Raw genomic sequence first — 56,529 nt, 5'->3', positions numbered from 1 at the left:
GTCGCGGTGAATTTCAAGGACGGCGCGCTCGTGAAGAAGGGCGACGTGCTGTTCGTGATCGACCCGCGCCCGTACCAGGCTGAAGTCGACCGCGCCGCCGCGCAGCTCGCGGCCGCGCAGGCACGCAACGGCTATGCGCAGACCGACTGGCAGCGCGCACAGCGGCTGATCGGCGACAACGCGATCGCGAAGCGCGACTACGACGAGAAGCAGAACGCGGCGCGTGAAGCGAACGCGAACCTGAAGGCCGCCGAAGCCGCGCTGGAAACGGCGCGCATCAACCTTGGCTATACGCGCATCACCGCCCCGGTATCGGGCCGCGTGTCGCGCGCGGAAATCACGCTCGGCAACGTCGTGTCGGCCGGCGCATCGGCCGCGCCGCTGACGACGCTGGTGTCGGTGTCGCCGATCTACGCGTCGTTCGACGCGGACGAGCAGACCTACCTGCAATACATCAACGGCGCGCGCAGCGGCCGCAAGGTGCCGGTCGAGCTCGGCCTCGCGAACGAAACCGGCTACTCGCGCAGCGGCGAGATCGATTCGGTCGACAACCGGCTCGACACGTCGTCCGGCACGATCCGCGTGCGCGCACGCTTCGACAACGCGGACGGCACGCTCGTCCCGGGCCTCTACGCACGCGTGAAGGTGGGCGGCAGCGCGCCGCACGAGGCGCTGCTCGTCGACGACGCGGCGATCAACACCGACCAGGACAAGAAGTTCGTGTTCGTCGTCGATCAGCAGGGCCGCGTGTCGTACCGCGAAGTGCAGCCGGGGATGCAGCACGGCAACCGGCGCGTGATCGTGAGCGGCCTTGCCGCTGGTGATCGCGTGGTCGTGAACGGCACGCAGCGCGTGCGCCCCGGCGCGCAGGTGAAGCCGCACATGGTCCCGATGACGGGCGGCGACGAGCCGTCCGCGCCGCTCGCGGATAACGCGAAGCCGGCCGCACCGGCGAAGGCGGATTCGTAAGCGGCGCGCCGCTTCGCATCCGCGCTCAACCAGACAGAGCAACCCATGAACATTTCCAAATTCTTTATCGACCGGCCGATCTTCGCAGGAGTCCTATCGGTGATCATCCTGCTGGGCGGGGTGATCGCGATGTTCCTGCTGCCGATTTCGGAGTATCCGGAAGTCGTGCCGCCTTCCGTGATCGTGAAGGCGCAGTACCCGGGCGCGAACCCGAAAGTGATCGCCGAGACGGTCGCGTCGCCGCTGGAAGAGCAGATCAACGGCGTCGAGGACATGCTCTACATGCAGTCGCAGGCGAACAGCGACGGCAACATGACGATCACCGTCACGTTCAAGCTCGGCACCGATCCGGACAAGGCCACGCAGCTCGTGCAGAACCGCGTGAACCAGGCGTTGCCGCGCCTGCCGGAAGACGTGCAGCGGCTCGGCATCACGACGGTGAAGAGCTCGCCGACGCTGACGATGGTGGTCCACCTGATCTCGCCGGACAACCGTTACGACATGACCTACCTGCGCAACTACGCGCTGATCAACGTGAAGGATCGCCTGTCGCGGATCCAGGGCGTCGGCCAGGTGCAGCTGTGGGGTTCGGGCGACTACGCGATGCGCGTGTGGCTCGATCCGCAGAAGGTCGCGCAGCGCGGGCTGTCGGCCGAGGACGTCGTGCAGGCGATCCGCGAGCAGAACGTGCAGGTCGCGGCCGGCGTGATCGGCGCATCGCCGTCGCTGCCCGGCACGCCGCTGCAGTTGTCGGTGAACGCGCGCGGCCGTTTGCAGACGGAAGACGAATTCGGCGACATCGTCGTGAAGACGACGCCGGACGGCGGCGTCACGCACCTGCGCGACATCGCGCGGATCCAGCTCGACGCGTCCGAATACGGTCTGCGCTCGCTGCTCGACAACAAGCCGGCCGTCGCGATGGCGATCAACCAGTCGCCGGGTGCGAACTCGCTGCAGATCTCGGACGAAGTGCGCAAGACGATGGCCGAGCTGAAGCAGGACATGCCGGCGGGCGTCGACTACAAGATCGTCTATGACCCGACGCAGTTCGTGCGCTCGTCGATCAAGGCCGTCGTGCACACGCTGCTCGAAGCGATCGCGCTGGTCGTGATCGTCGTGATCGTGTTCCTGCAGACCTGGCGCGCGTCGCTGATTCCGCTGATCGCGGTGCCGGTGTCGATCATCGGCACGTTCTCGCTGCTGCTGGCGTTCGGGTATTCGATCAACGCATTGTCATTGTTCGGGATGGTGCTTGCGATCGGTATCGTGGTCGACGATGCGATCGTCGTCGTCGAGAACGTCGAGCGCAACATCGAGAGCGGGATGAACGCGCGGGCGGCGACCTACAAGGCGATGCAGGAAGTGAGCGGGCCGATCATCGCGATCGCGCTGACGCTCGTCGCCGTGTTCGTGCCGCTCGCGTTCATGTCGGGCCTGACCGGCCAGTTCTACAAGCAGTTCGCGATGACCATCGCGATCTCGACGGTGATTTCGGCGTTCAACTCGCTGACGCTGTCGCCGGCGCTGTCCGCGATCCTGCTGAAGGGCCATGGCGACAAGGAAGACTGGCTCACGCGCGTGATGAACCGCGTGCTCGGCGGCTTCTTCCGCGGCTTCAACAAGGTGTTCCATCGCGGCGCGGAGAACTACGGCCGCGGCGTGCGCGGCGTGCTGTCGCGCAAGACGCTGATGCTCGGCGTGTACCTCGTGCTGGTGGGCGCGACGGTGCTCGTGTCGAAGGTCGTGCCGGGCGGCTTCGTGCCCGCGCAGGACAAGGAATACCTGATCGCGTTCGCGCAGTTGCCGAACGGTGCATCGCTCGACCGCACGGAGAAGGTGATCCGCGACATGGGTTCGATCGCGCTGAAGCAGCCGGGCGTCGAGAGCGCGGTCGCGTTCCCGGGGCTGTCGGTGAACGGCTTCACGAACAGCTCGAGCGCGGGCATCGTGTTCGTCACGCTGAAGCCGTTCTCGGAACGGCACGGCAAGGCGCTGTCGGCCGGTGCGATCGCGGGTGCGCTGAACCAGCAATACAGCGCGATGAAGGATTCGTTCGTCGCGGTGTTCCCGCCGCCGCCGGTGCTCGGGCTCGGTACGCTCGGCGGGTTCAAGATGCAGATCGAGGATCGCGGCGCGGTCGGTTACGCGAAGCTGTCGGATGCGACCAACGACTTCATCAAGCGCGCGCAGCAGGCGCCTGAACTCGGCCCGTTGTTCACGAGCTACCAGATCAACGTGCCGCAGCTCAACGTCGATCTCGATCGCGTGAAGGCGAAGCAGCTCGGCGTGCCGGTGACCGACGTGTTCAACACGATGCAGGTGTATCTCGGTTCGCTGTACGTGAACGACTTCAACCGCTTCGGTCGCGTGTACCAGGTGCGCGTGCAGGCCGATGCGCCGTTCCGCCAGCGCGCGGACGACATCCTGCAACTGAAGACGCGCAACGACAAGGGCGAGATGGTGCCGCTGTCGTCGCTCGTCACGGTGACGCCGACGTTCGGCCCCGAAATGGTCGTGCGCTACAACGGCTACACGGCGGCCGACATCAACGGCGGCCCGGCGCCCGGCTTCTCGTCGGGTCAGGCACAGGCCGCGGTCGAGCGCATCGCGCACGAAACGCTGCCGCGCGGCGTGCGGTTCGAATGGACGGACCTCACGTACCAGCAGATCCTCGCGGGCGATTCCGCGATGTACGTGTTCCCGATCAGCGTGCTGCTCGTGTTCCTCGTGCTCGCCGCGCTGTATGAAAGCCTTACGCTGCCGCTCGCGGTGATCCTGATCGTGCCGATGAGCATTCTGTCGGCGCTGACGGGCGTGTGGCTCACGCAGGGCGACAACAACATCTTCACGCAGATCGGCCTGATGGTGCTGGTGGGGCTGTCCGCGAAGAACGCGATCCTGATCGTCGAATTCGCGCGCGAGCTCGAACACGACGGCAGGACGCCGCTCGAGGCCGCGATCGAGGCGAGCCGGCTGCGGCTGCGCCCGATCCTGATGACGTCGATCGCGTTCATCATGGGTGTGGTGCCGCTCGTCACGTCGACCGGCGCCGGTTCGGAAATGCGCCATGCGATGGGTGTCGCGGTGTTCTTCGGGATGCTCGGCGTGACGCTGTTCGGGCTGATGCTGACGCCGGTGTTCTACGTCGTGCTGCGTACGCTCGCGGGCGGCAAGATCCACGTCGCCGGCAAGGATTCGGCGGGGTACGGCGTGCCGGCGCCCGATGCTTGAGGACCAGAAAATGAATAACTTGCACAACACGAACGGCTTGATGCGCTTCGCGAAGGTGGCGGCCGCGAGCACCCTGCTCGCGACGCTGCTCGCCGCGTGCGCGGTGGGCCCCGACTACAAGCGTCCGGACGCGGCGGCGCCGGCCGCGTTCAAGGAAGCGCCGACTCTCGCCGCCGGCGAGCAGGCCGGCACGTGGAAGACGGCCGAGCCGTCGGACAGCGAACATCGCGGCGAATGGTGGAAGGTGTTCGGCGACCCGGTGCTCGATTCGCTCGAGACGCAGGCGCTCGCCGCGAACCAGAACCTGAAGGCCGCGGCCGCACGGGTCGAGGAAGCGCGTGCGGCGACCCGTTCCGCGCGCTCGCAATGGTTCCCGCAGATCGGCGCCGGGTTCGGGCCGACGCGCGAAGGGCTGTCGTCGGCGTCGCAGTTCCAGCCGCAGGGCACCGGCCCGACCAACGCGACGCTGTGGCGCGCGCAGGGCACGGTATCGTACGAAGCCGACCTGTTCGGCCGCGTCGGCCGCAACGTCGAGGCGTCGCGTGCCGACCAGGCGCAGAGCGAAGCGCTGTTCCGCTCGGTGCAGCTCGCGCTGCAGGCCGACGTCGCGCAGAACTACTTCGAACTGCGCCAGCTCGATTCGGATCAGGACCTGTACCGCCGCACGGTGGAGTTGCGCGAGCAGGCGCTGAAGCTCGTGCAGCGTCGCTTCAACGAAGGCGACATCAGCGAGCTCGACGTGTCGCGCGCGAAGAACGAACTGGCGAGCGCGCAGGCCGATGCGGTCGGCGTCGCGCGCCGGCGTGCGGCGTCCGAGCATGCGCTGGCCATTCTGCTCGGCAAGGCTCCGGCCGATTTCGCGTTCAAGGAAACGCCGATCGTGCCGGTCGCGGTGAAGATTCCGCCGGGCCTGCCGTCCGCGCTGCTCGAACGGCGCCCGGACGTGGCGGCGGCCGAGCGCGCGATGGCGGCCGCGAACGCACGGATCGGGCTCGCGAAGTCGGCGTATTTCCCGAAGCTCGATATCACCGGGGCGTTCGGGTATGAAGCGTCGACGCTCGGCAACCTGTTCCTGTGGTCGAGCCGCACGTTCCTGCTCGGGCCGTTCGCCGGCACCGCGCTGACGCTGCCGCTGTTCGACGGCGGGCGACGTGCCGCCGGTGTGCAGCAGGCGCGCGCGCAGTACGACGAGCAGGTCGCGAACTACCGGCAGCAGGTGCTCGTCGCGTTCCGCGAGGTCGAGGACAATCTTGCCGACCTGCGCCTGCTCGATGACCAGATCCGCGCGCAGGATGCGGCCGTCAACGCGTCGCGTCGGGCGGCGACGTTGTCGCGGACGCAGTATCAGGAAGGCGAGGTCGCGTATCTCGACGTGATCGACAGCGAGCGGTCGGTGTTGCAGTCGCAACTGCAGGCGAACCAGTTGACGGGGGCGCAGGCGGTGTCGACCGTCAACCTCATTCGCGCGCTCGGCGGCGGTTGGGGCCCGGCGCCGACGGCGGTCGGCGATGCGGGGGCCGTCAAGGCTGACGTGGCTGCGCGGTGAGTGCGCACGGCGGGCGATGCGTCGCTCGCCGGCAGTGAAGCGAAAAACCCCGGCATGCAGGCTCAGGTCTGCATGCCGGGGTTTTTTACGGCGTCAGGCGTTTTCGTTCATCGTCAGGATGATCTTGCCTACGTTCACGGCCGACTCCATCCGTCGATGAGCCGCCGCGGCATTTGCGAGCGGAAACACGCTGTCGACAACCGGCTCGAGGCCCGCGCCACCCGCGAAGCGCTCCAGCCAATGCTCGCGAAATCGCCGAACCATCGCGTGTTTCTCGCGCGGGTCGCGCGACTTCATCACCGTGCCGATGATTTGCAGGTGGCGGTACAGAATCTGATCGAGCGCAACGCTCACGTCGCCGCCGCCGCCGAGTATGCCGACCTGCACCAGCCGGCCGCCGTTGGCCAATGACGCGACATTCCGCGAAAAATACGGCGCGCCCACGAAGTCGATAACGATGTCGACCCCGCGTTTGCCTGTCCTGCTTGCGACGACTTCCGAAAAATCCTGCGCGTTGTAGTCGATCGCATGGTCCACGCCGAGTTGAACGATCCGTTCCAGTTTCGAGGCTTCGGCGGTCGCGAATATCGTCGCGCCGGTTGCGTAGGCGAGCTGGACCGCTGCGGAACCGACCCCGCCCGCCGCCGCGTGAATCAGCACCGAATCGCCGCGCTGCAAGCGGCCCAGATGCAACAACGCTTCGTGTGCGGTGACGAAGACTTCCGGTATGGCAGCCGCGTGCACGTAGTCGATCTGTGCCGGAATGGGCATCGCCATTCTCCAGTCGATGCGCGCCAGTTCCGCATAGGCCCCGCCGCCCACGACGCCCATTACACGATCCCCCACCTTGTAGCCCTGCACGGCGCTTCCGGTCTCGATCACCTCGCCGGCGATTTCGAGCCCCATGAGGGTGGAGTCGCCGAAATTCGGCTGGCCGTATCCGCCTCGCCGATGGGTCAGATCCGCGCGATTCACGCCCGCGGCATGCACGCGTACCAGCAGATCGTCGGGGCGAACCTCGGGTGCCTGGACTTCGGCCAGCTGGAGAACTTCGGCCTCGCCGAATTCCTTGAATGTGATGGCTTTCATTTCATGCCTTCCTGCGTCGTAGCTGAATTACCGGCGAGATCGTCGGACCGGGGTTGCGCGCCCAGCGTTGCCTGCGCCACGGCGGACGCGGAGATTGCCGCGGGAAACCCGGCATAGAACGCGAGGTGAGTGATTGCCGCGGAGAGCGCTTCGCGGGTAACGCCGTTCGCCAACGCGCGCCGCAGGTGCGCCGGCAATTCGTCGAGATGGCCCCCCGCGATCAGGGCGGCGACGGTCACGAGGCTGCGGTCGCGCGGCGCGAGCGCCGGATCGCTCCAGATGCGCGGATAGAGCGTGTCGTCGACGAATGCCGCGAGCGTCGGCGTGAAGGCCCGCGCGGCCTCGCGCGGACTGTCGAAATGCGTATGAGACATGGCGATACTCCTTCAAGCCTGGCTGACGAACTTGTGCGTGAGGTAGTACTCGATGCCCTCGGTGCCGCCTTCCGAGCCGTGGCCGCTTTCCTTCATGCCGCCAAACGGCAGTTCGGTCGACACGATGCGGTACTGGTTGATGCCGATCATGCCGGCTTCGAGACCGTCTGCGACATCAATGGCCGTGCGCGCGCTGCGCGTGAACGCATAGGCGGAGAGCCCGTAGGGCAACCGGTTCGCTTCGGCGAGCCCGTCGGCGAGGGCGTCGAAGCGCAGCAGCAGCGCGATCGGGCCGAACGGTTCTTCGTGCATCACGCGCGCATCCTTCGGTACGTCGGCGAGGACGGTGGGTTCGAAGAAATATCCTTCGCCCTCGATGCGCTTTCCGCCGGCGAGGACCGTTGCGCCGCGTTCCACCGCATCGGCGATGAGTTCTTCCATCTTGGCAAGCTGGCGTGGATTGGCCAGCGGCCCGACCTGCGTGCCGGCGTCCAGGCCATTCCCGACCTTGAGGGCCAGGGTCGCGCGCACGAAGTGCCCGACGAACGTGTCGTAGACTTCGCGCTGGATCAGGAAGCGCGTCGACGAGATGCAGACCTGGCCCGTACCGCGAAAGCGATTCGCCGCACCGTCGACCGCGGCCTTCTCGACATCCGCATCGTTGAATACGAGGACGGGCCCGTGGCCGCCCAGCTCCAGCGTGATGGGTTTGACGCCTTCGGCGGCGCGTGCCGACAGCAGGCGGCCGATCGGCACCGAGCCCGTGAACGTCACCTTCCGGATGACCGGGGAAGCGATCAGATGCTTCGACACCTGGTCGGGCACGCCGAATACGACTTGAAGCACGCCCTTCGGCAAACCGGCGTCATCCAGTGCGCGTGCCAGCGCGAGCGCCGTTGCGGGGCTTTCCTCGCCGGGTTTGATGATGACGCTGCATCCGGCGGCGAGTGCGGCGGAGAGCTTGCGCGCCGGGGTGATCGCGGGAAAATTCCACGGCGTGAATGCGGCGACCGGCCCGATCGCCTGTTTCTTCACGAGCTGTTGCACGCCCGGGCGGTTGGATGGCACCACGCGGCCGTCGATACGGCGCGCCTCTTCGGCGAACCATTCGAAATAGTCGGCGGCGCGCAGGACTTCGTCGCGGCTTTCTGCCAGTGGTTTGCCTTCCTCGAGCGTCATGACGGTAGCGATGTGCTCGGCGCGCTCGCGCATCAGTTCCGCCCCACGCTTCAGGATGCGTGCGCGTTCGGCTGGCACGGTGTTGCGCCAGACGTCAAAAGCCGATGCGGTGGCCTGCAGCGCGCGATCCAGATCGGCTGCCGTCGCCAGTGGGACGCGTCCGATCTCGATTTGCGTGGCCGGGTTGATCACCGGCGCCGTTTCGCGTTCGCTCGCAGCGATCCATTCGCCGTTGATGAAAAGATGAAGTGCGTCGTAACGGATGTCCATGGTAGTCACCTTTATGGTTAGGATTGCGATTCAATGTGTGTTCGCCTCGAGCCCGACAGGGAAACCTGCGCCACGCCGTCTCTGGATGATTCGCCGTGGCGGGCCAAGCTCGGGTTCGATACGTCCGCGTTCTGATTGCCTGACTTCGGGACCCAGTCTAGGCGTGAAGCGGCGCGCAACTTAGAGGGGCCGGAAAGAATGAATCTTGTCTCGGGAGAGAAAATCCCCGGCCAATGTGAAAGCGTGTTGAAAGGATGCGCAAAAACGACAGAGGATTGCGCGCTGCCTGCGCGAAACGAGCGCGGGCCCTATGATCAACGGGCTCGCGAGGGCCGATACGCGGCGATGCGGCGATCAATTCAAAACCAGGGTGCGTAATGGACAAGGTTCACACCATGTCGGTGTTTGCGAAGGTGGTCGAGATGGGCAGTTTCACGGCTGTCGCAAACCACCTCGATACGACGGTCGGCAACATTTCCCGAGCGGTCTCGGTACTCGAGGACAATCTCAACACCCGGTTGCTGCAGCGTTCGACGCGACGGCTCGTCGTCACGGATGCGGGGCGACGGTTTTACGAGCGCAGCGTGGCGATCCTCTCGGACATCGAACGGGCAGAAGCGGAAGCGCGCGATGCGCTGCTGGAGCCGCGTGGCGTATTGCGCGTGCATGCGGTGCCGGGATTGGGCCGTCAGCTCGTTTCGCAAGCCGTGCTGGCCTATCGGAACGCATATCCGGAAGTATCGGTCGATCTCATGCTGTCGCAGCGGATGCCGAACCTGCTCGAAGAGCAACTCGACGTGGCGATCGTGATTGCGCGCACGCTGCCGGACTCGGCGTATGTGAGCCAGAAGATCGGCGTCAGCCATTGCATTCTGGCGGCGTCGCCCGATTATCTGGCACGTCGTCCGGCTCCCGCGTGTGTGGAAGACCTCGTCGATCACACATGTGTGCGCCTGAGCACGGTCGATTACGCGCCCGACGAATGGCGTCTGCAAGGCAGGGCCGGCGAGGCGGTGTATCGTCCAGCGGGGTCGCACTTCAGCGTCAACGACATGGATGCGATGTCCACGGTGCTGCGCGAGGGCGCGGGGATCGGGCTGATCGCCGCCTTCTCGGCAATCGACGATTTGCGTCAAGGCTCGCTCGTTCGCGTCCTGCCCGAATTTCACACCGCTCAGCGCAACGTTTATGCGGTGTATTCGTCCCGTCAGTTCGTCGACGCGAAGATCAAACGGTTCATCGATGTCCTGAAGGTGCGGGTAGGCGACCGGTTGGCGGCGTATGCGGAGGAACTCGCTATCACGGTCGTATGATCCGTCTCATGGTCGGGCAGGTCTAGGGATCGACCGAGAATGCGTTTCTGGCGCCGAACGTGCGCGGCGGCCCGGTGATCGCAACTAACGGTCAAGCCGTCGCGCGTTGACGGACGGTGCGGCGACGCCATCGCCGCACCGCTCAATGCGGACCGTCTTCAGCCCGCAGCGCCCGCACGAGTTCCCCGGCGGCCTTGCCGAGCCCCTTATGTTTCGGCCGCCGCAAATACACAGGCAGCGGCAGCCCGTTGCGAATGTTCGCGAACACGAGCGGCGCGAGTTCGCCGTCGGCCACATACCGGCCGATGATCGATTCCGGCAAGTTCGCCCAGCCATGCCCGGCCTTCACGAGCGCGATCGCGGTCGCCATGTCGGTCACCTTCCACGTGCGGTTGCCGATCAGCGGCCGCACGTCGGTAAGCGGCCGCTCCGGATCGGCGATCACGATCTGCCGGAACCCCGACAATCGCTCGATCGCCTCCGGATGCGCGGCCTCGGCAATCGCAGGATGATCGGGCGCGGCGACCGCGATCAACGTCTCGGTCCACAGCGCGTGAATCTGTTCCTGAGGATGAAGATCGAGCCCGCCGTACGCGACGCAAAGATCGACGGCGCCGCGATGCAGCGCATCGACGATCGCATCCTGCGGCGCGGTGACGACGTTGACCGCGAGCGCCGGATATTTCGCGGCGACGGCGGTCAGCGCCTGCGCAATCGGCGCGCCGTCGATTTCGGCCGCGAGCCCGAGCCGCAGCGTGTCCTCGACACCTTCCGACAAGTGCTGCGCATGCGCACGCAGCGCATGCAGCCGTTCGGCGATCGCGCGCGCGTCGGGCAGCAGCGCGGCCATCGCGGCGGTCGGCGTCGGCTCGCGCGAGCCGCGATCGAACAGCACGAGGTCGAGTTCGGCCTCGAGGTTCGCGATCGCCATGCTGACCGCCGACGGCGTGCGGCCGAGCGCACGCGCGGCCGCCGAGAACGAGCCTTTGTCGATGACCGTCAGCAGCATGTCGATGTGGTCGCTGGTCAGCATGGTCCGCCGCCTCCTGTCAGAAAAATTGAAAGGTCCTGACTTTTGCGGACGCAGTGCCCGCTGTAGTCTCGCCACCTTGTTCGAAACGAAGGTGGTCGGTCATGCAAGGATGGAAGAGACGCATAGTCTACGTCGTGCTGTTCGAGGTACTCGGCATCCTCGTCGCATCGTCGGTGCTCGGCATGCTGAGCGGCGCGAGCGCGGCGGCGAGCGGTCTGCTCGGCGTGATGATCTCGACGACGGGCGTCACCGTCAATTTTCTGTACAACCTCGGGTTCGAGGCGTGGGAGCGGCGGCGCACCGAAACGACGCGCACCGTCGGGCGACGTGTCGTGCATGCGATCGGGTTTCAGGTCGCGCTCGTGACGTTCCTGATCCCGCTGATCGCGTGGTGGCTCGACGTGTCGTTATGGCAGGCTTTCCTGTACGACGCGGTGCTGATCGTGTTCTTCCCGATCTTCACGTTCACGTACAACTGGGCGTTCGACAGCGTGTTCGGGTTGCCGGACGCGGTGACGCGCAAGGCAGCGTCGGCGACGTAATGTAGACGGATGCAGCGGGATGCGAAACGACGCGGACCGCCCGCGCCGTTTCGCTTCTGCAAGAGAGAGGAAGACGGGCGGCGCGCATGCCGCCCGCTCGCGTTACGCGGCGACGAACTCGTGCACGTAACGGTTGAACACCGCGGGGCTCGCCGCATTCATCCCGTGCGATGCACCGGCGACGGTTTGCCGCTGCGCATTGCCGATCCACTGCGACAGCGTATCGACGTTGTGGCGGAACATCTTCGGGCTGCGCTGGCCGTCGATCAGCAGCGTGCGGCACGCGATATCGCCGGCCGTGTGCTGCGAATACGCGGGCAGCGGGTCGCGCAGCTGCTTCGGCAGCGTGCTTGCATTGTCGATCGCCATCGTGCGGAAGCGCGACGTGCTCTTCTTCCATGCGCCGGGGAGGCTCACGGAATCGACGAACATCTCGAGGCCGGCTTCCACTTCGCCTCGATCGATCAGGTTCACGGCCGTCGTGCGCAGCGCGAGTGCGGCGGCCGGCAGCGCGGCTTCGCGTACGCCCGGCTGCTGGAGCGGGCCGCCCGGATCGGCGAGCGTCAGCGATTCGACGAGGTGCGGATGCTGCCGCGCGACGTTGAACGCGACGCTGCCGCCGCGCGAATGGCCGACCAGATGCACGGGGCCAAGATCGAGCGCGTCGATGAATTCGGCGAGCTCGTCGACGTGGTTCTGCCAGCTGAACTCGTCCTGGATGCCCGCTTCGACGGCCGGCCAGTAGTGGCTCAGGCTCGGCGCGATGCAGCGGTAGTGGGCCGACAGCGCCGCGAGTTGCGGATCCCAGTAGCGGTAGTCGCACAGCGAGCCGTGCACGAACACCATCGGCGCACCGCTGCCCCGCTCGACATACGGCAGGCTGATGCCTGACGAAAGCGTCGCAAATTGCAGGTCGGGGTTCGCGAGCACGGACGGCTCGATTCGCATGTTCATGACTGAAAGACTCAAAGGTGCGTCAACACGACGCAACTATGCATCACGGCGACCTGCAAGGAAAACGCATAATTTTCATCGTGACGATCAATTTTATTGATGGCTGCGCCGGAAACCCTTGTCGGAGCGTGGTCATGCGCCCAAGCCTTCAATCGTCTGACGATTGAGTGCGACGTGGAAAGGGCATGCGGCGGCGTGCGCGCACGCGTCTTTACGTAGAGAAAGGGAAGGGGGCGCGTCAGCGCACCGCCAGCGCGGGCGCGGTCCGAAGCTCGACGGGCAGATCGTTGTCGGCCGCGAACTGCATCGCGAACTCGAACGCATCCGCACACACGGCCCGCAATTCGTCGGACACGAACAGGCATTTGACGCTGCCGTCGACGACCGGCATCGCGAGCCGCGACAGCGCGCACGGATAGCCGGACCGCCGTTCGCCGACGAACAGCGTGATGACGCCCGCGAGCCGCTCGGGCCAGTCGCTCGGGCGGAAGGTTTTCTGCGCGCGCGTGACGCCGCGGATCAGGTGGCCGGCGATACGACCGTGTTCGGTGATGTCGATGCGATCCATGCTGTGGTGCGTGTCCTCGTGCGCGTCATTCGCCGCCGTCGGCCGCCGCGTCGCCGCGCGCGGGAATCCGCAGGTTGCGCAGCTTGTGATAGAGCGTTTTCTTCGGCATGCCGAGCGCGTCGCTCGCGTCCGCGACGTTGCCGTTGTGACGCCGCAGCATGTCCTCGATCAGCATCCGTTCGAAATACGCGAGCTGTTCCGCGAGCGTGCTGCCGGCCGTCGGCGCGCCGCCGGACGACAGCAGGCTGTCGCCGGTCAGCCCGAGCACGAAGCGGTCGGCCACGTTCTGCAGTTCGCGCACGTTGCCGGGCCACGCATGCGTCATCAGTTCGGATACCTGCGCGGCGGTGACGACCGGCGCAGGCTGCCCGAAGCGCCGCGCGGCCGCGAGCACGAAATGCTCGAACAGCAGCGGCACGTCCTCGCGCCGCTCGCGCAGCGGCGGCAGCTCGATCTGCGCGACGTTGAGGCGATACAGCAAGTCCGCACGGAAACGCCCGTCGGCCGCGAGTTCGGCGAGATCGGCCTTCGACGCGGCCACCACGCGGCAGTCGACCGGAATCAGGTCGTTCGCGCCGAGCCGTTCGACCACGCGCTCCTGCAGCACGCGCAGCATCTTGACCTGCAGCGCGATCGGCATCGTCTCGATCTCGTCGAGGAACAGCGTGCCGCCGTCCGCCCATTCGATCTTGCCGATGCGCTTCTTGATCGCGCCGGTGAACGCGCCGGCCTCGTGGCCGAACAGCTCGCTTTCGAACACCTGCTCGGGCAGGCCGCCGCAGTTCAGCGCGACGAAATGCGCGTCGCGCCGGCTGCCGAAGTCGTGCAGGCTGCGCGCGATCAGCTCCTTGCCGGTGCCGGTCTCGCCGGTGATCAGCACCGACACCGAGGTATCGGCGAGGCGCAGGATCTTCTTGCGCACGTCGGCCATCGCGGGCGACTTGCCGAGCACGAACGCCTCGATGCCCTGCCAGTTGTTCAGCGCGGCGCGCAAGCCCTGTACCTCGAGCGTCAGGCGACGCTTCTCGACCGCGCGCGCGACGCGGCCGGCGATCACGTCCGACGAAAATGGCTTCTCGATGAAGTCGTACGCGCCGACCTGCATCGCGCCGACGGCCGTCGAGATGTCCGCATGGCCGCTGATCAGCACAACCGGGATCTGCGCGTCGATGGCCATCACGCGGTCGAGCAGCTGCAGCCCGTCGATGCCCGGCATCCGCACGTCCGACACGATCACCACCGGCGCGCCGGGCGCGACGTGCGCGAGCGCGTCGGCGGCCGACGCGAACGCGTCGACCGGGAACCCGGCGAGCGCGACGGCCTGCTCGACGCCGATCCGGACGTTCTCATCGTCCTCGACGACCAGCACGCGAATCTCATCTTCCATGCTCTGTCCTTTGTTGCGGCATCGCCGCCGCGAATTCGATGGTGAACTGCGCGCCGCCGTCGTCGCGGTTCGTCGCGGCGATCTTCGCGCCGAACGCCTCGACGATGCGCGACGTGATCGCGAGGCCGAGCCCGAGGCCCTGGCCGCGCGGCTTGGTCGTGACGAATGGCTCGAACAGGTGCGGCAGCACGTCGGGCGCGATGCCGGCGCCGCTGTCGGCCACCGTGAAGCGCACGCGGCCGTCGTCGTCCGGGCCGGCCGCGTCGATGACGATGCGGCGCACCGGCGCGTCGTGCACCGCGTCGAGCGCGTTGCCGAGCAGGTTCACGATCACCTGCTGCAACTGGCTCGATTCGGCCGAGACCGTCGTGCCGGGCGCGATGTTCACGTCGAGCCGCACGCCTTCGTCGCGAATCCGCGCATCGTAGATGAGCCGCGCATGCGCGACGGCCTCGTTCAGCGACACGGCGACGCGCTCGACGTCGGGCTTGCGCGCGAAGGTCTTCAGCTCCCCGGTGAGCACGGCCATGCCGTCGACCAGCTTGCCGACCCGTTCGAGGTTCGCGAGCGCCGGCGCCGGCTGGCCGCGTTCGAAGAACGTGCGTGCGTTGTCGCACAACGTGCGGATCGCGACGAGCGGCTGGTTCAGTTCGTGCGTGAGGCCGGCGGCCATCTGTCCGAGCACCGCGAGCTTGCCCGCGTGCACGACTTCCTGCTGCGAATCGCGTAGCCGCTGCTCGGTCCGCTCGCGCTCGACGATCTCGCGCTGCATCCGCTCGTTCGCGGCGGTCAGTGCGGCCGTGCGCTGCGCGACCGTCAGTTCGAGCCGGTCGTTCGCGCGGCGCAGCGCGTCCTGTGCGCTCAGCCGCGCGAGGATCGCCCGGCGGCGCTGGATCGCATAGCCGACTAGCAGCGCGACGATCAGGAACGCGCCGGTGACGAACACGAACGCCGTCTGCTGCTGGCGCCGCGCGCCGGCGATGTCGAGCAGCACCATCAACGAATCGCCGCCCTGCGGCGCGGGGCGCGACATCACGAGATAGCGCGTGGTGCGGCCGGCGTGGCGCGGATCGGGGAAGGTGCCGAACCACGCGGCCGAACTGCGGTCGCCGATGCGGCGATAGGGCAGCGCGTCGACGGTGCGGCCCGCGTACTGGCGCGACGCCTGGATGTCGCGCTGCTGCTGCGCGGTGATCGGGCGCAGCGCGGTGAATTTCCACGCGGGCTCGGTCGAGATCACGACCACGCCGTTGCCGTCGACGACCAGCGCGGCGACGCCCGGCGCGCGCCACGCCGATTCGAGCGGGTCGACGCTGATCTTCACGGCGGCCACGCCGATCGGCGCGCCGTCGCTGCGCACCGCGCTCGCGAAGTAGACGCCCGGCACGCCGGTGTTGGTCCCGATGCCGAAGAAGCGGCCGCTGCCGCGCGCGAGCGCGTCCTTGAAGTACGGCCGGTACGACACGTTGGTGCCGACGAAGCTGATCGTCTCGTTCCAGTTGCTCGCGGCGATCACGTCGCCTTGCAGATCGATCACGTCGACCGCGCCGCTGCCCGCGTCGCGATTCACGGCTTCGAGGTAGGTGTTCACCGCATGCACGAGCGCGGGGGCATCGTTCGGCGCGGCTTTCAGCATCGCGCGCACGCCGTCCTGCCGCGCGACCAGGCCGGGCAGAATCTCGAAGCGGCCGAGCTCGCTTTTCAGGCTGGACGCGTACAGGTCGAGCCGGTGCGCGCCGGCTTCCTCGAGCGCGTCGATCGCGCGTTCCCATGCGAAATCGACGGCCGCGCCGGCCACGCCGACATACAGCACCGCGGCCGATGCCCAGCCCCACCACGGGATTCCCTTGAAGCTCTTCTGCACGTTCGCCCTCATCGAAGCCGCAACCGGCCGTCCGCAACCGGCCGTCCGCAACCGGCCGCCCGCAACTGGCCGCCCGCAACTGGCCGTCCGCAATCGCCCGCCCGGAACGACGCGCGCCGCGCGCCGGCAGGGCCGGCGGCGGCGCGTGCGAAGCAGCCGGCGCGACGGTGCGCGCGGCCGCGCGTTATCCGAAGTGCGCGACCAGGATCAGCGTCACCGTGACGACGATCGCGCCGCCGATGCGGGTGGCGATCTGCGCGAACGGCATCAGCTGCATCCGGTTCGCGGCGGTCAGGATCGCGACGTCGCCGGTGCCGCCTTGTCCGCTGTGGCAGGCGTTCACGATTGCGGTGTCGATAGGGTACATCTTCAGCAGGCGGCCGACCACGAAACCGGTGCCCATCAGCGTCGCGACGGTCGACACGATCGTGACCACGTTGACGATCGTGAACGCGGCGGTCAGCTTGTCCCACGGCGTCATCGCGACGCCGATCGCGAACAGCAGCGGATACGTGACGGCGGTCGAGAAGAACTTGTAGACGACGAACGCGCCTTCCTGCAGCGGCGGCGACACCGCGCGCGCGAGCTTCACCAGCACCGCGAGGAACAGCATCGCGACCGGCGCGGGCAGGCCGAACAGCTTGTGCGCCATCAGGCCGACGAGATACAGCGTGATCGCGGTGATGCCGGCGCCCGCGATGTGCGTGACGTCGACGTGGCCGCGGATCTCCTCGCTTTGCGGCGCCATGTCGCCGCTTTCGCCGACCTGCAGGCGGCCGTTGCCGGTCAGGTGCGGCAGGCGCTTGCCGAGCATGTCGAGCGCGCCCGACAGGATGATCGCGGTCAGGCTGCCGAGCATCACCGGCGGCAGCACCATCGCGAACATCTCGCCTTGCGGCAGGTGCATCAGTTCCGAATAGCCGATCGACAGCGGAATCGCGCCTTCGCCGACGCCGCCCGCCATGATCGGCACGACGATGTACAGCAGCGTGTGGCGCGCGCCGAGGCCGAGCGCGGTGCCGACCGCCGTGCCGACGATCGCCGCGGCGACCGAACCGGCCGCGAGCGGAATGAAGATCTTCACGAAGCCCTGGATCAGCACGCGGCGGTCCATGCTCAGGATGCTGCCGACGATGATCGACGCGATGAACAGGTACAGGAAGTTGGTCGACTTCGTGAATTCGACCGTCAGGTTCAGCACCGGCTTCGGCAGCACGTGGTAGTACGTGAGCGCCGACGGCACGAAGGTCGCGAAGATCGCCGCCGCGCCGATGTTGCGCAGGAGCGGCAGGCGCTTGCCGAGTTCCGCGCAGGTGAAGCCGAAGAACGCGAGCACAGCGATCGCCATCGAGATTTCGCCGGGCACCTTGCCCGTCACCGCGAAGCCGACGATCAGCCCGAACAGGATCACGTAGACAGGCAGCGGGATGATGCCGATGCGGATTTCCATCAGCTTCCACCAGCCTTCCGGCCAGAAGCGTTCGCGCGTGGCGGGACCGGCTGCGGCAATCGGCTCGGGATGGGACGGGGTATGGATAGAGGTCTGCAAGACGTGTCTCCTGATGTTTGGAATGCCTGCATCGCTTCGCGGCATCGTGTGCCGTCTATTACGCAACCCCCGTGCCAGAATTCCGGCCTGCCGGAATATTTCCAATCCCTTGATTCGTAAGGGATTTGTTTCGTCTACGGAAAGGGTTTTCCACGCGGGCTGGCCGAGATTTCGGAATTCCCGCGGCCACGAGGCCGAGATTTCGGCCTCGTGGCGGCCCGGGCGCGTGCCATGCCAGCCGCCCGCCGTACCGCCCGCCATATCGCCGCGCGCGATTTTCTTCGCACAATCGCTTCGTAGACCGCCTTCCCGCCGCTCTCTATCATCGGCTGATCTTTTTCCGATGCGACGACGACTGTCCGGAGAACGCCCGCGCGTTCGCCGCGGCTTCGCTCATCCGTCGATACCGTCTTTGGACAGGAGAGTGGTTCCCATGCTGCATCCCGTGTTTTCCGCCCGCTTTTCCGCCGGCCGAGTGGCCCGCCTCGCCCGCCTGCTGACGGCCGCGCTGCTCGGCGTCGTGCTGCTGAACGGCGCGCGCGCCGACACCGCGCCGCTGAAGGTCGGCATCTCGACCAGCCCGCAGATCGAGGCGCTGAAGATCGCCGCGAAGGAGGCGAAGGAGCAGGGCCTCGACGTGAAGATCGTCGAATTCACCGACTGGAACACGCCGAACGCGGCGCTCGCGAACAAGGACATCGACGTCAACTACTTCCAGCACATCCCGTTTCTCGAAAACGCGAAGAAGCAGGGCGGCTACAACTTCATCTCGATCGCGCCCGGCACGATCATGAAGATCGGCCTCTATTCGAAGAAGGTGAAAAGCTTCGCCGAGCTGAAGGATGGCGCGCGCGTCGCGATCGCGAACGATCCGGTCAACGGCGGGCGCGGGCTGTTGCTGCTGCAGCGCGCGGGGCTCATCACGCTGAAGCCGGGCGCCGACTACCGCGCGACGACGCACGACATCGTCGCCAACCCGAAGCACCTGAAGATCATCCCGCTCGAAGCGTCGCAGCTCGCGCGCTCGCTCGACGACGTCGATCTCGCGCAGGGTTATCCGAGCTTCATCAAGCTGGCCGGCACGACCGACCCGAACAGCGCGCTGCTGTTCGACGGCACCGAGAACAAGAACTTCGCGATCCAGTGGGTCGTGCGACCGGAGAGCGCGAACGATCCGCGCATCCGCAAGTTCATCTCGATCTACCAGCATTCGCCGGCGGTGCGCCGTGCGCTCGACAACGCGTTCGGCTCGCTGTACGCGATCGCGTGGTGACGGAGGCGGCATGACGACGGCGAACCGCAAGAAGATCCTGCTCAACGCGTTCAACATGAACTGCGTCGGGCATATCAACCACGGGCTGTGGACGCATCCGCGCGACCGCTCCGCGCACTACACCGACCTCGACTACTGGGCCGATCTCGCGAAGACGCTCGAACGCGGCAAGTTCGACGGGATCTTTCTCGCGGACATCGTCGGCGTGTACGACGTGTTCGGCGGCGGGCCCGAGGCCGCACTGCGCGAATCGGTGCAGGTGCCCGTCAACGATCCGCTGCTGCTCGTGCCCGCGATGGCGCAGGTCACGCGGCATCTCGGCTTCGGCGTGACCGCGAACCTGACCTACGAGCCGCCGTACCTGTTCGCGCGCCGCATGTCGACGCTCGATCATCTGACGAAAGGGCGCGTGGGCTGGAACATCGTCACCGGCTACCTCGACAGCGCCGCGCGCGGGATGGGCCTCGCGCAGCAGATCGGCCACGACGACCGCTACGAGCGCGCCGACGATTACATGGACGTCGTCTACAAGCTGTGGGAACAGAGCTGGGACGACGACGCGGTGATCCGCGACACGCAGGCGCGCGTGTTCGCGCAGCCGGGCAAGGTGCGGCGCGTGAAGCACGACGGGCCGTTCTATTCGATCGATGCGATCCATCTGAGCGAACCGTCGCTGCAACGCACGCCGGTGCTGTACCAGGCCGGCTCGTCCGCGCGCGGCGTCGAGTTCGCGGGCCGTCACGCGGAATGCGTGTTCGTGAACGGGCAGAGCAAGGCCGCGGCGCGCGCGGCGGCGCTCGACATCCGCGCGGCCGCCGCGCGGCAGGGGCGCGACCCGGCGTCGATCAAGATCTTTGCCGGTGTGAGCGTCGTGACGGCCGAGACCGAATTGCTCGCCCGCGAGAAGTTCGACGAGTACCGGCGCTACGCAAGCCCCGAAGCCGGCCTCGCGCATTTCGCGAGCTCGACCGGCATCGATTTCGCGAAGTACGGCCTCGACGAGCCGATCTCGTATGTGAAGACCGATTCGATCCAGTCGGCCGTCGACGCGATCTCGCGCAAGAGCACGACCGGCACGTGGACCGTGCGCCGGATGCTCGAGCAGATGTCGCTGGGCGGCCGCTATGCGCCGATCGTCGGTTCGCCGTCGCAGGTCGCGGACGAACTGCAGGCATGGATCGACGAGACCGGCATCGACGGCTTCAACCTGACGCGCACCGTGATGCCCGAGTCGTTCGAGGATTTCGTCGACTGGGTCGTGCCCGAGCTGCAGAACCGCGGCGTCTACAAGGAAGACTACGATCCCGCGCCGACGCTGCGCGAGAAGCTGTTCGGCGCAGGCCCGCGCCTGCCCGCCTGGCACACCGGCGCGCAGCACCGGCCGGCGGCCGCCGCCGAACCTGCGCATCCCGCGCATGCCTGAACGTGACGGAGCGAAGCGATGACGCAATTGTTCGATACGCTGGGTTTCATCGAGGCATCGGCCGTGCGCGCCGGCGCCGGCGTCGATGCAACCGCGCATGAGGGAACGGCCGTGCCGGCCGGCGGCGCGGCCGTGTCGCTGGAGCAGGTCGGCAAGGTATTCGCGACGCCGCGCGGCCACGCCGCCGCGCTGCGCGACGTGACGCTCGACGTGCGGCGCGGCGAGGTGTTCGGCATCATCGGCCGCAGCGGCGCCGGCAAGTCGACGCTGCTACGGCTCCTGAACGGCCTCGAACGGCCGAGTTCGGGCCGCGTGCGCGTGCAGGGCGTCGACGTCGGCGCGCTCGACGAGGATGGCCTCGTCGCGTTGCGGCGCCGCACCGGCATGGTGTTCCAGCATTTCAACCTGCTGTCCGCGAAGACGGTGTTCGAGAACGTCGCGCTGCCGCTGAAGATCGCCGGCGTGCCGAAGGCCGAGCGCGTGCGCAAGGTCGAGGCGCTGCTCGATCTCGTCGGGCTCGCCGCGAAGCGCGACGCGTATCCGGCGAGCCTGTCGGGCGGGCAGAAGCAGCGCGTTGGCATCGCGCGGGCCCTCGTGCACGATCCGGAGGTGCTGCTGTGCGACGAAGCGACGTCGGCGCTCGATCCGGAAACCACGCAATCGATCCTCGCGCTGCTCGCGGACATCAACCGTCGTCTCGGGCTGACGATCGTGCTGATCACGCACGAGATGGAAGTGATCCGCGCGGTGTGCGACACGGTCGCGGTGATCGAACAGGGCGAAGTCGTCGAAGCCGGCCCGGTGTGGCGCGTGTTCGGCGATCCGCGCCACGGCGCGACGCGCGCGCTGCTGAGTACGCTGCAGCACGATCTGCCGGCCGAACTGGCCGCGCGCGTGCGGCCGCTGCCCGAGCAGGCCGCGCTGCCCGACGGCGCGCAGATCGTGCTCGACGTCCGCTACACGGGCGAGAGCGGCGGCGAGCCGGACGTCGGCGCGCTTGCGGCGGCGCTCGGCGGCTCCGTGCGGTTCCTGCACGGCGGCATCGAGAGCATCCAGGGGCATGCGCAGGGGCGGCTCGTGATCGCCGCGACGCCGCGTGCGGATGACGCCGGCCCGGTCGCCGCGCTGCTCGAACGCGCGCGCCGCCATGCGAATCACGCGGAGGTGCTCGGCTATGTTTGAACTCTGGTGGCCCGAATTGCTCGACGCGATCCGCGACACGCTGTCGATGGTCGCCGCATCGGCCGCGATCGCGGCGCTGATCGGCATCCCGCTCGCGGTGATCCTCGTGACCACCGCGCCCGGCGGCATCTACGCGCGGCGCGGCGTAAACGCGGTGCTCGGCGCGCTCGTCAACGTGTTCCGCTCGACGCCGTTCATCATCCTGCTCGTCGCGCTGCTGCCGTTCACGCGCATCCTGATCGGCACGACGATCGGCGTGTGGGCGGCCGTCGTGCCGCTGTCGATCGCCGCGATCCCGTTCTTCGCGCGCATCGCCGAAGTGAGCCTGCGCGAAGTCGATCGCGGGCTGATCGAGGCCGCGCTCGCGATGGGCGCGAAACGCCGCCACATCGTGTGGCACGTGCTGCTGCCCGAAGCGCTGCCCGGCATGCTCGGCGGCTTCACGATCACCGTCGTCGCGCTGATCGGCTCGACCGCGATGGCGGGCGCCGTCGGCGCGGGCGGCCTCGGCGATCTCGCGATCCGCTATGGCTATCAACGTTTCGACACGACCGTCATGGCGACCGTGATCGTAATCCTGATCGCACTCGTTTCGGCCGTGCAAATCACGGGCGACCGCCTGGTCCGACGCGTGACCCGGCGAACCTGAGCGACGCCACGAGCGTCCGCTCGCTTCATTCCTGATCCTGAGAGAAAAACCATGACCTTGCCCATCGGCGCGCCACGCGAATGGAACGGACAATTCGAGGAAACGCTGTTTCTGGAGGTGGCGCGACGCCATCGTCCGGACTTCCCCGACAAAGCGGCGACGCCGCCGCGCGAGCCGCGCAACGGCGACGAGCTGGCCGCCGTCGCCGACTACTACACGAAGATGGCGTCGCACGACCTGTTCATCGTGCAGGTCGTCGCGAAGGCGATCGACACGCTGTTCCGCGACGATCCGCATTTCCAGCTGATCCTGTCGCGCCAGCTCGGCGACGACGGCGCGCACGCGGTGATCGGGCGTGAGCGCGTGACCGAACTGACGGGGCGCGATCCGCTGCCGGAAGTCGACCGGCTCGTCGCCGCGCACTGGGCGCGCATCGGCGATACCGCGGTGCGCGACGTCGCGGGCTTTCTCGCGTTCGAATGGCATTACGAGCTGCACATCCTCGCGAAGCTGTGGATTCAGCGCAAGACCGGCCGCATCGGCGACGGCGCGATGCGCGAGCACGGCGAGAACCGGATTCGCCCGGACGAGGAATGGCATCGCGTGCAGATCGTCCAGTGGTGGTTCGACACGCTGCAGGCGCTGCCGGCGGCCGAGCGCGACGCGCTGATCGATCGCGTGATCGCGGCCGACGAGGAAACCCAGGCGCGACTCGACGGCTATCTGCACGACGAGTACGCACATACCGCACTGGTATTCGGCGCGGATATCGCCGAATATCGTGCGATCTACGACGACTGGCGGCGCGAGATCCTGTCGCGGCTGACCGGCCGCCAGCTTGGCGCGCTCGTACCGCTGTCGGGCGAAACCGTTGAACAGGAAGCTGTCGCATGAACGATCCACGCGGCCCGGCGACGCTGGCGCCGGATACCGATACACCGGCCGTCGACCGCGCCGCGCTCGCGCGCGCGATCGATGCGCTGCGCGTGAGCGCCGCCGAGCGCGACCGCGCCGGTGGTCACGCCGGGCAGGAGAAGCAGTGGCTCGCCGACGCGGGCCTGCTGACGCTCGCGGTGCCGCGTGCGTTCGGCGGGCAGGAAGCGGCGTGGCCCGCGATCTACGACGTCATCCGGCAGGTCGCGCGGGTCGACAGCGCGCTCGCGCACCTCGTCGGCTTCCAGTGCCTGCAGGTGGTGAGCGTCGACGTGTGGGGCAGCGCCGCGCAGCGCGAGCGCTATCTGCGCGGCACGGTCGACGGGCGCTGGTGGTGGGGCAACGCGGTCAATCCGCTCGACACGCGGCTCGTCGCCACGGCGACGCCCGACGGCGGCTACCGGCTCGACGGCGTGAAGGGTTTCTGTTCCGGCACGCGCGGCTCGCAGCGGATGACTGTGTCCGCGCACGATCCGGCGATCGGCCGCACCGTGTTCGGCGTGGTGCCGACCGATCGGGCCGGAATCACGGTCAACGACGACTGGGATCCGGTCGGCCAGCGTCAGACCGACAGCGGCAGCGTGCGCTTCGACGGCGTGACGCTCGCGCCGGACGAAGTGCTGCACCGTTCCGAGACTGCTCCGACGCCGCGCGCGACGCTGCGCACGCTCGTGTCGCAGCTCGTGCTGACGAACCTGTTCGTCGGCCTGGCGGAAGGCGCGCTGGCCGAGGCGCGCGACTACGTGCGGCAGCATGGCCGCCCGTGGATTCACTCGGGCGTCGAGCGGGCCGAGGACGATCCGTACACGCTGCAGCGCTTCGGCGACATGCGCGTGCGCGCGATCGCCGCGGCGGCGCTGGCCGATCGCGCGGCCAGCGCGTTGCAGCACGCGTGGGCACGGCAGGATGCGCTGACGGCCGACGAACGCGCCGAAGTCGCGCTCGCGGTATCGGAAGCGAAGATCGTCGCGCAGCGCGCGGCACTCGACAACGGCGAGGCGCTGTTCGACGCATGCGGCGCACGCGCGACGGCCGCGTCGCTGGGCCTCGACCGCTTCTGGCGGAACGCGCGCACGCATACGCTGCATGACCCGCTCGACTACCGGCTGCGCGACGTGGGCCGGTTCGCGCTGACCGCGGAATTGCCGCCGGCGTCGCTCTATACGTAAATCCGCAGCAGGGCGGTGCCGGCTCGGCGCCGCGCGCTGGGACGAGCACGTCGGCGATGCACGGCAGGAACTCGTGCTGATCGGCATGGACATGGACGAGCCGGCGTTGCGCGCGCGCTTCGACGCATGTCTGCTGACCGACGCCGAGATGGCGACCGTCCCCGAACACAGGACCACGTGGGACAACCCGTTTCGCGACTGGGCCTGACGTGAACGCGCGCTGCCTGCATCGATCCGGATGGCGTTCCTCGACACCTAGATCGGCAGCCGCACCGTCTGCTTGATGCGCTTCAGCGGGATCTCGGTTTCGACGTTGCGTACGCCTTCGATCTGCGTGAGCGTCTCCATCTGGAAGCGCTGATAGTCGTCGAGATCCTTCGCGATCACGCGCAGCAGATAATCGTAGCTGCCGGCCATCAGATGGCATTCGAGTACTTCGGGGGCCTGCTCCATCTCCCGCGCGAAGCGTTCGACCGTCGTCTTGTCCTGTCGCTCCAGCGTGACGCGGACGAATGCCGTGAAGCGCAACTCGACGGCTGCGGGATTCAGCAGCGCGACGTACGCATCGATCACGCCCTGTTCCTCGAGCAGGTGAACGCGGCGCAGGCATGGCGTGGGCGAGAGCCCGGCCTGTTGCGCGATGTCGGCGTTCGTCTGGTTCGAGTTCTGCTGCAACGCACGGAGGATGCGTCGATCGATCGCGTCCAGTTTGATTGGCATTTTTGGCTATCAATGAAGTTGATATTGGATAATAACGCCAAATTTGACGCTGTAAATAGCCGGGTTTGCATCCAATCTCCACGGGAAATTCCCGATAATCTGACGACTACCCCGGCCCGCAAGCGCGCGATTCCCGCCCGCCGCGGCGCCGCCCTCAGGAGATTCCCGATGCCGCACGTCGCCTGGTTGCCGTTCATGGCCACCTCCCTTCTGATCATCCTGACGCCCGGCCAGGACATGGTGCTCGTGATGTCGCGCACGCTGTCCAGCGGCACGCGCGCAGGCCTCGTGACCGCCGCGGGCGTCAGCGTCGGGCTGCTCGTCCACACGATGCTCGCGACGCTGGGGCTGGGCGCGCTTCTTCAGGCATCCGAATGGCTGTTCACCGCACTGAAGATGATCGGCGCGTTGTACCTGCTGTATCTCGGCATCACGCTGTTGCGTTCGTCGGGCGAATTGACGCTCGCGGGCAGCGGCGCCGCGCCGGAATCGCGGCTCCGGACGTTCGCGCAAGGCGCGCTGTCCAACGTGTCGAATCCGAAGGTCGCGCTTTTCTACCTGGCGTTTCTGCCGCAATTCGTTCCGGCGGGCGCCGCGCACCCGATGTTGTCGCTGTTCGTGCTGGGCGCGACGTTTGCCGGCCTGACGTTTCTCGTCAAGGGGCCGGTTGCGCTGTTCGCCGGCCTGCTGTCGGCGTCGATTCGCCGCAACCCGCGCATCCTGACGCGCATGCATCGCGTCAGCGGCGTGGTTCTGCTGGCGCTCGGCGTGAAGCTCGCGCTCGAACGCCGCTGATCGCGGCCACCGTGCCGGCACGCCTGCCGGCTCTACTCCGCCGGCAACGCCTCCGCCAGCGCCCGCATCGCCTCCACCGTTTCCGGGTTCGCCGGAAAGAACGCCTCGATCGCGAGTTCTGACAGCGTCACGTCGACTGGCGTACCGAATACCGTCGTCGTACTGAAGAACGTCAGCTCGCCGCTCGCCGTGCGTAGCCGCAGCGGCACGGCGATATCCGCGAAATCGGTGCGCGCGTGCGAATCGTCGGGCTGCTCGGCGGGCGCCGGATACGCGGCGAGTTCGTCGCGCAGCGCATGCAGCGTGCGGTCGCCGCTCGCGTCGATCTGCCGCTGCAGCCGATGCAGGATATGCGCGCGCCATTCGTGCCAGTTGACGATCTGCGACGCGAGACCGTCCGGATGCAGGCTCAGCCGCAGCACGTTGACGGGCGGCTGCAGCAGCGCCGGATCGGCCTGCGCGACCAGCGCGCCGAGCATCCGGTTCGCCGCGAGCAGCGTCCAGTGGCGGTCCACCGCGAGCGCCGGATAGGGCTCGTGCCCGCGCAGCACGGCTTCGACCGCATGACGCGCGGCATCCAGTTGCGGGTCAGAAAACGGCCGTTCGCGAAACAGCGGCGCGAAGCCGGCCGCGACGAGCAGCGCATTGCGTTCGCGCAGCGGCACGTCGAGGCGCTCGGCGAGATGCAGCACCATCTCGCGGCTCGGCTGCGCGCGGCCCGATTCGACGAAGCTCAGGTGACGCGCGGACACTTCCGCGTCGAGCGCGAGCGCCATCTGGCTCAGGCGCCGGCGTTGCCGCCACGTGCGCAGCAGCGGGCCGATGCCGGACGCGCGGCCGGCGGACGGAGAGGGCGAATGGAGGGGGGCGGTCGGGTTCATGGCGCAGATGATAGGCAATCCCGCGCGTTTTCGGCATTACCTGCGAGGTAAGCATCGCGCCGCGCCGGTCGCGCGCAGCCGCTGCGTTACCATAGCCCCCGTGCCACCTGAGAGGCGGCGCCGGACCCGCGACGACAACGCATGGGCCGGTCGCCGCGCACATCGACAACAAGGCATTCCAGGGGAATCCAACAATGAAAAAACTTGCCGTCCGGCTCGCCTGCGTGGCGATGCTCGCACTCGCCGCGACCAGCGGCCACGCGCAGACCGAAGCTGCGCAGGTCGAAATGAGGGCCGCCGCCGCGGCCGCCAACGAAGCGGTCGTGAAGGGGCCGACCGACATCGACGTCAAACACGAAGCCGTGCTGAAGCTGAAGGCCGGCGAGTCGTTCGTGCCGGCCGCCGAAGCCGGCCGCTACCTGCGCTCGATGGGCAACGCGATCGACGAATCGAAACTGGTCGGCCTCGTGCTGCCCGACGATCCGGACGCCGACTGGATCTCGGTCGTGTCGTTCGAGCCGAGCGGCTACATCCGCGACGACGACGCGAAGGACTGGAAGCCCGACGAACTGCTGAAAAGCCTGCAGGCCGGCACCGAGGAAAGCAACCCGGCGCACAAGGAGCGCGGCCTGCCCGAAACCGAGGTGGTCGGCTGGGCGAAGGCGCCCGCGTACGACGCGGCCACGCACCGGCTCGTGTGGTCGGCGATCATCCGCGACAAGGGCGCGGCGCCGAATGCCGCGAACGACGGCGTGAACTACCGGACGCTCGTGCTCGGCCGCGACGGCTACCTGTCGCTGACGATGGCGTCGACGCTCGCCGACCTGCCGAAGTACAAGGCCTCGGCCGACGAACTGCTGTCGAACATCCGCTTCAACGACGGCAAGCGTTATGCCGACTTCAACCAATCGACCGACCACGTCGCCGAGTACGGGCTCGCGGCGCTGATCGTCGGCGTCGGCGCGAAAAAGCTCGGCCTGCTCGCGCTGATCGGCGCGTTCGCGGTGAAGTTCTTCAAGATCGGCGCGGTCGCGCTGCTGGCCGGCGGCGCGGCGCTCAAGCGCTTCTTCGGGCGCAAGCCGAAGGCGGCCGGGGTGCCGGCCGTCGCCGACGCATCCGACGCGGTCGCCACGGAGCGCAAGGAATGACGAAGCTGCTGCTGCTGATCTTCGGCGGCCTGAAGCTCGGCAAGGTGCTCGTATCGGCGGGCACGATGCTCGCGTCGATCGCGGTCTATGCGCTGTTCTACGGCTGGCGTTTCGCGGCCGGTTTCGTCGCCTTGCTGCTGGTGCACGAAGCCGGCCACTACGTCGCCGCGCAGCGGCGCGGGCTCGACGTCGGGCTGCCGACCTTCATCCCGTTCGTCGGCGCGTGGATCCAGTTGAAGGAAATGCCGCACGACGCGGAAACGGAAGCGTACGTCGGGCTCGCCGGGCCGTTCGTCGGCACGCTGGGCGCGCTGGCCTGCTATGCGGCCGCGCGGCACACCGACAGCAACCTGTTGCTTGCGCTGTCGTACACGGGTTTCTTTCTCAACCTGTTCAACATGATTCCGCTGTCGCCGTTCGACGGCGGGCGGATCACCGCGGTGCTGTCGCCGCGCATCTGGTTCGCGGGCGTGCCGGTGCTGATCGCGCTGTTCGCGTATCGGCCGAGCCCGCTGCTGATCGTGATGGCGATCTTCGCGCTGCCTCAGTTGAAGCGTGCGTGGCGCTACGATCCCGACGCGCCGGAGAACCGCATGTACTATGCGACGTCGATCGAGACGAAGACGACCTACGCGCTCTGCTACGTCGGCCTGCTCGCGTTCCTCGCGCTGATGACGTCCGGCGTGCACGACATGCTGCGCGTCGTGCACGCGTCGACCTGACGTCGATCCGATGCAAAAAAACGGCGGCCGCTGTTGCGCGGCCGCCGTTCCTTGCGACACATCGAACGTCACGCGTCGCGATGACGCAGTTCGACGCGCTTGATGTCCTTCACGATCACGAGATAGCTGAACACGGTGACGAGCGCGTTCAGCCCGACGAACACCAGTGCGCCGTTGAACGAGCCGCTCGCGCCGACGAGGTAGCCGATCGCGATCGGCGCGACGATGCCCGCCGTGTTGCCGAACATGTTGAACAGGCTGCCCGACAGGCCGATCGCTTCCTTCGGCGCGGTATCCGCGACGACGGCCCAGCCGAGCGAGCCGATCCCCTTGCCGAAGAACGACACGGCCATCAGCATGATGACCAGCGCTTCGCTGTCGACGTAGTTGCAGCCGATGATCGTCATCGACAGCAGCATCCCGCCGACGATCGGAATCTTGCGCGCGAACGTCAGCGATACGCCGCGGCGGATCAGCGCGTCCGACAGCATTCCGCCGAGCACGCCGCCGAGGAACCCGCAGATTGCCGGCAGCGACGTCATGAAGCCGGCCTTCAGCAGCGACATGCCGCGCGCCTGGACGAGGTAGATCGGGAGCCACGTGAGGAAGAAGTAGGTGAGCACGTTCACGCAGTACTGGCCGAGGTACACGCCGATCAGCATCCGGTTCGACAGCAGCTGGCGCACGTAGTACCAGCCGGCCACGCGGCTGCCCTCGGAAGCGCCGCCGCCGCTGCCGCTGCCGCGCGCCCCGCCCGTCGACCGCACCAGGCCGCCACCCTGCTCGATATGGTCGAGTTCCGCGCGGTTCACGGCCGGATGGTCGGCCGGGTCCTTCACGACGCGCAGCCACAGGAACGCGAGCGCGATGCCGGCCAGGCCGAGCCACAGATACACCTGATGCCAGCCGTACGCATGCGTGAGCCAGGCCATCAGCGGCGAGAACACCACGGCCGCGAAGTACTGCGCGGCGTTGAAGATCGCCGACGCGGTGCCGCGCTCGGCGGTCGGGAACCAGCTCGCGACGACCTTCGCGTTCGCCGGAAACGCCGGCGCCTCCGCGATGCCGACCGCGAAGCGCATCGCGAACAGCGCGGCCACCGCGAACGCGGCGCTGCCGCCGACGCCGATCGCGCTCTGCAGCAGCGTGAACGCCGACCACAGGAAGATGCTCGCCGCATACACGCGCCGCGCGCCGAAGCGGTCGAGCAGCCAGCCGCTCGGCAGTTGCGCGAGCACGTACGCCCAGCTGAACGCCGAGAAGATGTAACCCATCGTCACCGGGTCGATGCCGAACGCCTTGCGGATCGGCGTGCCGGTGATCGACAGCGTCGCGCGGTCCGCATAGTTGAGCGTCGTGACGACGAACAGCATCGCCAGGATCCAGTAGCGCACCGCAGTTCGGCGCGCGGTGCGCGCGAGATCGAGCGGAAGATCGCGAGGGGAGGACTGATTGCTCATTTTGAACATACGTCGTCGTATGACATGAGCGAAAGTGTATTGCCAATGCCCGGACTCAGAAACCTCGGGTTTTCCCTTTGAGGTCGGCCTCACAATATGGGAACGTCGGGATTTACTGGCCCGGACAACGCTTGCCGGTGTATCGTCCGCGCCCTCGCAGACGGCGAGAATGACCCCATGCCGTCGGCAGACATCGTATCTGTTGCGTTACAATGAGCCATCCATTCCCGAACCACGGAGCACACCCCATGCAACTGACAGGAGAGATGCTGATCGGCGCCGAAGCGGTGGCCGGCTCGGCAGGCACCTTGCACGCATTCGATCCGACGAAGGGCGCGCCGATCGAGGCCCCGGCGTTCGGCGTCGCGACGCAGGCCGACGTCGATCGCGCGTGCGAACTCGCCCGCGACGCGTTCGATGCGTACCGCACGCAACCGCTCGCGGCCCGCGCGGCGTTCCTCGAAGCGATTGCCGATGAGATCGTCGCGCTCGGCGATGCGCTGATTGACCGCGCGCACGCCGAAACGGGGCTGCCCGTCGCGCGGCTGCAGGGCGAGCGCGGCCGCACCGTCGGCCAGCTCCGGTTGTTCGCGCGCGTGGTGCGCGACGGGCGCTTCCTCGCCGCGTCGATCGATCCCGCGCAGCCGGCGCGCACGCCGCTGCCGCGTTCCGACCTGCGGCTGCAGAAAGTCGCGCTCGGGCCCGTCGCCGTGTTCGGCGCAAGCAATTTCCCGCTCGCGTTCTCGGTGGCCGGCGGCGATACCGCGTCGGCGCTCGCGGCCGGTTGCCCGGTGATCGTGAAGGCGCACGAGGCGCACCTCGGCACGTCCGAACTGGTCGGCCGCGCGATTCGCGCCGCGGTCGAGAAAACCGGCATGCCGGCCGGCGTGTTCTCGCTGCTGGTCGGCCCCGGCCGCGTGACCGGCGCGGCGCTGGTCAGCCATCCGGCGATCCAGGCCGTCGGCTTCACCGGTTCGCGGCAGGGCGGGATGGCGCTCGTGCAACTCGCGAACGCGCGCCCGCAGCCGATTCCCGTCTATGCGGAAATGAGCAGCATCAACCCCGTCGTGCTGTTCCCGGCCGCGCTGGCCGCGCGTGGCGACGCGATCGCGACGGGCTTCGTCGATTCGCTGACGCTCGGCGTCGGCCAGTTCTGTACCAATCCGGGCCTCGTGCTCGCGATCGACGGCCCCGATCTCGACCGTTTCGAAACGGTCGCCGCGCAGGCGCTCGCGAAGAAGCCGGCCGGCGTGATGCTCACGCCCGGCATCGCCGATGCGTACCGCAATGGCCGCGGCAAGCTGGCCGAACTGCCGGGCGTGCGCGAAATCGGCGCGGGCGAGGCCGCGCAGACCGACTGCCAGGCGGGCGGTGCGCTGTACGAAGTCGGCGCGCAGGCATTCCTGGGCGAGCCGGCGTTCAGCCACGAGGTATTCGGGCCGGCGTCGCTGATCGTGCGCTGCCGCGATCTCGACGAAGTCGCGCGCGTGCTCGACGCGCTCGAAGGCCAGTTGACGGCCACGCTGCAAATCGACGCCGACGACAAGCCGCTCGCGCGCCGGCTGCTGCCGATCCTCGAGCGCAAGGCCGGGCGGCTGCTGGTCAACGGTTACCCGACCGGCGTCGAGGTGTGCGATGCGATGGTGCACGGCGGGCCGTTCCCCGCGACGTCGAACCCGGCCGTCACGTCGGTCGGCGCGACCGCGATCGAGCGCTTCCTGCGGCCGGTGTGCTATCAGGATTTCCCGGACGACCTGCTGCCCGAAGGGCTGAGGGAAGGCAATCCGCTCGCGATTCCGCGGCTGCGGGACGGCAAGGCGGAGTGACGTGGCGGCGGCCCGGCGGCGAGCGCCGGGCTGCTTGCCGGATGGGCGAAAGCGGAGGCGGCCGGTGGCCGTCTCCGCTTTTTTTCGCGGTGGCTTTCCTGTTGCCCGCGTTTCTCCTACAGTAGCGAAGCCGCGGGCCGTCCGGCCCGCAGGCGAGCCTGAGAGATCACAAGACCAACAAGGAACCATCCGATGACTATCAGCAAGCGTGGCGACCACCTGTTCGCGGCCGGGTTGTGGAAAGCGATCGGCGACGTCGCGAAATCGGTCCGTACCCAGATCGGCGAAACCAGCGAAGGGCGTGTGCTGGCCGACGCGCTGTTCGCGCTGCAGCGCGAGCTGGGCGGCAGCGAATTCGATGTGACGATCAACCAGGGGCGGCCCGTCGCGGGCTCCGATCCGCATTCGTTGATCTTCGGCAGGGCCGTCGAGCGCTTCAAGTACGACATGGAGGCGGTGGTGTTCGCGCTGAAGCATCGCCGCAGCATCGACGGGCCGAACGGCGCGCAGCGCGCCGACGCGCTCACGCAGGCCAACACGCATCTCGCGACCGCGAAGCAGTACGCGATGTTTACCGTCGGGCGCTTCTTCGATGCGGTCGTCGATCGCGACGTGCTGGAGCAGATCGTGGGCGCCGAGTCGCCGGCGCGCGGCCGGCCGCTCGCGGCGCGCAAGGGGATCGACGAGACGCAGCGCACGCTCGCGAGCGTGCGGCAGCGGATCATCGGCGCGATCGCGCAGATGTAATGCGATGGCCGCGCCGGCTCGTCGAGCCGCGCGGCCATCGCGTGATACGGATACGGACGCGTGGGCAGCCGGCGCGCCGTGCCGATGAAGGCGCCGCGCCGCCGGCGAACCCGGCTTACTGCGGGCCCATCTTCTTGATCAGCACGTCGAGCTCCGCCGCTTCTTCGTCGGTCAGGTCGACGAGCGGTGCGCGCACCGGGCCCGCGTCGTGGCCGACGAGCTTCGCGCCCGCCTTCACGATGCTGACCGCGTAGCCGGCGCGGCGATTGCGGATCTTCAGGTACGGCAGGAAGAACTCGTCGATCAGGCGGCCGACCGTCGCGTGGTCGTCCTTCGCGATCGCTTCGTAGAATGCCATCGCCGTCTTCGGGATGAAGTTGAACACGGCCGACGAGTACACCGGCACGCCGAGCGCCTTGTACGCGGCCGCATAGACTTCAGCCGTCGGCAGGCCGCCGAGGTACGCAAAGCGATCGCCGAGGCGGCGGCGGATCGTGACCATGCTTTCGATCTCACCGACGCCGTCCTTGAAGCCGATCAGGTTCGGGCAACGGTCGGCGAGGCGCTCGAGCATGTCCGCATTCAGCTTCGAATTCGCGCGGTTGTACACCACGACGCCGATCTTCAGCGCGCGGCACACCTGCTCGACGTGCTCGGCGATCCCTTCCTGGCTCGCTTCGGTCAGGTAGTGCGGCATCAGCAGCACGCCGCTCGCGCCGAGGCGCTCGGCTTCCTGCGCATATTCGATCGCGACGCGCGTCGCGCCGCCCGCGCCGGCGAGGATCGGCACCTTGCCCTTGCAGGTTTCCGTCGCGACGCGGATCACGTCCGAATACTCGCGCTGCGTGAGCGAGAAGAATTCGCCGGTGCCGCCGGCCGCGAACAATGCGCTCGCGCCATACGGCGCCAGCCATTCGAGGCGCTCGGCGTAGGTGGTCGGACGGAAGCTGCCGTCCGCGTCGAAATCCGTCAGCGGAAACGACAGCAGGCCGTGGGAGATGATCTGTTTGAGTTCTTGCGGTGAAGTCATGGTTGAGGTCGTTCGTCTAGCGCGAGTGCTGGTTCGTCGGGAACGGCATACGAGCCGAATTGGCGATGTCGTTGTATGTCATCGTACAACGCAAGCATGAGCGGCGCAAGCGGTTTGCTGACGGGTCAAAGGTAGGGTCTTTCCGGATAAGGGTTTACGTAGCATCATCAATCGAGGTTGAATGTCGTATGATGACTAACGATATCGCAGACAGGCTCCAGGAATTCCGATGACTGCTTCCCCGCTCTACATCCGCGTGCATCCGGACGACAACGTCGCGATCGTCGTCAACGACGGCGGTTTGCCCGAAGGCGCGACGTTCGCCGACGGGCTGACGCTGTGCGAAGGCGTGCCGCAGGGGCACAAGGTCGCGCTCGTCGATCTCGCGGCCGGCGATCCGGTCATTCGCTACAACGTGGTGATCGGCTATGCGCTGACCGACCTGCGGCGCGGCAGCTGGGTCAACGAGCGCACGATGCGCATGCCCGAGCCGCCGGGGCTCGACGACCTGCCGCTCGCCACGCGCGCCGCGCCGCCGCTCGAGCCGCTCGACGGCTATACGTTCGAGGGCTTCCGCAATGCGGACGGCTCGGTCGGCACGCGCAACATCCTCGCGATCACGACGACCGTGCAGTGCGTGTCGGGCGTCGTCGAGCACGCGGTGAAGCGGATCAAGGACGAGCTGCTGCCGCGCTACCCGAACGTCGACGACGTGGTCGGGCTCGAACATACGTACGGCTGCGGGGTCGCGATCGATGCGCCCGACGCCGATATCCCGATCCGCACGCTGCGCAACATCAGCCTGAATCCGAACTTCGGCGGCGAGGTGATGACCGTGAGCCTCGGCTGCGAGAAGCTGCAGCCCGAGCGCCTGCTGCCGCCGGGCGCGATTCCGGTGGCGGCCGACGGCGCGACCGGCAACGGCGGCGTCGTGTGCCTGCAGGACGCCGCGCACGTCGGCTTCAATTCGATGATCGACTCGATCATGAAGATGGCCGAATCGCATCTGGAGCGGCTCAACCGCCGCCGCCGCGAGACGTGCCCCGCGTCGGATCTCGTCGTCGGCGTGCAGTGCGGCGGCAGCGACGCGTTCTCGGGGCTCACCGCGAACCCGGCCGTCGGCTTCGCGGCCGACCTGCTCGTGCGCGCGGGCGCGACGATCATGTTCTCCGAGGTGACCGAAGTGCGCGACGGCGTCGCGCAGCTCACGTCGCGTGCGGCGAACGAAGAAGTGGCCCGCGAGATCATCCGCGAGATGGACTGGTACGACCGCTACCTGCAGCGCGGCCGCGTCGACCGCAGTGCGAACACGACGCCCGGCAACAAGAAGGGCGGCCTGTCGAACATCGTCGAGAAGGCGATGGGATCGATCGTGAAGTCGGGCAGCGCGCCGATCGCCGGCGTCGTGCGTCCCGGCGATCGCGCGCGGCAGAAGGGGCTGCTGTACGCGGCGACACCCGCGAGCGATTTCATCTGCGGCACGCTGCAGCTCGCGGCGGGGATGAACCTGCATATTTTCACGACCGGCCGCGGCACGCCGTACGGGCTCGCGCAGGTGCCGGTGATCAAGGTCGCGACGCGCAGCGATCTCGCGCGCCGCTGGCATGACCTGATGGATCTCGATGCGGGGCAGATCGCGACCGGCGCGGCGACGATCGAGGACACGGGCTGGGCGCTGTTCCGGCTGATGCTCGACGTCGCGAGCGGCAAGCGCCGCACGTGGGCCGAGCAATGGAAGCTCGCGAATGCGCTGACGCTGTTCAATCCGGCGCCGGTGACCTGACGCGTGCGGTGGTTGCGGCAAGACGATGCGGGCGCCTTCGGGCGCCCGTTTTCTTGTGGGATGGCGCACGCGATTTCCTTACCTCGTACGTAATCGACCGCCCGCGCGGCCCCGGCGACGATAGCGACACGCGGACCCGAAACGTCCGCGACATCGTCCACCGACACAAGGAGCCTCGCCATGAACACCGCTCAATCCGCTTCGTCCGTTCACGCCGACCTGATCGACCGCTACTTCGACGCCTGGAACGAATCCGACGCCGCGCGCCGCCGCGAACTGATCGACGCGACGTACGCAAGCGACGCAGCCTATCGCGATCCGCTGATGACCGGCGACGGCCACGCGGGCATCGACACGATGATCGCGGCCGTGCAGCAACGCTTTCCCGCCTATCGCTTTCGCCGCACGACCGACGTCGACGGGTTCGGCCCGCACCTGCGGTTCTCGTGGGCGCTCGTGTCGCCCGACGGCGCGGCGATCGTGAAGGGCTCGGACTTCGGCATCGTCGACGCGTCGGGCCGCCTCGCGTCGGTCACGGGTTTCATCGACGAAATGCCGGCCGCGGCGTCGTGACGCGAACGATGCATGCACCACGGCCGCCGGGATCGGGTAACGTTATGCGATTCGTTCCCCACCCCGGAGACCCACCGACATGCTGAAGAACCTCGACCCGCTGCTGCACGCCGACATCCTGCACACGCTGCGCGCGATGGGCCATGGTGACGAAATCGCGATCTGCGATGCGAACTTCCCCGCGGAATCCGTCGCGGAGCACACGGTGGTCGGCCGCGCACTGCGCGTCGACGGCGCCGATTCGGCGCGCGTCGTGCGCGCGGTGCTGTCGGTGCTGCCGCTCGACACGTTCGTCGACACACCCGCGTGGCGGATGGAAGTCGTCGGCGACGCGGCGGCGGTGCCGCCCGTGCAGCGCGAAGTGCAGGCCGAGATCGACCGCGCGGAAGGGCGCCCGGTGCCGCTGGCCGGCATCGAACGTTTCGCGTTCTACGAGCGCGCGCAGCAGACGTATGCGGTGATCGTCACCGGCGAAACGCGCGGTTACGGCTGCTTCATCTTCAAGAAAGGCGTGCTGTTGAGCGACGCGGGCTAAACGCGTTTTTCAGCGCGCCGGGCCGCCGGCGCGGCCGCCGCAGTGTAAAGATTTGCTACAACCTTTTTCTTGGACACCGCGGAAAGACCCTCTATGCTGGCCCATTTGCCGCGCGCCCTTCCGGGCCGCGCGGCGCCGAACCGCCCGGGCGCGCCCCGCGCGGGCGGCCGAATTGCATACGAGGAGAGAGGCATGACGCGTACCGTCGATTCCGGCGTCATTTTTTTCGCACGCCTGGCGCTGGCGGCGTTGTTCTTGTGGGGCGGCATCATGAAGCTGCTCGGCTACAGCGATTTCGTCGCGTATCTGCACGGAATGAACGTGCCCTATCAACAGGTCGTCGCGCCGATCGTCGTCGCGATCGAGGGGCTGGGCGGCCTGCTGCTGATCGTCGGCTACAAGGTCCGGCCGCTCGCGTTGCTGATGGCGGTCTATACGATCGCGACCGCGATGGTCGGGCACAATTTCTGGGACGCGACGAACGCCGCCGTCCAGCACGACATGGTGATTCACTTCTGGAAGAACGTCGCGATCGCCGGCGGGTTCCTGCTGCTGTTCGTCACGGGCGCCGGCGGCGCGAGCATCGACGCGCTGCGCCGGCCGAGTTCGTCGTACGGCGTGCTGCGTTGAGCTAAGCCAATTCGCGGCGCTACGCCGACGCAAGACAAAAGGGCCGAATCCCGCACGCCGCGGGATTCGGCCCTTCGTTCATCCGGCCGGCGCGTGCGCGCCGACATTCAACGTGCGTCCTTCGCGTCCTTCGCATCCTTCGAGAACTGCACGGCGATCGCGCCGAGCACGCAGATCGCCGCGACGTACACGACCGGCGCGAGCGGATTCGACTTCATCATCAGCGACACGATCACCGGCGTGAGCCCGCCGAAGATCGCATACGCGACGTTGTACGAGAACGAGATGCCCGAGAAGCGCACGACGGCCGGGAAGCTCTTGACCATCACGAACGGCACCGCGCCGATCGTGCCGACCATGAAGCCCGCGATCCCGTAGTAGAGCGGCAGCGTCGAAGCATCGGCCGCGACCTGCACGAACAGCAGGTAGTAGCACGCGGCCAGCCCGATACCGCCGATGCCGAGCACGCGCTTCGCGCCGATCCAGCCCGCGAGCGAACCCGCGGTGATGCAGCCGGCCGTCAGGCACAGCGTCGCGACGCTGTTCGCGAACAGCGTCGTCGCGGGCGTCAGGTGGAACTGTTTCTGCAGCAGCGCGGGCGTCATCAGGATCACGACGACGATCGCGGCCGACAGCATCCACGTGAGCAGCATCGACACGATCACCGCGCGGCCGTGGTCGCGCAGCACGGCCTTCAGCGGAATCTCGGCCGCGAGCGCCTTCTTCGCCTTCATCTCGGCGAACACCGGCGTTTCATGCAGCCAGCGGCGCAGGTACACGGAGAACAGCCCGAACACGCCGCCGAGCAGGAACGGGATGCGCCACGCGAACGCGCCGACTTCGGCCGTCGAGTAGCGGCTGTTGATGCCGGCCGCGACGAGCGAGCCGAGCAGGATGCCGGCCGTGAGGCCCGCAGTCAGCGTGCCGCAGGCATAGCCGATGTGGCGCGACGGCACGTGCTCGGACACGAACACCCATGCGCCCGGCACTTCGCCGCCGACCGCCGCGCCTTGCAGCACGCGGAACAGCAGCAGCAACACCGGCGCGAGGATGCCGATCGTGTCGTAGGTCGGCAGCAGGCCCATCAGCAGCGTCGGCACCGACATCATCAGCACGCTCAGCGTGAACATCCGCTTGCGGCCGAACAGGTCGCCGAAGTGCGCCATGATCACGCCGCCGAGCGGGCGCGCGAGATAGCCGGCCGCGAAGATGCCGAACGTCTGCAACTGGCGCAGCCAGTCCGGAATGTCGTGCGGGAAGAAGAGCTGCCCTATCGCCGGCGCGAAGAACACGAAGATGATGAAGTCGTAGAACTCGAGGGCGCCGCCGAGTGCGGCGAGGCCAAGGGTCTTGTAGTCGCTGCGCGTGAGCGCGCGTTCGGCGGCGCGAGGCACGCCGCTCAATTCGGAAGCTTGCATGGTCAGGACGATCGGTTTTCGAATGTAGTTGTCGGTGCTGCGTCTCCAGGGCCCGCTTTTCGGCATGGACTGACAAGGCGCGGCTTGCGTCGTCGAAGCGCGCCGCGTGCCGGGTGAGGCACGCAACACGCGCCGCCGCACCGGGATGGGGCACGGCGGAGACGAAGCGTCGAAGCGGGTGGGGGGATTCTACAGGAGCGCGAAATGCCTGCGCGCGGGCGCGCGCCGGGAGCGGCTTCGGACCATGCAGCCGATGCGCGCGACGCGGGCGGCCGGTGAGCCGGGGGCGCGCCGCGCGGGGCCGCGGCCGCGTATCGGTTATCAGTTGCCGGCGATCGTGTCGACCGGTTTGAACGCGCCGCGCTCGACCTTGTAGATCGTCACCGGCGCATCCTTCAGGTCGCCCTTTGCGTCGTACGCGATGCTGGGCGCCGACACGCCCTTGATCGACACCTTGCCGAGATACGGCGTGTACACCTTCGGATCGGTCGAGTTCGCATCCTTCATCGCGGTGAGCAGCGCGATCGTGCCGTCGTACGAATACGGCGAGTACGTGATCACGTCTTCGTTGAAGCGCGCCTTGTAGCGTGCCGCGTAGCCGGAGAAGCCCGGCATCTTTTCCTTCGGCAGCCCGCCCATGTAGACGATCGCGCCTTCGGCCGCGTCGCCGCCGACCTTCAGGAACGTCGGCGAGCGCGACATTTCGCCCGTCACGAATGCCGACTTCATCCCGAGCTGGCGCATCTTGCGGATCATCGGCGACGATTGCGCGTCGCCGCCGCCGTAGAAGACCGCGTCCGGATTCACGCCCTTCAGGTTGGTCAGGATCGCGGAGAAATCGAGCGCCTTGTCGTTCGTGAAGTCGCGCTTGACGATCGTGCCGCCGGCCGCTTCGACGGCCTTCGCGAATTCGTCGGCGATGCCCTGGCCGTAGGCCGTGCGGTCGTCGATGATCGCGATGCGCTTGAAGCGCAGCGTCTTCACCGCGTACGTGCCGACGATGCGGCCCGCCTGCGCGTCGCTCGTCAGCAACCGGTAGGTCGTCTTGTAGCCGCGCGCCGTGTATTGCGGCGACGTCGCCATCGAGATCTGCGGCAGCCCCGCGCGATCGTACAGGTCGGACGCGGGAATGCTGGTGCCCGAGTTGAAGTGGCCGATGATCCCGCGGACGTTGTCGTCGATCAGCCGCTGCGCGACGGTCGTGCCGGTGCGCGGGTCGGCCTGGTCGTCCTGCGCGTCGAGCTGGAACGTGACGGGCTTGCCGCCGATCGTCGGATGCGTCGCGTTGAAATCGGCGATCGCGAGCTGCACGCCCTTCTGCATGTCCGTGCCGTAATTCGACTGCGGGCCGGTCAGCGGTGCGGCGAAACCGATCTTGACGACGTCGGCGGCGACGGCGTGCGCGCCCGACAGTGCGCAGGCGGCGGCCAGCGCGACGTGCGATACCTTCAGCTTCACTTTCACTTCCCCTTGATGGCGTGGTTGGGGCGCCGCGCGCATGCGGGCGGCGCCGGTAAACCGGGCGAGACGGTTCGGTCGGCAGGCCGATGCGCAGGCCATGCACGCGCGTCACATGCCGCGCGCGCTGTGCCGGAATCGGCGTGTGCGACAGCGGATGCGGCGGGCCGTGCGTGCCGATTGCGGCAGCGGCGGGAGGTCGTCTCGTGACCGTGAAACGAAGTCTAGATAGCGAAAATGCGGGCGTCTTGCGCGTTCGGTGCGCGGCCGGCGACGATATCGGCATATCGTCGATTACCCTGATATATGCCGAAATCGTCATGGCGAATGCGCAAACCCGCCAAGACGCGGGCCGTCGGCATTTTTAGGATGACGGATTCGGGTGGGTGGTGCCGGCATGCGACGCGCTGCGCCGGCTGCGACGAAGGCGAACGGCTGCTGGCCCGCACGTCATTGCATTGGTTGCGTGCACAACCAGCGTCGCCCGCGATCGGGGCGCGCGATGCCGCCGGCCACCGTCTTGCCCGCCCCGCATTCGATGCGACGCGATCGAAGGGGCGCTCCTATAATCGACGCCATCTGCCACTCGCTTCGCGGTTGCCGGGATGACGACCTTGCTTGCCGTACCGCCCATGAGCCTGTCCGACACGTTGCGCTACCAGCCCGACAACGCCGATTTCGGCGCGATGCTCGCGCATTTTCGCCTGCTCGAACCGGTGTTCGATGCGCTGCCGGACGTCGCGTTCTTCGTGAAGGATGCGAGTGGCCGCTACGCGATCGTCAATCGCACGCTGGCAATGCGCTGCGGCTACAAGGACAAGGGCGACCTGCTCGGCAAGACGGCCGACGAGGTGTTTCCGCGCCGCTTCGGCCGCAGCTATTTCGAGCAGGACATGGCGACGATCAACGCCGGCCAGCAGTTGATGGACCAGCTCGAGCTGCACCTGTATCCGGGCCGCCAGCCGGGCTGGTGCCTGACCTGCAAGGAGCCGCTGCGCGACGCCGCGGGCCGGGTGGTCGGTCTCGCGGGCATCTCGCGCGACCTGAAGGCGCACGAGGGATCGCACCCGGCGTACAGCCGCCTCGCCGACGTGGTCCAGCACATCCAGGATCACTACGTGCAGCCGCTGAACCTGAAGCACCTCGCGCAGATGGCGGGGATGTCGGTCGCGCAACTCGAGCGCTACTTCCACAAGGTGTTTCACCTGACGCCGCGCCAGGTGCTGCTGAAGACGCGGCTCGACGCGGCCACCGCGCTGCTCGTCACGCACGACAAGGTGACCGACGTCGCCGCGCTATGCGGCTACACGGATCACAGCGCGTTCACGCGCCAGTTCAAGGCGACGGTCGGCGTGACGCCGACGGAATACCGGTTGATGCTGCAGGAGCGGGCAGGGTGACGCAACTCGCCGGCATGGCCGGCGCGTCGCCGGGATCGGGGTCGGGCGGGGGAAACGGGAAAGGGTGAAGCGGCGGCTCAGCGGTAGCCGAGCCCTTTCAGGACGGCCGTGCCGTCTTCGGTCAGCCGGAAGCTCGGGGACGTATCGGGGTCGAGCTTGACCATTTCGACGAGGCCGGCTTCCTGCAGCGCGGGCAATTCGGGTTTGGCGTTCGCGCCGATCGGTGCATGCAGCAGCACGAGCAACGTCGCGATTTCATGATGACTGAGCAGGCGGCGCAGCATCGTCTTCTTTGCAGGGGGCGCGGCCGGGCGGCCCGCGGGTGCTTCTACGGCGCTCATCGCTTTCCTCCTTTTCGAGATAACCATCGGGTACTGGTTGCGGATGGTGCCGTCGAAGACTTAAGCGATTCTTAAAACCGGGGCGGGCGGCGCAATGCTGCGCCGCGGTACGGGTTACGGGATGTAACGGCGGACGGCGCACGGGTTCCGGCATGGCCGCGGCCGACCGCGCGGGCCGGTACTTGGCTGCCCGATCGGCGACGATGGCGCGGCGAGATCGCGCGGTCCAATCGATCGCCGAATCGATCGCCCAATCGATCGCCCAATCGATCGCCCAATCGCGAGCGCGATCCGGCCCCGGACTTCTCTCCTCCTTATTTCCGCCGCTGCGCCTGCGCGGCGAGCCGTACGGCCGCATTCGCCGCGCCATAGCCGTCATACCCGCCGCGCCGCTCGACGATCTCGAGCGAGAAGCGGTTGTCGACCAGTTCCGTATAGGCATGCAGGAATTCGCCGCCGCGCTCGTCGCGGTCGTAGAGCAGGTGATGCGCGCGCAGCGTGTCGATCAGCTCGTCCGGCAGCGCGTAGCGCGCCGCGAGATCGTCGTAGTAATTGGCCGGAATGCGCAGGAACGGGACGCCGTCGGCCGCGAACGCGGCGACCGTCTTCACGATGTCGTCGGTGCGGAACGCGACGTGGTTCAGCCCCGTGCCGTGGTAGCGGTCGAGCGATTCGGCGACGGCCGTATGACGGTCGACCGACGCGTTCAGCGCGATCCGCACCGAGCCGTCGGCGCTGCGCACCGCGCGGCTGCGCATCAGCCCGTACGGGTCGGGCACGAGCCAGCTGCGCTCGGCCTCGAAGCCGAACGCCGTCTTGAAGAACAGGATCCACGTGTCGAGCGCGTCGGCCGGCAGCGCGAGGCACACATGGTCGATGCCCGTCAGCGGGCCGACTTCGGTCGGCCCGTCGATGTCGGTCAGCACGAAGTCCGATTCATACAGCGTCGGCGCATCCGGCGCTTCGTCGACGAAATATTCGAGGCTGCCGTCCGGCGCCTTCACGCTCGGCAGCACGCGTTCGTTCGGCCCGACGCGGCCGGAGAACGGCGCATAGCCGAAGCCGGCCGCGCGTTCGAACGCCACTTTGGCGTCGTCTACGCGGAACGCCGACGCGCACAGCGACAGCCCGTGCTGCTGGAAGAACGCATCGGCGAACGAGTCGCGCTCGGCGTTCAGCACGATCGATGCGGCGCCGTGCTGGAACAGCGTCACGTCCTTCGAGCGATGCCGGCCGGCGAGCCGGAAGCGCATCCGGCCGAGCCATTCGCCGACGGTCGCCGCCGCCTGCGCGTCGACCGCGAATTCGATGAACTGGAACCCGACGTGCGCGGGCGGCGCGGGCGGCGCGAACAGCGGCTGGCTGGCGGCCGGCGCGCGGCCCTCCTGGGCGAGCCGCGCGCGCGTCAGGTCTTCCAGATAGAGCAGCGAGCGATGGCCGTCGGCAGCCGTGAGCGCGGTCGGCGCCGCGCGGAAGCCGTCGTTGAAGATCTCCAGCGACAACGGCCCCGTATAGCCCGACTCGATCACGCGCGCGGTGAAGCGCGCCAGGTCGAAGTCGCCCTGGCCCGGGAACGAGCGGTAGTGGCGGCTCCATTCGATCACGTCCATCACGAGCTTCGGCGCGTCGGCGATCTGCACGAAGGCGATCCGGTCGCCGGGGATATCGGCGATTCCGTCCGGCGAATCGTCGAGCGACAGCGTGTGGAAGCTGTCGAGCGCGAGGCCGAGGTGCGGGCTGTTCACCGCATTCACGAGCTTCCACGCGTGGCCGTACCGCTTCACGACGCGGCCCCACGCGAGCGCTTCGTACGCGGCCACCACGCCGGCCTGCCGCGCGGCTTCGGCCAGCACGCCGAGCTGGTCGACGAGCAACCCGTCGTCGGCGATCGTATCGGCCGCCACACTGCTGCAGACGAGGATGCGGTCCGTGCCGAGCGCATGCATCACGTCGAACTTGCGCTTGATGCGATCGAGATTGCGCGCAAGCTGGGCCGCGCTCACGCCCTCGAAGTCGCGAAACGGCTGGAACAGCACGATGTCGAGGCCGAGATCGGCGGCCATGCGCCGGACGTCGGCCGGCGATCCGTCGAAATAGACGAGGTCGTTTTCGAAGATTTCGACGCCGTCGAAGCCCGCGGCCTGGACGGCGGCGAGCTTCTCGGCGAGCGTGCCGGACAGTGACACGGTGGCGATCGAGCGCTGCATGGGGCGATTCCTGCGGATGAGCGGGGCATGACGCCGGTCTAACCGACCGTGTCGAACCGACCCTGAATGAACCAGTCGTTGAGTTCGGCGCGGGCGCCATATCCCGAATTTACTGGGCTAGTCATCCGTATTGTACAAACTAACTAGATGGTACAAATTAGCGAAAACCCGAAAAGACAGCCCGCTTGCACGGGCGCACACTAGCGCCAAATTCCGATGTCTTCGGGGCGGCGCCGATCGTGGTCCGCCCCTGTTTCAGGAGCAGAAACACGATGAGCAAGCACAAGGTACTGGTGCTGAACGGCCCGAACCTGAATCTGTTGGGCACGCGCGAGCCCCATATCTACGGCGCGGAAACGCTCGCGGACCTCGAGCAGCGCTGCCGCACGGCGGGGGAAGGGCTCGGCCTGGAAATCGACTTTCGCCAGTCGAATGCCGAGCACCAGCTGATCGACTGGCTGCACGCCGCGCGTCACGACACGCACGGCATCGTGATCAACCCGGCCGCCTACACGCATACGTCGGTGGCGCTGGCCGACGCGCTTTCCGCGATCGCGAAGCCGGTGATCGAAGTGCATATCTCGAACGTCCATCGCCGCGAGGCGTTCCGCCACCATTCGTATGTGTCGGCGCTGGCCGAAGCGGTGATCTGCGGCTGCGGCACCGAAGGCTACGTGTTCGCGCTGCAGCGCCTGGCGACGGTGTTCGCGAAGGGAGCCGCACGATGAGCCGCCCGTCGTTCCTGATCGGCCTGATCGGCCAGGGCATCGGCGGTTCGCTGTCGCCCGCGATGCACGAGGAAGAGGGGTTCCGCCAGGGCTTCGGCTACGTGTACCGGCGCATCGATCTCGACGTGCTCGGCGTGACCGCCGACGCGCTGCCGGAACTGCTCGACGCCGCGCAGCGGATGGGCTACAACGGGCTGAACATCACGCACCCGTGCAAGCAGCGCGTGATCGAGCACCTCGACGCGCTGTCGGACGACGCGCGAGCACTCGGCGCGGTGAACACCGTGCTGTTCAAGGACGGCAAGCGGATCGGCCACAACACCGACTGGTCGGGCTTCGCGAAATCGTTTAGCCGTGGGCTGCCCGGCGCGTCGCTCGAACGCGTCGTCCAGCTCGGCGCGGGCGGCGCGGGCGCGGCCGTCGCGCATGCGGCGCTGCAGATGGGCGCGGCCGAACTGACGATTTTCGACGTCGACGGCACGCGCGCCACCGCGCTGGCGGGCGAATTACAGCAGCGCTTCCCCGCCGCCCGCGTCACGCCGGGCAGCGATCTCGCCGCCGCGATGCACGCGGCGACCGGCCTGATCCACTGCACGCCGACCGGCATGGCCAAGCATCCGGGCCTGCCGCTGCCGGCCGAGCTGCTGCATGCGGGCATGTGGGTGGCCGACATCGTGTATTTCCCGCTCGAAACCGAACTGATCCGCGCCGCGCGCGCGGCCGGCTGCGCGACGCTGCCGGGCGGCGGGATGGCCGTGTACCAGGCCGTCGACGCGTTCGAGCTCTTCACCGGGCGCACGCCCGACGCCGAGCGGATGTTCGATCACTTTCAGTCGCTCGTCGCGCGCTGACCCCCTTACAGACACAGAAAGAGACCAGGAGACGACCATGCAGCACACCACCCACACGAGCGCCGCGCCGGCGCAGGCGGCCGGCACGGTCCGGCGCACGTCGGCGCGCTACAAGATCCTCGCGCTGCTCGCGATCGGCACGATGATCAACTACCTCGACCGAACCGTGCTGGGCGTGGCTGCGCCGCAGCTCACCAAGGAGCTCGGCATCAACGCGGCCGTGATGGGCATCATGTTCTCCGCGTTTTCGTGGACGTACGTGGCGATGCAGGTGCCCGGCGGCCTGTTCCTCGACCGCTTCGGCAGCAAGGTCACCTATTACTGGTCGATGACGCTGTGGTCGCTGTGCACGTTCCTGCAAGGCTTCGTGCCGGGCGTCGCGACGTTGCTCGCGTGCCGGCTGGGCCTCGGCGTGACGGAAGCGCCATGCTTCCCGACCAACAGCCGCGTCGTCGCGACGTGGTTCCCGCAGAACGAACGCGCGATGGCGACCGGCACCTATACCGTCGGCGAATATATCGGCCTCGCGTTCTTCAGCCCCGTGCTGTTCGCGCTGATGGGCGCATTCGGCTGGCGCTCGCTGTTCTGGGTCGTGGGCGCGGTCGGCATTGCATTCGGCCTCGTCTGGTGGAAGTTCTACCACGAGCCGCGCAACCATCCGGGCGCGAACTCGGAGGAACTCGCGTACATCGAAGCGGGCGGCGGCCTCGTGCACGGCGTGCGCAAGGCCGACGACAAGAGCGGCAAGGCCGCGCAGCCGAAGTTCAGCTGGTCGATGGTCGGCCGACTGGTGAAGAAGCGCCAGCTCGCGGGCATCTGCCTCGGCCAGTTCGCCGGCAACTCGACGCTCGTGTTCTTCCTGACGTGGTTCCCGACCTATCTGGCAACCGAGCGCCACATGGGCTGGCTGAAGATCGGCTTCTTCGCGGTGATGCCGTTCATCGCCGCATCGGTCGGCGTGATGTTCGGCGGAATCTTCTCCGATTGGCTGCTGCGCCGCGGCAAGTCCGCGAACCTCGCACGCAAGCTGCCGATCATCGCGGGCCTGCTGCTCGCGTCGACGATCATTCTCGCGAACTACGTGCAGAGCAACGAAGCGGTAATCGCGATCATGTCGGTCGCATTCTTCGCGCAGGGGATGGCCGCGCTCGGCTGGACGCTCGTGTCGGATATCGCACCGGACGGCCTGCTCGGCGTGACGGGCGGCATCTTCAACTTCGCGGCGAACCTCGCCGGCATCATCACCCCGCTCGTCGTCGGCTTCATCGTCGCGTCGACCGGCTCGTTCGTCGGCGCGCTCGTATTCATCGGCGTGATCGCGCTGGTCGGTGCGCTGTCGTACATCTTCGTCGTCGGCGACATCAAGCGGATCGAGCTGTAAGCACAGGTTCCCCGCACACACGGTGCGTTCGCCCGGCGGCCAATCGGCCGCCGGGCTTTTTTGTTCGCGGGCGCCGGCGGGCGGGCCGGCACGTACGCCACTTCATGCGTGCTGCATCGCGATGCCGAGCGATTCGACCGCGGCCGCGATCGCCGCGACCGCGCGCCGGATATCGCCCGCATCGATCGCGCCGATGCAGCCGACGCGGAACGTCTCGAGCCGCGTGAGTTTGCCCGGATACAGGATGAAGCCCGCGTCGCGCACCGCGTCGTAGAAGCGGCGGAAATCGTAGGCCGGATGGTCGGGCGCGTGAAACGTGACGATCACCGGCGCCTGCACGCTCGCGTCGAGGAACGGCGCGAAGCCGAGCGCACGCATCGATTCGACGAGCGTCCGGCAGTTCTCCGCATAACGTGCCCCGCGCGCCGGCTGGCCGCCTTCGGCGAGGTACTGGTCGAGCGCGGCGCGCAGCGCGGCAATCACGTGCGTCGGCGGCGTGAAGCGCCATTGCCCCGTCTTGCGCAGATACGCGTACTGATCGTGGAGATCGAGCGCGAGCGACCGCGCGTTGCCTTCGCTCGCGTCGAGCGCGTCGCGCCGCACGATCGCGAACCCCATTCCCGGCACGCCTTCGAGGCATTTGCCGCTGGCCGAGATCAGCGCGTCGATGCCGCTGTCCGCCAGCGCGATCGGCAGCGCGCCGAACGAACTCATCGCATCGACGATCAGCCGCTTGCCGTGCCGCCGGCATGCGGCCGCGATCGCATCGAGCGGATTCAGGATCCCCGCGCTCGTTTCCAGGTGCACGAGCGCGACGTGCGTGATGCGCGGCTCGCGCGCGAACGCGGCCTCCACGGCCGCCGCGTCGACGGCCGCGTCCTCGCCGAACGGCAACGCGATCGCGTCGACGCCGAGCCGGCCGAGGATCTTCAGGATCCGCGCGCAATATGCGCCGTTGTCAGGCACCAGCACGACGCCGTCGCGCGGCACCAGCGTGCCGAGCGCGGCTTCGACCGAGAACGTGCCGCTGCCCTGCATCGGCACGCACACGTACGCGTCGCCGCCATGCGCGATGGCGACGAGATCCGCGCAGACGCTGGCCGTCAGTTGATTGAAAGCGGCGTCCCACGACCCCCAGTCGTGTTGCATTGCGTGGCGTGTTGTGGCGGACGTGGTGAGCGGGCCGGGCGTGAGCAGGATCGGGTCGGGCATGGCTTTTATCTCCAGCAAAGGGCGAGCGAAACGCCGGGCGGCATTTCCGGATGACTTGCATGATAGTGGCAAAATGTGTCATTTTTTGGAAATTGTGGCATTCGTCACGGCTTTGTCATCGAACGCTGTGATCCTTCGGTTGCCGCGCGACACCCAGCCCGAGCGCGGCAGCGCGGCGGTCGTTCAGCGGCCTGCCCCCAGATAACAGGAGAGCCGGATCGTGCCCCGGCCGTTTGGTGTTCCGCCTACGGAGAAGTGAGATGACACTGCAGAAACCCTCGCGCGCCGCCGCCGGCGCATTCCGCAAGCTCGCGCTGGCCGCCTGCGCCGCCGGTCTGCTGCAAGGCGCCGCGATGCCGGCGCATGCAGCGAATGCGGTCGTGCTGTACACGGCGGACGGCCTCGAGAACCTCTATCGCGATGTGCTGCCGGCTTTCGAGAAGAAGGAAGGCGTGAAGGTCAACATCGTGACGGCGGGCAGCGGCGAGGTGGTGAACCGCGCGAACATCGAGAAGCATTCCCCGAAGGCCGACGTGATCGTCACGCTGCCGCCGTTCATCCAGCAAGCCGGCCAGATGGGCCTGCTGCAGCCGTACCAGAGCGTGAACTACAAGAACGTGCCGGCCATCGCGAAGGCCGAGGACGGCACGTGGGCGACCTTCGTCAACAACTACTTCTCGTTCGCGATCAACCCGGACGTCGTCAAGAACCAGCCGAAGACGTTCGCCGACCTGCTCGCGCCGGCCTACGCCGGCAAGGTCGCGTACTCGAACCCGGCCACGGCCGGTGACGGGATGGCCGTGCTGATCCTGACGACGTCGCTGATGGGCGAGGACAAGGCGTTCGACTACCTCGCGAAGCTGTCGCAGAGCGTGAAGTTCCACACCAAGGGTACGGGCTACCTGAACGTGCTGCTGTCGCGCAACGAGATCAGCGTCGCGAATGGCGATCTGCAGATGGATCTCGACGACGCCGAACATGGCGCGCTGTCGGTCAAGCCGATCTTCCTGGCCGCGAAGGACGGCGACCGGCCGACCACGTTCCAGCTGCCGTACGGTATCGGCCTGATCAAGAGCGGCCCGAACCAGGACGCCGGCAGGAAGCTGATCGACTACCTGATGTCGACGGAAGTGCAGGCGAAGGTGCCGGACATGTACGGCATCCCGGGCCGCACCGACGTGCCGCTGGCAGGCAAGAACGGCGAAGCGGTCAAGAAGGCGATCGCGGGCGTGAATCTGATCCCGGTCGACTGGACCCAGGTGATGGCGAAGAAACCGGAATGGATCGAGCGCTGGAAGAAGGACGTGATCGGCAGCTCGGGCAAGCAGCTCGACGTCGTCAAGCCGAAATGACCGGCGCACGCCGCCTGTATCAGCGAGCAAGAGGATGAACCCGGTGGACACCGCCCTGACCCATCCCGGCGCATTCGGCGCCGCCGAACCGCACGCGACGCTGCGGTCCGGCGCGCCGGGCGGCGTGCAGATCCAACACCTGAGCGTGCGCTACGGCGCGCGCACGGTGCTCGAAGATCTGTCGCTGTCGATCGGCGCCGGCGAATTTCTGACCGTGCTCGGCAAGAGCGGCTGCGGCAAGACCACGCTGCTGCGCTTCATCGCCGGGTTCGTGAAGGCCGATGGCCTGACCGGCACGCTGACCGTGGCCGGCTGCGACCTGACCTATGCGCCGCCGCACAAGCGCAACCTCGGTCTGCTGTTCCAGAATTACGCGCTGTTCCCGCACCTGTCGGTATTCGAGAACGTCGCATTCGGGCTGCGCGCCCGCGGGATGGCGTCGTCGGAAGTGACGCGCCGCGTCGCCGATGCGCTGAAGCTCGTGCAGCTCGGCGACGCCGGCCATCATCTGCCCGCGCAGCTGTCGGGCGGGATGCAGCAGCGCGTCGCGCTGGCCCGCGCGCTCGTGATCGAGCCGGACGTGCTGCTGCTCGACGAGCCGCTGTCGGCGCTCGACGCCAACCTGCGCGCGTCGGTGCGCAGCGAACTGAAGGCGCTGCACGAGCGCCTGCCGAACCTGACCGTCGTCTGCGTGACGCACGACCGCGACGACGCGCTCGTGCTGTCCGACCGCGCGCTGCTGATGCGCGACGGCCGCATCGCGCAGCTCGGCACGCCGCAGCAGCTGTACGACGCGCCGCAGGACGGCTACGTCGCGCGCTATCTCGGCCCGGCGAACCTGCTGCCGCCGCACGTGATCTTCCCGCTCGGCGATCCGCGCCACGAGATACGCGGCAAGGTCGCCTGCGTGCGCCCCGAGCGCCTCACCGTGATGGCGCCCGCGGCCGGCGGTCTGCACGGCACCGTGTCGTCGGTCGAATGGCAGGGCGCGGACCTGTCGATCGCGGTCGTGATCGACGCAGCGCCCGACGAGCCCGTGCGCGTCACGATGCAGCGCGGCCGCGGCGTGGCTCCCGAGCGCGGCGCGCGCGTGTCCCTGCATTGCGAGGCAGACGATGTCGTCCTTATCGAGCCCTGAAGCCGGCCTGCCGCCGCACGTGCTCGCGTCGGCCGCCGCGCATGCCGCCGCCGCGCGACGCCGCAGGCGAATGGGCGACCTGCACCTGGCCGCGCTCGCGATCGTCGTGCTCGGCCCGCTCGTCGTCTACCCGCTGGTGCGGCTCGTGCTGCTGAGCGTGTCGGGCGATCACGGGCTCGGTTTCGCCGCGTACCGGACTTTCTTCGGCAATCCCGACACGCGCAACGTGCTGCTGACGACGCTCGGCGTGCTGTTCGCGAGCGCCGGCACCGCGTCGGTGCTCGGTGTGCTGCTGGCCGCGCTGCTGTTCTTCAGGCCGTTCCCGGGTGCGTCGCTCGTCACGCGCTTCCTGGAGCTGTACGTCGCGTTTCCGTCGTTCCTCGTCGCGTTCACGCTGATCTTCCTGTACGGCTCGCAGGGCTCGATCAGCATCGCGCTGCAGCACCTGTTCCATCTGGAGAACCCGCCGCTCGATTTCCTGTTCGGCATCGGCGGCGTGATTCTCGCGCAGACCGTGTTCTACACGCCGTTCGTCGTCCGGCCGACGCTTGCATCGTTCGCGACGCTCGACTTGCGGCTGATCGAAGCCGCGCGCAGCCTCGGCGCGCCCGGCTGGATGCTCGCGCGCCGCGTCGTGCTGCCGATCGCGTGGCCGGGCATCGCCGCCGGCACCGTGCTGTGCTTCCTGCTGACGCTCAACGAGTTCGGCATCCTGCTCGTGCTCGGCAGCGCGCGGCTCGTCACGCTGCCGGTCGCGATCTACAGCAGCGCGACCGTCGATCTCGACCTGCAGTCCGCATCGGCCGGCGCGGTCGTGATGTTGGCGCTGTCACTGGCGCTGTATGCGGTTTATCGCCGGGTGAACCGGCGTGCGACGGGAGGGAACGATGTCCGCTGAATTCCGTATCGGGCAGGCCGTGCCGCGCCACCGGATCGGCTGGAGCGACACGCTGCTCAAGCATGCGTCGCGCGCCGCGCTCGCTCTGGCCGCGTTCGCGTGCTTCTGGCTGTTCGTGCTGCCGGTGATCGTCGTCGCGCTGTCGAGCGTGTCGACGCAGTGGTCGGGGACGATTTTGCCGGCCGGCTACAGCCTGCGCTGGTTCGAGCGGCTTGGTTCGCCGGAATACGATGCGCTGCTGACGAGCCTCGAAATCGGCTTCGGCGTGTCGGTTCTCGGCACGACCCTCGGGCTGTGGCTGGCGCTCGCGCTCGAAGGGCGTGACCGGCGCGGCCTCGGCGCGGTCGTCGACGCGCTCGTGATGGTGCCGAACGGCGTGCCGAGCGTCGTACTCGGGCTCGCGGTGCTGATCGCGTATCACCAGAAGCCGCTGGACCTGTCGAGCTCGGCGGCGATCGTCGTGCTCGTGCAGCTCGCGCTGATTCTGCCGTTCTGCTATCGCTGCGCGGCCGCCGCGCTGCGCCCGGAACTGACCGTGCTGCGCGAAGCCGCCGCGAGCCTTGGTGCGCCGCCCGCGATGGTGCTGCGCCGCGTGCTGCTGCCGCAGCTCGTGCCGGCGCTGCGCGCGAGCCTCGCGCTCGGCTTCGCGTTGTCGCTCGGCGAGCTCGGCGCGACGCTGACGGTGTATCCGCCGGGCTTCGCGACCGTGCCGATCGTCGTGATCGGGCAAGTGGAGCGCGGTTATTACCTGCCGGCATCGGCGCTGTCGCTGGTGATGCTCGGCGCATCGCTCGCGGCGCTGCTGCTGATCGCCGCGCGCGTGCCGCGCGGCACGCGGGCGGCATCATGAACGCCGCGTTCGCGTTGCGGCGCCCCGGCGAGCAAGCGGGCGCCGGCAACGGGTCGACGAATCGCGCGGGACGCTCGATCGACGTCAACGGCCGATGCTACCGGCTGCCGGTCGAGCCGACCGTCGTCGTTTGCGTCGACGGTTGCGAATACGACTATCTCGAACGCGCGGTGGAAGCGGGTGTCGCGCCGTTCATCGGCCGGATGATCGAGCACGGCACCGCGTGGCGTGCCGATTGCGTCGTGCCGACCTTCACCAACCCGAACAACCTGTCGATCGTCTGCGGCGTGCCGCCGTCGGTCCACGGCATCTGCGGCAACTATTTCTGGGACCCGGCCGCGGACGGTGGGCGCGGCGCCGAAGTCATGATGAACGACCCGGCCTACCTGCGCGCCGGCACGCTGCTCGCGGCGGCGGCCGACGCCGGCACGCGGGTGGCCGTCGTGACCGCGAAGGACAAGTTGCGCCGGCTGCTCGGCTGGCGGTTGAAGGGTATCTGCTTTTCGGCCGAGAAGGCGGCGCAGGCCAATCTCGCGGAAAACGGGATCGTCGACGTGCTCGACTGGGTCGGCCTGCCGTCGCCGGACGTATACAGCGCGGCGTTGTCCGAATTCGTGTTCGCGGCCGGCGTGCGGCTCGCACAGACGCGGCAGATGGACCTGATGTATCTGTCGACCACCGACTACGTGCAGCACAAGTGCGAGCCGGGCAGTGCCGGCGCGAACGCGTTCTACGCGATGATGGACGGCTACCTCGCGCAGCTCGATGCGCTTGGCTGGGCGATCGGCCTCACGGCCGACCACGGGATGAACGCGAAGCACGATCCGGCGACGGGCCGACCGAACGTGATCTATCTGCAGGATGCGTTCGACGGCTGGTACGGCGCGCAGGCTGCGCGCGTGATCCTGCCGATTACCGATCCGTACGTCGTGCATCACGGTGCGCTCGGTTCGTTCGCGACGATCTACCTGGCGCCGGGTGTCGACCGGGCCGAGGCGATGTGGCGCGTCGGCGGCCTCGACGGCGTCGAGCTCGTGCTCGACAACGCGGAAGCCGCCGCACGTTTCGAACTGCCGGCCGACCGGATCGGCGATCTCGTCGTGATCGGCCGCCGCGACATGACGCTCGGCACCCGCGAGCGCGAACACGACCTGTCGGGCCTCACGGTGCCGCTGCGTTCGCATGGCGGCGTGTCCGAGCAGGAAGTGCCGCTGCTGTTCAATCGCCGTATCGAGCGCGACGATCCCAGCCGGCGGCCGCGCAACTTCGACGTGTTCGATTTCGTGTTGAACCGGATCGCGACATGATGGCTCATCCGCGGCAGGATCATCCGTCGTTTCGTGCCGAAGCATTGCGCTGGTGCGGCACGCGCGCGATGCGCGAGCGCACGCTCGACGTCACCGATCCGTACACGGGCACACGCGTCGGCACCGTGCCGCTCGCCAGCGTCGACGACGTGCGCGCGGCGTTCGATTACGCGATGGCCTACCGGCCGACGCTTACGCGCTACGCACGTTCGCAGATTCTCGAACGTGCGGCTGCGTTGCTGCGCGAGCGCACCGAGGAAGCGTCCGATCTGATCACGCTCGAGTCAGGGCTGTCGAAACAGGATTCGCGCTACGAGATCGGCCGTGTGGCCGACGTGCTGAAGTTCGCGGCGCTCGAGGCGCTGCGCGACGACGCGCAGAGTTTCTCGTGCGACCTGACGCCTCACGGCAAGACGCGGCGCGTGTTCTCGCAGCGCCAGCCGCTCGACGGCGTGATCGTCGCGATCACGCCGTTCAATCATCCGATGAACCAGGTCGCGCACAAGATCGCGCCGGCGATCGCGACCAACAACCGGGTGATCGTGAAGCCGTCGGAGAAGGTGCCGCTGTCGGCGTTCTATCTGGCCGATCTGCTCTATGAAGCCGGGCTGCCGGAGCCGATGCTGCAGGTGCTGACTGGCAGCCCGGTCGAAATCGCGGACGAACTCGTCACGCATCCGCATGCGTCGCTGATTACCTTCACGGGCGGCGTCGCGATCGGCAAGGCGATTGCCGCGCGGGCCGGCTACCGGCGCATCGTGCTGGAGCTGGGCGGCAACGATCCGCTGATCGTCCTCGCCGATGCCGATCTCGACCGTGCGGCATCGCTGGCGGTGCTCGGCTCGTACCGGAATTCGGGGCAGCGCTGCACGGCCGTCAAGCGGATGCTGGTGCAGCGCTCGATCGCGCCCGCATTCACCGAATTGCTCGTCGAGAAGACGCGCGCATGGAAATACGGCGATCCGTTCGATTCCGCGAACGAAATGGGCACGGTGATCGACGAGGCGGCGGCGCGACTGTTCGAGACGCGCGTGAACGAGGCGGTTGCGCAGGGCGCGCGTCTGCTGACCGGCAACGTGCGGCGCGGCGCGCTGTATGCGCCGACCGTGCTCGACAACGTCGATCCGTCGATGACGATCGTGCGCGAGGAGACCTTCGGGCCCGTGTCGCCCGTCATCGCGTTCGACACGATCGACGACGCGATCCGGATCAGCAATGGCACGGCATTCGGGTTGTCGTCGGGCGTCTGTACGGATAGTACGGCGGCGGTCGTGCGGTTCGTGAACGAACTGAACGTCGGCACGGTGAACGTGTGGGAAGTGCCCGGATACCGGATCGAGCTGTCGCCGTTCGGCGGAATCAAGGATTCGGGGCTCGGTTACAAGGAAGGCGTTCAGGAGGCGATGAAGAGCTTCACGAACCTGAAGACGTTTTCGCTGCCGTGGGAGTAAACGAATGGCGCTGACGGTGGAAGAGATTTACGGGCTGTATCGCGAGCATGGCCATGTGGCCTATAGCGGCGAACCGGTCACGCAGCTCGAACATGCACTGCAGAGTGGGCGGCTGGCGGAGGAATCCGGGGCGGGCGAAGCGCTGGTCGCGGCGGCATTCCTGCACGACCTCGGCCATCTGCTGAATCGTCAGGGCGAAACGCCGAGCGCGCGCGGGATCGACGATCTGCATCAGTATTACGTGCTGCCGTTCCTGCGGCCGCTGTTTGCCGATGCGGTGTTGGAGCCGATTCGGCTGCACGTCGACGCGAAGCGCTGCCTGTGCCGCACGGACGCCGGCTACTTCGAGAGCCTGTCGCCGGACTCGGTGCGCAGTCTGTCATTGCAGGGCGGCATTTTCAGTGAAGAGGAGACGGCGGCATTCCTGCAGCGCCCGTTCGCGGAGGACGCGCTGCGGCTGCGCCGCTGGGACGACATGGCGAAGGAGGAGGGCAAGGTGACGCCGGATCTCGATCACTATATGGAGATCGTCGCGCGCCAGGTGCGCGGGGTCTCCTGACGGTTCGGTTGCGTCTATATAAGGCGCCGCACGCGACAGCGTGCGGCGCCTTATATTTTTCGCGAAACCCCTTGTGCGATTGCCGGGGGATGCTTAGAATCACGCCTCTTTCGCGCTAACGGAAACGCGGCGCGGGGGGAAGGGAAGCGGTGCTGTCGGGTTCGGGATGTAGCGAGCCGTGGCGGCGCAGGAAGATGGACCGGCAGTCGCAACGATGTAGTGTAAAAGTTGTTGACGAACTGCGAAACACGGTTCATAATCTCGCTTCTCTGCTGCTGAAAACGCAGCGCTGCCGGGAAACACGAAGTTCCTCGCAGAATGCTCTTTAAAAATTAACAGCCGATAAGTGTGGGCGCTTGATGGTAGCGAGCTGATCCTCGGATCAGATAGCAAAAGTATCAAGAGTCTCACACTAAAGTAAGTCAGGTTTATGAAGTGATTCATATTCCTGTCAGCTTTGAGTGAGCGACCGGTTCGAAAGAACCGAAAACAGTAACAGGTTTGAACTGAAGAGTTTGATCCTGGCTCAGATTGAACGCTGGCGGCATGCCTTACACATGCAAGTCGAACGGCAGCACGGGTGCTTGCACCTGGTGGCGAGTGGCGAACGGGTGAGTAATACATCGGAACA

51 protein-coding genes and 1 rRNA gene (1 of these 52 only partly in view) are annotated in these 56,529 nt (G+C 67.5%); 34 read left to right on the top strand and 18 right to left on the bottom strand.

Features of this window, described 5'->3' with window-relative positions; genetic code table 11:
* The 3 genes in view from ceoA to opcM are tightly spaced (at most 45 nt apart) and all read left to right on the top strand, a layout consistent with a single transcriptional unit that may run on beyond the window.
* A protein-coding gene (gene ceoA, locus CFB49_RS27095; protein WP_050017333.1) for a multidrug efflux RND transporter periplasmic adaptor subunit CeoA crosses the window boundary here: on the top strand, positions 1–969 show its 3' portion. 249 nt of this gene lie to the left of the window's left edge; only the last 969 of its 1,218 coding nucleotides appear in the window; its start codon lies off the left edge, out of view; it ends in the stop codon at positions 967–969.
* A 45-nt stretch (positions 970–1,014) separates the two neighbouring features.
* Positions 1,015–4,200, top strand: a complete 3,186-nt coding sequence (ceoB, locus tag CFB49_RS27090) for a multidrug efflux RND transporter permease subunit CeoB (RefSeq protein WP_069621522.1) — start codon at positions 1,015–1,017, stop codon at positions 4,198–4,200.
* A gap of 10 nt (positions 4,201–4,210) precedes the next feature.
* Positions 4,211–5,746 carry a multidrug efflux transporter outer membrane subunit OpcM gene (gene opcM, locus CFB49_RS27085; protein WP_089493129.1) on the top strand — a complete coding sequence of 512 codons (1,536 nt, stop codon included), beginning with the start codon at positions 4,211–4,213 and terminating at the stop codon, positions 5,744–5,746.
* A gap of 93 nt (positions 5,747–5,839) precedes the next feature.
* On the opposite strand, the gene CFB49_RS27080 is transcribed toward opcM, so the two are convergent.
* The 3 genes from CFB49_RS27080 to CFB49_RS27070 are packed head-to-tail and all read right to left on the bottom strand — an operon-like array spanning position 5,840 to position 8,658.
* Complete coding sequence (locus CFB49_RS27080; RefSeq protein ID WP_069621521.1) at positions 5,840–6,835, bottom strand: NAD(P)H-quinone oxidoreductase; 996 nt, start codon at positions 6,833–6,835, stop codon at positions 5,840–5,842.
* A complete protein-coding gene (locus tag CFB49_RS27075; RefSeq protein ID WP_069621520.1) occupies positions 6,832–7,209 on the bottom strand; it encodes a carboxymuconolactone decarboxylase family protein in 378 nt (125 codons plus the stop codon). The genes CFB49_RS27080 and CFB49_RS27075 overlap by 4 nt, the downstream gene beginning before the upstream one ends.
* Before the next feature lie 12 nt (positions 7,210–7,221).
* A complete protein-coding gene (locus tag CFB49_RS27070) occupies positions 7,222–8,658 on the bottom strand; it encodes an NAD-dependent succinate-semialdehyde dehydrogenase (RefSeq protein ID WP_089492879.1) in 1,437 nt (478 codons plus the stop codon).
* A gap of 377 nt (positions 8,659–9,035) precedes the next feature.
* On the opposite strand from CFB49_RS27070, the gene CFB49_RS27065 reads away from it, so the two are divergent.
* Positions 9,036–9,971, top strand: a complete 936-nt coding sequence (locus CFB49_RS27065; protein ID WP_069621518.1) for a LysR family transcriptional regulator — start codon at positions 9,036–9,038, stop codon at positions 9,969–9,971.
* Positions 9,972–10,113: 142 nt separating this feature from the next.
* Here CFB49_RS27065 and CFB49_RS27060 read toward each other — a convergent pair whose 3' ends face one another.
* A complete protein-coding gene (locus CFB49_RS27060) occupies positions 10,114–11,004 on the bottom strand; it encodes a LysR family transcriptional regulator (protein ID WP_089492878.1) in 891 nt (296 codons plus the stop codon).
* A 101-nt stretch (positions 11,005–11,105) separates the two neighbouring features.
* Here CFB49_RS27060 and CFB49_RS27055 point away from each other — a divergent pair, with 101 nt between their 5' ends.
* Positions 11,106–11,546, top strand: coding sequence for a PACE efflux transporter (locus CFB49_RS27055; RefSeq protein WP_089492877.1), 441 nt, complete (start codon positions 11,106–11,108; stop codon positions 11,544–11,546).
* Between the two features lie 102 nt (positions 11,547–11,648).
* On the opposite strand, the gene CFB49_RS27050 is transcribed toward CFB49_RS27055, so the two are convergent.
* From CFB49_RS27050 to CFB49_RS27030, 5 genes are all read right to left on the bottom strand, one after another.
* Positions 11,649–12,500 (bottom strand): alpha/beta fold hydrolase, encoded by an 852-nt coding sequence (locus CFB49_RS27050; RefSeq protein WP_069621515.1) that lies wholly within the window; start codon positions 12,498–12,500, stop codon positions 11,649–11,651.
* Positions 12,501–12,738: 238 nt separating this feature from the next.
* A complete protein-coding gene (locus CFB49_RS27045; protein WP_089437173.1) occupies positions 12,739–13,068 on the bottom strand; it encodes a DUF3579 domain-containing protein in 330 nt (109 codons plus the stop codon).
* Between the two features lie 25 nt (positions 13,069–13,093).
* Entirely contained in the window at positions 13,094–14,455 is a 1,362-nt protein-coding gene (locus tag CFB49_RS27040; protein WP_089492876.1) for a sigma-54-dependent transcriptional regulator, read from the bottom strand.
* Entirely contained in the window at positions 14,445–16,331 is a 1,887-nt protein-coding gene (locus CFB49_RS27035; protein WP_089492875.1) for a sensor histidine kinase, read from the bottom strand. The genes CFB49_RS27040 and CFB49_RS27035 overlap by 11 nt, the downstream gene beginning before the upstream one ends.
* 172 nt (positions 16,332–16,503) lie before the next feature.
* Positions 16,504–17,868, bottom strand: coding sequence for a 2-hydroxycarboxylate transporter family protein (locus CFB49_RS27030; protein ID WP_050017325.1), 1,365 nt, complete (start codon positions 17,866–17,868; stop codon positions 16,504–16,506).
* A 433-nt stretch (positions 17,869–18,301) separates the two neighbouring features.
* Between CFB49_RS27030 and CFB49_RS27025 the strand changes: the two genes are divergently transcribed.
* From CFB49_RS27025 to CFB49_RS26995, 7 genes are read left to right on the top strand one after another with little or no spacing between them, the layout of a single operon-like run.
* Positions 18,302–19,141, top strand: coding sequence for a MetQ/NlpA family ABC transporter substrate-binding protein (locus CFB49_RS27025; RefSeq protein WP_074805377.1), 840 nt, complete (start codon positions 18,302–18,304; stop codon positions 19,139–19,141).
* A 10-nt stretch (positions 19,142–19,151) separates the two neighbouring features.
* A complete protein-coding gene (locus CFB49_RS27020) occupies positions 19,152–20,564 on the top strand; it encodes an LLM class flavin-dependent oxidoreductase (RefSeq protein ID WP_069621510.1) in 1,413 nt (470 codons plus the stop codon).
* A gap of 18 nt (positions 20,565–20,582) precedes the next feature.
* A complete protein-coding gene (locus tag CFB49_RS27015) occupies positions 20,583–21,746 on the top strand; it encodes a methionine ABC transporter ATP-binding protein (RefSeq protein ID WP_089437169.1) in 1,164 nt (387 codons plus the stop codon).
* Complete coding sequence (locus CFB49_RS27010) at positions 21,739–22,395, top strand: methionine ABC transporter permease (RefSeq protein ID WP_050017321.1); 657 nt, start codon at positions 21,739–21,741, stop codon at positions 22,393–22,395. The genes CFB49_RS27015 and CFB49_RS27010 overlap by 8 nt, the downstream gene beginning before the upstream one ends.
* 51 nt (positions 22,396–22,446) lie before the next feature.
* Positions 22,447–23,289 (top strand): hypothetical protein, encoded by an 843-nt coding sequence (locus CFB49_RS27005; protein WP_089492874.1) that lies wholly within the window; start codon positions 22,447–22,449, stop codon positions 23,287–23,289.
* Positions 23,286–24,497 (top strand): acyl-CoA dehydrogenase family protein, encoded by a 1,212-nt coding sequence (locus CFB49_RS27000; protein WP_069621507.1) that lies wholly within the window; start codon positions 23,286–23,288, stop codon positions 24,495–24,497. Before CFB49_RS27005 ends, CFB49_RS27000 begins: the two co-directional genes overlap by 4 nt.
* Positions 24,490–24,705, top strand: coding sequence for a GTP-binding protein (locus CFB49_RS26995; RefSeq protein WP_256979925.1), 216 nt, complete (start codon positions 24,490–24,492; stop codon positions 24,703–24,705). The genes CFB49_RS27000 and CFB49_RS26995 overlap by 8 nt, the downstream gene beginning before the upstream one ends.
* 47 nt (positions 24,706–24,752) lie before the next feature.
* Here CFB49_RS26995 and CFB49_RS26990 read toward each other — a convergent pair whose 3' ends face one another.
* Positions 24,753–25,217: an Lrp/AsnC family transcriptional regulator gene (locus CFB49_RS26990; protein WP_006494255.1), complete on the bottom strand. Its 465-nt coding sequence runs from the start codon at positions 25,215–25,217 to the stop codon at positions 24,753–24,755.
* A 168-nt stretch (positions 25,218–25,385) separates the two neighbouring features.
* Between CFB49_RS26990 and CFB49_RS26985 the strand changes: the two genes are divergently transcribed.
* Positions 25,386–26,012, top strand: coding sequence for a LysE family translocator (locus CFB49_RS26985; protein ID WP_089492873.1), 627 nt, complete (start codon positions 25,386–25,388; stop codon positions 26,010–26,012).
* Positions 26,013–26,044: 32 nt separating this feature from the next.
* Here the strand turns inward: CFB49_RS26985 and CFB49_RS26980 are convergent, their stop codons facing one another.
* A complete protein-coding gene (locus CFB49_RS26980) occupies positions 26,045–26,893 on the bottom strand; it encodes a helix-turn-helix domain-containing protein (protein WP_089492872.1) in 849 nt (282 codons plus the stop codon).
* A gap of 194 nt (positions 26,894–27,087) precedes the next feature.
* Between CFB49_RS26980 and CFB49_RS26975 the strand changes: the two genes are divergently transcribed.
* Both CFB49_RS26975 and CFB49_RS26970 read left to right on the top strand, forming a co-directional pair.
* On the top strand, positions 27,088–28,041 hold the full coding sequence (locus tag CFB49_RS26975; protein ID WP_089492871.1) for a DUF2167 domain-containing protein: 954 nt from the start codon (positions 27,088–27,090) through the stop codon (positions 28,039–28,041).
* Positions 28,038–28,763 carry a site-2 protease family protein gene (locus CFB49_RS26970; protein ID WP_089492870.1) on the top strand — a complete coding sequence of 242 codons (726 nt, stop codon included), beginning with the start codon at positions 28,038–28,040 and terminating at the stop codon, positions 28,761–28,763. The genes CFB49_RS26975 and CFB49_RS26970 overlap by 4 nt, the downstream gene beginning before the upstream one ends.
* Before the next feature lie 68 nt (positions 28,764–28,831).
* On the opposite strand, the gene CFB49_RS26965 is transcribed toward CFB49_RS26970, so the two are convergent.
* The gene (locus tag CFB49_RS26965; protein ID WP_089493127.1) at positions 28,832–30,223 is read right to left on the bottom strand and encodes an MFS transporter; all 1,392 of its coding nucleotides are present in this window, start codon (positions 30,221–30,223) and stop codon (positions 28,832–28,834) included.
* A gap of 248 nt (positions 30,224–30,471) precedes the next feature.
* Between CFB49_RS26965 and CFB49_RS26960 the strand changes: the two genes are divergently transcribed.
* Complete coding sequence (locus tag CFB49_RS26960; protein ID WP_069621501.1) at positions 30,472–32,049, top strand: aldehyde dehydrogenase (NADP(+)); 1,578 nt, start codon at positions 30,472–30,474, stop codon at positions 32,047–32,049.
* 192 nt (positions 32,050–32,241) lie between these two features.
* The gene (locus CFB49_RS26955; protein ID WP_089437164.1) at positions 32,242–32,796 is read left to right on the top strand and encodes a hypothetical protein; all 555 of its coding nucleotides are present in this window, start codon (positions 32,242–32,244) and stop codon (positions 32,794–32,796) included.
* A 115-nt stretch (positions 32,797–32,911) separates the two neighbouring features.
* Here CFB49_RS26955 and kdgD read toward each other — a convergent pair whose 3' ends face one another.
* Positions 32,912–33,826 (bottom strand): 5-dehydro-4-deoxyglucarate dehydratase, encoded by a 915-nt coding sequence (kdgD, locus tag CFB49_RS26950; protein ID WP_069621499.1) that lies wholly within the window; start codon positions 33,824–33,826, stop codon positions 32,912–32,914.
* A gap of 229 nt (positions 33,827–34,055) precedes the next feature.
* Between kdgD and garD the strand changes: the two genes are divergently transcribed.
* From garD to CFB49_RS26930, 4 genes are all read left to right on the top strand, one after another.
* A complete protein-coding gene (garD, locus tag CFB49_RS26945) occupies positions 34,056–35,609 on the top strand; it encodes a galactarate dehydratase (protein WP_069621498.1) in 1,554 nt (517 codons plus the stop codon).
* A 180-nt stretch (positions 35,610–35,789) separates the two neighbouring features.
* The gene (locus CFB49_RS26940; RefSeq protein WP_089437163.1) at positions 35,790–36,182 is read left to right on the top strand and encodes a nuclear transport factor 2 family protein; all 393 of its coding nucleotides are present in this window, start codon (positions 35,790–35,792) and stop codon (positions 36,180–36,182) included.
* Positions 36,183–36,261: 79 nt separating this feature from the next.
* Positions 36,262–36,717: an RbsD/FucU family protein gene (locus CFB49_RS26935; protein ID WP_089492869.1), complete on the top strand. Its 456-nt coding sequence runs from the start codon at positions 36,262–36,264 to the stop codon at positions 36,715–36,717.
* A gap of 192 nt (positions 36,718–36,909) precedes the next feature.
* Positions 36,910–37,347 (top strand): DoxX family protein, encoded by a 438-nt coding sequence (locus CFB49_RS26930; protein ID WP_006491342.1) that lies wholly within the window; start codon positions 36,910–36,912, stop codon positions 37,345–37,347.
* Between the two features lie 107 nt (positions 37,348–37,454).
* Here the strand turns inward: CFB49_RS26930 and CFB49_RS26925 are convergent, their stop codons facing one another.
* Complete coding sequence (locus tag CFB49_RS26925; RefSeq protein WP_069621494.1) at positions 37,455–38,765, bottom strand: MFS transporter; 1,311 nt, start codon at positions 38,763–38,765, stop codon at positions 37,455–37,457.
* 321 nt (positions 38,766–39,086) lie between these two features.
* A complete protein-coding gene (locus CFB49_RS26920) occupies positions 39,087–40,265 on the bottom strand; it encodes a branched-chain amino acid ABC transporter substrate-binding protein (RefSeq protein WP_249190613.1) in 1,179 nt (392 codons plus the stop codon).
* 563 nt (positions 40,266–40,828) lie between these two features.
* On the opposite strand from CFB49_RS26920, the gene CFB49_RS26910 reads away from it, so the two are divergent.
* Complete coding sequence (locus CFB49_RS26910; protein WP_089437161.1) at positions 40,829–41,623, top strand: AraC family transcriptional regulator; 795 nt, start codon at positions 40,829–40,831, stop codon at positions 41,621–41,623.
* 77 nt (positions 41,624–41,700) lie between these two features.
* Here CFB49_RS26910 and CFB49_RS26905 read toward each other — a convergent pair whose 3' ends face one another.
* Positions 41,701–41,964, bottom strand: a complete 264-nt coding sequence (locus CFB49_RS26905) for a hypothetical protein (RefSeq protein WP_050017302.1) — start codon at positions 41,962–41,964, stop codon at positions 41,701–41,703.
* A gap of 314 nt (positions 41,965–42,278) precedes the next feature.
* Entirely contained in the window at positions 42,279–44,171 is a 1,893-nt protein-coding gene (locus tag CFB49_RS26900) for a bifunctional sugar phosphate isomerase/epimerase/4-hydroxyphenylpyruvate dioxygenase family protein (RefSeq protein WP_089492868.1), read from the bottom strand.
* Between the two features lie 272 nt (positions 44,172–44,443).
* Between CFB49_RS26900 and aroQ the strand changes: the two genes are divergently transcribed.
* From aroQ to CFB49_RS26885, 3 genes are read left to right on the top strand one after another with little or no spacing between them, the layout of a single operon-like run.
* Positions 44,444–44,899: a type II 3-dehydroquinate dehydratase gene (gene aroQ, locus CFB49_RS26895; RefSeq protein WP_050017300.1), complete on the top strand. Its 456-nt coding sequence runs from the start codon at positions 44,444–44,446 to the stop codon at positions 44,897–44,899.
* Positions 44,896–45,750 (top strand): shikimate dehydrogenase, encoded by an 855-nt coding sequence (locus CFB49_RS26890; protein ID WP_089492867.1) that lies wholly within the window; start codon positions 44,896–44,898, stop codon positions 45,748–45,750. The genes aroQ and CFB49_RS26890 overlap by 4 nt, the downstream gene beginning before the upstream one ends.
* Before the next feature lie 37 nt (positions 45,751–45,787).
* On the top strand, positions 45,788–47,131 hold the full coding sequence (locus tag CFB49_RS26885; RefSeq protein ID WP_089492866.1) for an MFS transporter: 1,344 nt from the start codon (positions 45,788–45,790) through the stop codon (positions 47,129–47,131).
* A 102-nt stretch (positions 47,132–47,233) separates the two neighbouring features.
* Here CFB49_RS26885 and CFB49_RS26880 read toward each other — a convergent pair whose 3' ends face one another.
* A complete protein-coding gene (locus CFB49_RS26880; RefSeq protein WP_089492865.1) occupies positions 47,234–48,343 on the bottom strand; it encodes a 2-aminoethylphosphonate--pyruvate transaminase in 1,110 nt (369 codons plus the stop codon).
* Between CFB49_RS26880 and CFB49_RS36480 the strand changes: the two genes are divergently transcribed.
* The 9 genes from CFB49_RS36480 to CFB49_RS26835 form a co-directional block, all read left to right on the top strand.
* Complete coding sequence (locus CFB49_RS36480; protein ID WP_179234953.1) at positions 48,342–48,548, top strand: hypothetical protein; 207 nt, start codon at positions 48,342–48,344, stop codon at positions 48,546–48,548. The two genes, CFB49_RS26880 and CFB49_RS36480, sit on opposite strands and share 2 nt — an antisense overlap.
* A gap of 55 nt (positions 48,549–48,603) precedes the next feature.
* On the top strand, positions 48,604–49,695 hold the full coding sequence (phnS, locus tag CFB49_RS26870; protein ID WP_089492864.1) for a 2-aminoethylphosphonate ABC transporter substrate-binding protein: 1,092 nt from the start codon (positions 48,604–48,606) through the stop codon (positions 49,693–49,695).
* A gap of 34 nt (positions 49,696–49,729) precedes the next feature.
* Positions 49,730–50,833 (top strand): 2-aminoethylphosphonate ABC transport system ATP-binding subunit PhnT, encoded by a 1,104-nt coding sequence (gene phnT, locus CFB49_RS26865; RefSeq protein ID WP_089492863.1) that lies wholly within the window; start codon positions 49,730–49,732, stop codon positions 50,831–50,833.
* A complete protein-coding gene (gene phnU, locus CFB49_RS26860; RefSeq protein ID WP_089492862.1) occupies positions 50,811–51,731 on the top strand; it encodes a 2-aminoethylphosphonate ABC transporter permease subunit in 921 nt (306 codons plus the stop codon). The genes phnT and phnU overlap by 23 nt, the downstream gene beginning before the upstream one ends.
* Positions 51,721–52,581, top strand: coding sequence for a 2-aminoethylphosphonate ABC transport system, membrane component PhnV (phnV, locus tag CFB49_RS26855; protein ID WP_089437156.1), 861 nt, complete (start codon positions 51,721–51,723; stop codon positions 52,579–52,581). The genes phnU and phnV overlap by 11 nt, the downstream gene beginning before the upstream one ends.
* Complete coding sequence (gene phnA / locus CFB49_RS26850; protein ID WP_089492861.1) at positions 52,578–53,888, top strand: phosphonoacetate hydrolase; 1,311 nt, start codon at positions 52,578–52,580, stop codon at positions 53,886–53,888. The genes phnV and phnA overlap by 4 nt, the downstream gene beginning before the upstream one ends.
* A complete protein-coding gene (gene phnY / locus CFB49_RS26845) occupies positions 53,885–55,339 on the top strand; it encodes a phosphonoacetaldehyde dehydrogenase (protein WP_089492860.1) in 1,455 nt (484 codons plus the stop codon). The genes phnA and phnY overlap by 4 nt, the downstream gene beginning before the upstream one ends.
* A 4-nt stretch (positions 55,340–55,343) precedes the next feature.
* Positions 55,344–55,898, top strand: coding sequence for a phosphonate degradation HD-domain oxygenase (locus CFB49_RS26840; protein WP_089492859.1), 555 nt, complete (start codon positions 55,344–55,346; stop codon positions 55,896–55,898).
* Positions 55,899–56,401: 503 nt separating this feature from the next.
* Positions 56,402–56,529, top strand: a 16S ribosomal RNA gene (locus CFB49_RS26835); the annotation flags it as partial.

It is taken from the genome of Burkholderia sp. AU17457 (genome assembly GCF_002223255.1).
GTDB lineage: Bacteria > Pseudomonadota > Gammaproteobacteria > Burkholderiales > Burkholderiaceae > Burkholderia > Burkholderia sola.
This window is presented reverse-complemented; position numbering and strand designations above follow the sequence as displayed.

Bases quoted from the DNA above. Each gene is read 5' to 3' on its own strand.
- CFB49_RS27080 (WP_069621521.1), bottom strand. From the start codon at position 6,835: ATGAAAGCCATCACATTCAAGGAATTCGGCGAGGCCGAAGTTCTCCAG.
- phnS (WP_089492864.1), top strand. From the start codon at position 48,604: ATGACACTGCAGAAACCCTCGCGCGCCGCCGCCGGCGCATTCCGCAAG.
- CFB49_RS26890 (WP_089492867.1), top strand. From the start codon at position 44,896: ATGAGCCGCCCGTCGTTCCTGATCGGCCTGATCGGCCAGGGCATCGGC.
- CFB49_RS27020 (WP_069621510.1), top strand. From the start codon at position 19,152: ATGACGACGGCGAACCGCAAGAAGATCCTGCTCAACGCGTTCAACATG.
- CFB49_RS27075 (WP_069621520.1), bottom strand. From the start codon at position 7,209: ATGTCTCATACGCATTTCGACAGTCCGCGCGAGGCCGCGCGGGCCTTC.
- ceoB (WP_069621522.1), top strand. From the start codon at position 1,015: ATGAACATTTCCAAATTCTTTATCGACCGGCCGATCTTCGCAGGAGTC.
- CFB49_RS26880 (WP_089492865.1), bottom strand. From the start codon at position 48,343: ATGCCCGACCCGATCCTGCTCACGCCCGGCCCGCTCACCACGTCCGCC.
- CFB49_RS26990 (WP_006494255.1), bottom strand. From the start codon at position 25,217: ATGCCAATCAAACTGGACGCGATCGATCGACGCATCCTCCGTGCGTTG.
- CFB49_RS27070 (WP_089492879.1), bottom strand. From the start codon at position 8,658: ATGGACATCCGTTACGACGCACTTCATCTTTTCATCAACGGCGAATGG.
- CFB49_RS36480 (WP_179234953.1), top strand. From the start codon at position 48,342: ATGGCTTTTATCTCCAGCAAAGGGCGAGCGAAACGCCGGGCGGCATTT.
- CFB49_RS26970 (WP_089492870.1), top strand. From the start codon at position 28,038: ATGACGAAGCTGCTGCTGCTGATCTTCGGCGGCCTGAAGCTCGGCAAG.
- CFB49_RS26975 (WP_089492871.1), top strand. From the start codon at position 27,088: ATGAAAAAACTTGCCGTCCGGCTCGCCTGCGTGGCGATGCTCGCACTC.
- CFB49_RS26910 (WP_089437161.1), top strand. From the start codon at position 40,829: ATGACGACCTTGCTTGCCGTACCGCCCATGAGCCTGTCCGACACGTTG.
- CFB49_RS26960 (WP_069621501.1), top strand. From the start codon at position 30,472: ATGCAACTGACAGGAGAGATGCTGATCGGCGCCGAAGCGGTGGCCGGC.
- CFB49_RS26965 (WP_089493127.1), bottom strand. From the start codon at position 30,223: ATGAGCAATCAGTCCTCCCCTCGCGATCTTCCGCTCGATCTCGCGCGC.
- CFB49_RS26980 (WP_089492872.1), bottom strand. From the start codon at position 26,893: ATGAACCCGACCGCCCCCCTCCATTCGCCCTCTCCGTCCGCCGGCCGC.
- CFB49_RS26840 (WP_089492859.1), top strand. From the start codon at position 55,344: ATGGCGCTGACGGTGGAAGAGATTTACGGGCTGTATCGCGAGCATGGC.
- CFB49_RS26885 (WP_089492866.1), top strand. From the start codon at position 45,788: ATGCAGCACACCACCCACACGAGCGCCGCGCCGGCGCAGGCGGCCGGC.
- CFB49_RS27010 (WP_050017321.1), top strand. From the start codon at position 21,739: ATGTTTGAACTCTGGTGGCCCGAATTGCTCGACGCGATCCGCGACACG.
- CFB49_RS26905 (WP_050017302.1), bottom strand. From the start codon at position 41,964: ATGAGCGCCGTAGAAGCACCCGCGGGCCGCCCGGCCGCGCCCCCTGCA.
- CFB49_RS27055 (WP_089492877.1), top strand. From the start codon at position 11,106: ATGCAAGGATGGAAGAGACGCATAGTCTACGTCGTGCTGTTCGAGGTA.
- CFB49_RS27065 (WP_069621518.1), top strand. From the start codon at position 9,036: ATGGACAAGGTTCACACCATGTCGGTGTTTGCGAAGGTGGTCGAGATG.
- CFB49_RS26925 (WP_069621494.1), bottom strand. From the start codon at position 38,765: ATGCAAGCTTCCGAATTGAGCGGCGTGCCTCGCGCCGCCGAACGCGCG.
- garD (WP_069621498.1), top strand. From the start codon at position 34,056: ATGACTGCTTCCCCGCTCTACATCCGCGTGCATCCGGACGACAACGTC.
- CFB49_RS26935 (WP_089492869.1), top strand. From the start codon at position 36,262: ATGCTGAAGAACCTCGACCCGCTGCTGCACGCCGACATCCTGCACACG.
- CFB49_RS27050 (WP_069621515.1), bottom strand. From the start codon at position 12,500: ATGAACATGCGAATCGAGCCGTCCGTGCTCGCGAACCCCGACCTGCAA.
- CFB49_RS26900 (WP_089492868.1), bottom strand. From the start codon at position 44,171: ATGCAGCGCTCGATCGCCACCGTGTCACTGTCCGGCACGCTCGCCGAG.
- CFB49_RS27060 (WP_089492878.1), bottom strand. From the start codon at position 11,004: ATGCTGACCAGCGACCACATCGACATGCTGCTGACGGTCATCGACAAA.
- CFB49_RS27025 (WP_074805377.1), top strand. From the start codon at position 18,302: ATGCTGCATCCCGTGTTTTCCGCCCGCTTTTCCGCCGGCCGAGTGGCC.
- phnU (WP_089492862.1), top strand. From the start codon at position 50,811: ATGTCGTCCTTATCGAGCCCTGAAGCCGGCCTGCCGCCGCACGTGCTC.
- kdgD (WP_069621499.1), bottom strand. From the start codon at position 33,826: ATGACTTCACCGCAAGAACTCAAACAGATCATCTCCCACGGCCTGCTG.
- phnT (WP_089492863.1), top strand. From the start codon at position 49,730: ATGAACCCGGTGGACACCGCCCTGACCCATCCCGGCGCATTCGGCGCC.
- phnV (WP_089437156.1), top strand. From the start codon at position 51,721: ATGTCCGCTGAATTCCGTATCGGGCAGGCCGTGCCGCGCCACCGGATC.
- CFB49_RS27045 (WP_089437173.1), bottom strand. From the start codon at position 13,068: ATGGATCGCATCGACATCACCGAACACGGTCGTATCGCCGGCCACCTG.
- CFB49_RS27005 (WP_089492874.1), top strand. From the start codon at position 22,447: ATGACCTTGCCCATCGGCGCGCCACGCGAATGGAACGGACAATTCGAG.
- opcM (WP_089493129.1), top strand. From the start codon at position 4,211: ATGAATAACTTGCACAACACGAACGGCTTGATGCGCTTCGCGAAGGTG.
- CFB49_RS26920 (WP_249190613.1), bottom strand. From the start codon at position 40,265: ATGCGCGCGGCGCCCCAACCACGCCATCAAGGGGAAGTGAAAGTGAAG.
- CFB49_RS27000 (WP_069621507.1), top strand. From the start codon at position 23,286: ATGAACGATCCACGCGGCCCGGCGACGCTGGCGCCGGATACCGATACA.
- aroQ (WP_050017300.1), top strand. From the start codon at position 44,444: ATGAGCAAGCACAAGGTACTGGTGCTGAACGGCCCGAACCTGAATCTG.
- CFB49_RS27035 (WP_089492875.1), bottom strand. From the start codon at position 16,331: ATGAGGGCGAACGTGCAGAAGAGCTTCAAGGGAATCCCGTGGTGGGGC.
- CFB49_RS26955 (WP_089437164.1), top strand. From the start codon at position 32,242: ATGACTATCAGCAAGCGTGGCGACCACCTGTTCGCGGCCGGGTTGTGG.
- phnA (WP_089492861.1), top strand. From the start codon at position 52,578: ATGAACGCCGCGTTCGCGTTGCGGCGCCCCGGCGAGCAAGCGGGCGCC.
- CFB49_RS26930 (WP_006491342.1), top strand. From the start codon at position 36,910: ATGACGCGTACCGTCGATTCCGGCGTCATTTTTTTCGCACGCCTGGCG.
- phnY (WP_089492860.1), top strand. From the start codon at position 53,885: ATGATGGCTCATCCGCGGCAGGATCATCCGTCGTTTCGTGCCGAAGCA.
- CFB49_RS27040 (WP_089492876.1), bottom strand. From the start codon at position 14,455: ATGGAAGATGAGATTCGCGTGCTGGTCGTCGAGGACGATGAGAACGTC.
- CFB49_RS27015 (WP_089437169.1), top strand. From the start codon at position 20,583: ATGACGCAATTGTTCGATACGCTGGGTTTCATCGAGGCATCGGCCGTG.
- CFB49_RS26940 (WP_089437163.1), top strand. From the start codon at position 35,790: ATGAACACCGCTCAATCCGCTTCGTCCGTTCACGCCGACCTGATCGAC.
- CFB49_RS26985 (WP_089492873.1), top strand. From the start codon at position 25,386: ATGCCGCACGTCGCCTGGTTGCCGTTCATGGCCACCTCCCTTCTGATC.